General features: G+C 37.7%; 45 protein-coding genes (2 of these 45 running past the window's edge). 11 read left to right on the plus strand and 34 right to left on the minus strand.

The window, feature by feature from the left end; genetic code table 11:
• The 11 genes from EHQ31_RS05505 to EHQ31_RS05555 all read right to left on the minus strand — a co-directional run.
• A protein-coding gene (locus EHQ31_RS05505) for a sulfatase family protein (RefSeq protein WP_135570302.1) crosses the window boundary here: on the minus strand, window positions 1-1,224 show its 5' portion. 1,035 nt of this gene lie to the left of the window's left edge; only the first 1,224 of its 2,259 coding nucleotides appear in the window; its start codon is at window positions 1,222-1,224; the stop codon falls past the left edge of the window.
• A 41-nt stretch (window positions 1,225-1,265) separates the two neighbouring features.
• Window positions 1,266-6,866, minus strand: a complete 5,601-nt coding sequence (locus tag EHQ31_RS05510; RefSeq protein ID WP_135570304.1) for an alpha-2-macroglobulin family protein — start codon at window positions 6,864-6,866, stop codon at window positions 1,266-1,268.
• A 176-nt stretch (window positions 6,867-7,042) separates the two neighbouring features.
• On the minus strand, window positions 7,043-8,212 hold the full coding sequence (locus EHQ31_RS05515) for a porin (RefSeq protein ID WP_420844100.1): 1,170 nt from the start codon (window positions 8,210-8,212) through the stop codon (window positions 7,043-7,045).
• 217 nt (window positions 8,213-8,429) lie between these two features.
• Complete coding sequence (locus EHQ31_RS05520; protein ID WP_208652738.1) at window positions 8,430-9,110, minus strand: response regulator; 681 nt, start codon at window positions 9,108-9,110, stop codon at window positions 8,430-8,432.
• A gap of 15 nt (window positions 9,111-9,125) precedes the next feature.
• Window positions 9,126-11,702, minus strand: coding sequence for a sensor histidine kinase (locus tag EHQ31_RS05525; RefSeq protein WP_135570310.1), 2,577 nt, complete (start codon window positions 11,700-11,702; stop codon window positions 9,126-9,128).
• Window positions 11,695-12,273 (minus strand): potassium-transporting ATPase subunit C, encoded by a 579-nt coding sequence (locus EHQ31_RS05530; RefSeq protein ID WP_135570312.1) that lies wholly within the window; start codon window positions 12,271-12,273, stop codon window positions 11,695-11,697. Before EHQ31_RS05530 ends, EHQ31_RS05525 begins: the two co-directional genes overlap by 8 nt.
• Window positions 12,270-14,324, minus strand: coding sequence for a potassium-transporting ATPase subunit KdpB (kdpB, locus tag EHQ31_RS05535; RefSeq protein WP_135570314.1), 2,055 nt, complete (start codon window positions 14,322-14,324; stop codon window positions 12,270-12,272). The genes EHQ31_RS05530 and kdpB overlap by 4 nt, the downstream gene beginning before the upstream one ends.
• Before the next feature lie 9 nt (window positions 14,325-14,333).
• Window positions 14,334-15,971: a potassium-transporting ATPase subunit KdpA gene (kdpA, locus tag EHQ31_RS05540; protein ID WP_135570316.1), complete on the minus strand. Its 1,638-nt coding sequence runs from the start codon at window positions 15,969-15,971 to the stop codon at window positions 14,334-14,336.
• A gap of 78 nt (window positions 15,972-16,049) precedes the next feature.
• Window positions 16,050-16,844, minus strand: a complete 795-nt coding sequence (locus tag EHQ31_RS05545) for a hypothetical protein (protein WP_135570318.1) — start codon at window positions 16,842-16,844, stop codon at window positions 16,050-16,052.
• Window positions 16,845-16,847: 3 nt separating this feature from the next.
• Window positions 16,848-17,993: an LIC10775 family protein gene (locus EHQ31_RS05550; RefSeq protein ID WP_135570320.1), complete on the minus strand. Its 1,146-nt coding sequence runs from the start codon at window positions 17,991-17,993 to the stop codon at window positions 16,848-16,850.
• 3 nt (window positions 17,994-17,996) lie between these two features.
• Window positions 17,997-19,466, minus strand: a complete 1,470-nt coding sequence (locus tag EHQ31_RS05555) for a hypothetical protein (protein ID WP_135570322.1) — start codon at window positions 19,464-19,466, stop codon at window positions 17,997-17,999.
• Between the two features lie 93 nt (window positions 19,467-19,559).
• On the opposite strand from EHQ31_RS05555, the gene EHQ31_RS05560 reads away from it, so the two are divergent.
• Window positions 19,560-19,829 carry a hypothetical protein gene (locus EHQ31_RS05560; RefSeq protein WP_244247268.1) on the plus strand — a complete coding sequence of 90 codons (270 nt, stop codon included), beginning with the start codon at window positions 19,560-19,562 and terminating at the stop codon, window positions 19,827-19,829.
• Window positions 19,830-19,847: 18 nt separating this feature from the next.
• On the opposite strand, the gene EHQ31_RS05565 is transcribed toward EHQ31_RS05560, so the two are convergent.
• From EHQ31_RS05565 to guaB, 3 genes are read right to left on the minus strand one after another with little or no spacing between them, the layout of a single operon-like run.
• Window positions 19,848-20,528: a 16S rRNA (uracil(1498)-N(3))-methyltransferase gene (locus tag EHQ31_RS05565; protein WP_135570324.1), complete on the minus strand. Its 681-nt coding sequence runs from the start codon at window positions 20,526-20,528 to the stop codon at window positions 19,848-19,850.
• Between the two features lie 4 nt (window positions 20,529-20,532).
• Window positions 20,533-21,306 (minus strand): outer membrane lipoprotein-sorting protein, encoded by a 774-nt coding sequence (locus tag EHQ31_RS05570; RefSeq protein ID WP_135570326.1) that lies wholly within the window; start codon window positions 21,304-21,306, stop codon window positions 20,533-20,535.
• Window positions 21,307-21,314: 8 nt separating this feature from the next.
• Complete coding sequence (gene guaB, locus EHQ31_RS05575; RefSeq protein ID WP_135570328.1) at window positions 21,315-22,841, minus strand: IMP dehydrogenase; 1,527 nt, start codon at window positions 22,839-22,841, stop codon at window positions 21,315-21,317.
• Between the two features lie 97 nt (window positions 22,842-22,938).
• Here guaB and EHQ31_RS05580 point away from each other — a divergent pair, with 97 nt between their 5' ends.
• Complete coding sequence (locus EHQ31_RS05580; protein ID WP_135570330.1) at window positions 22,939-24,096, plus strand: DUF1577 domain-containing protein; 1,158 nt, start codon at window positions 22,939-22,941, stop codon at window positions 24,094-24,096.
• A 3-nt stretch (window positions 24,097-24,099) separates the two neighbouring features.
• Here EHQ31_RS05580 and EHQ31_RS05585 read toward each other — a convergent pair whose 3' ends face one another.
• The 3 genes from EHQ31_RS05585 to EHQ31_RS18800 all read right to left on the minus strand — a co-directional run bounded on the left by EHQ31_RS05585 (window position 24,100) and on the right by EHQ31_RS18800 (window position 27,699).
• Window positions 24,100-26,037, minus strand: coding sequence for a B12-binding domain-containing radical SAM protein (locus EHQ31_RS05585; protein WP_135570332.1), 1,938 nt, complete (start codon window positions 26,035-26,037; stop codon window positions 24,100-24,102).
• A 45-nt stretch (window positions 26,038-26,082) separates the two neighbouring features.
• On the minus strand, window positions 26,083-27,342 hold the full coding sequence (locus EHQ31_RS05590) for an EAL domain-containing protein (protein WP_135570334.1): 1,260 nt from the start codon (window positions 27,340-27,342) through the stop codon (window positions 26,083-26,085).
• Between the two features lie 192 nt (window positions 27,343-27,534).
• A complete protein-coding gene (locus tag EHQ31_RS18800) occupies window positions 27,535-27,699 on the minus strand; it encodes a hypothetical protein (protein ID WP_167481634.1) in 165 nt (54 codons plus the stop codon).
• A 79-nt stretch (window positions 27,700-27,778) separates the two neighbouring features.
• On the opposite strand from EHQ31_RS18800, the gene tmk reads away from it, so the two are divergent.
• Window positions 27,779-28,384 carry a dTMP kinase gene (gene tmk / locus EHQ31_RS05595; protein ID WP_135570336.1) on the plus strand — a complete coding sequence of 202 codons (606 nt, stop codon included), beginning with the start codon at window positions 27,779-27,781 and terminating at the stop codon, window positions 28,382-28,384.
• Window position 28,385: 1 nt separating this feature from the next.
• Here tmk and EHQ31_RS05600 read toward each other — a convergent pair whose 3' ends face one another.
• The 9 genes from EHQ31_RS05600 to EHQ31_RS05640 form a co-directional block, all read right to left on the minus strand.
• Window positions 28,386-29,267, minus strand: coding sequence for a class I SAM-dependent methyltransferase (locus tag EHQ31_RS05600; protein ID WP_135570339.1), 882 nt, complete (start codon window positions 29,265-29,267; stop codon window positions 28,386-28,388).
• A gap of 7 nt (window positions 29,268-29,274) precedes the next feature.
• Complete coding sequence (locus EHQ31_RS05605) at window positions 29,275-30,129, minus strand: metal ABC transporter permease (RefSeq protein WP_135570341.1); 855 nt, start codon at window positions 30,127-30,129, stop codon at window positions 29,275-29,277.
• Window positions 30,122-30,835: a metal ABC transporter ATP-binding protein gene (locus EHQ31_RS05610; RefSeq protein WP_135570343.1), complete on the minus strand. Its 714-nt coding sequence runs from the start codon at window positions 30,833-30,835 to the stop codon at window positions 30,122-30,124. The genes EHQ31_RS05605 and EHQ31_RS05610 overlap by 8 nt, the downstream gene beginning before the upstream one ends.
• Complete coding sequence (locus EHQ31_RS05615; RefSeq protein WP_135570345.1) at window positions 30,813-31,754, minus strand: metal ABC transporter substrate-binding protein; 942 nt, start codon at window positions 31,752-31,754, stop codon at window positions 30,813-30,815. Before EHQ31_RS05615 ends, EHQ31_RS05610 begins: the two co-directional genes overlap by 23 nt.
• A gap of 17 nt (window positions 31,755-31,771) precedes the next feature.
• Window positions 31,772-33,088 (minus strand): hypothetical protein, encoded by a 1,317-nt coding sequence (locus tag EHQ31_RS05620; protein WP_409996912.1) that lies wholly within the window; start codon window positions 33,086-33,088, stop codon window positions 31,772-31,774.
• Window positions 33,089-33,154: 66 nt separating this feature from the next.
• Window positions 33,155-33,895 carry a hypothetical protein gene (locus tag EHQ31_RS05625; RefSeq protein WP_135570347.1) on the minus strand — a complete coding sequence of 247 codons (741 nt, stop codon included), beginning with the start codon at window positions 33,893-33,895 and terminating at the stop codon, window positions 33,155-33,157.
• A 53-nt stretch (window positions 33,896-33,948) separates the two neighbouring features.
• A complete protein-coding gene (locus tag EHQ31_RS05630; RefSeq protein ID WP_135571004.1) occupies window positions 33,949-34,905 on the minus strand; it encodes an amidohydrolase family protein in 957 nt (318 codons plus the stop codon).
• Window positions 34,906-34,948: 43 nt separating this feature from the next.
• Complete coding sequence (locus tag EHQ31_RS05635) at window positions 34,949-36,706, minus strand: acyl-CoA dehydrogenase family protein (RefSeq protein ID WP_135570349.1); 1,758 nt, start codon at window positions 36,704-36,706, stop codon at window positions 34,949-34,951.
• A gap of 125 nt (window positions 36,707-36,831) precedes the next feature.
• Window positions 36,832-38,370, minus strand: coding sequence for a methyl-accepting chemotaxis protein (locus EHQ31_RS05640; RefSeq protein ID WP_135570351.1), 1,539 nt, complete (start codon window positions 38,368-38,370; stop codon window positions 36,832-36,834).
• A gap of 165 nt (window positions 38,371-38,535) precedes the next feature.
• Here EHQ31_RS05640 and zigA point away from each other — a divergent pair, with 165 nt between their 5' ends.
• Window positions 38,536-39,747 carry a zinc metallochaperone GTPase ZigA gene (gene zigA / locus EHQ31_RS05645; RefSeq protein WP_135570353.1) on the plus strand — a complete coding sequence of 404 codons (1,212 nt, stop codon included), beginning with the start codon at window positions 38,536-38,538 and terminating at the stop codon, window positions 39,745-39,747.
• Here zigA and EHQ31_RS05650 read toward each other — a convergent pair.
• From EHQ31_RS05650 to EHQ31_RS05665, 4 genes are all read right to left on the minus strand, one after another.
• Complete coding sequence (locus tag EHQ31_RS05650) at window positions 39,740-40,543, minus strand: CPBP family intramembrane glutamic endopeptidase (RefSeq protein WP_135570355.1); 804 nt, start codon at window positions 40,541-40,543, stop codon at window positions 39,740-39,742. The two genes, zigA and EHQ31_RS05650, sit on opposite strands and share 8 nt — an antisense overlap.
• 48 nt (window positions 40,544-40,591) lie before the next feature.
• On the minus strand, window positions 40,592-42,154 hold the full coding sequence (locus EHQ31_RS05655) for a HEAT repeat domain-containing protein (RefSeq protein ID WP_135570357.1): 1,563 nt from the start codon (window positions 42,152-42,154) through the stop codon (window positions 40,592-40,594).
• A gap of 102 nt (window positions 42,155-42,256) precedes the next feature.
• A complete protein-coding gene (locus EHQ31_RS05660) occupies window positions 42,257-42,934 on the minus strand; it encodes a hypothetical protein (RefSeq protein WP_135570359.1) in 678 nt (225 codons plus the stop codon).
• Between the two features lie 11 nt (window positions 42,935-42,945).
• Window positions 42,946-44,241, minus strand: a complete 1,296-nt coding sequence (locus EHQ31_RS05665; RefSeq protein ID WP_135570361.1) for a hypothetical protein — start codon at window positions 44,239-44,241, stop codon at window positions 42,946-42,948.
• 227 nt (window positions 44,242-44,468) lie between these two features.
• On the opposite strand from EHQ31_RS05665, the gene EHQ31_RS05670 reads away from it, so the two are divergent.
• The 5 genes from EHQ31_RS05670 to EHQ31_RS05690 are packed head-to-tail and all read left to right on the plus strand — an operon-like array spanning window position 44,469 to window position 52,112.
• Window positions 44,469-45,746 carry an imelysin family protein gene (locus EHQ31_RS05670; RefSeq protein ID WP_135570363.1) on the plus strand — a complete coding sequence of 426 codons (1,278 nt, stop codon included), beginning with the start codon at window positions 44,469-44,471 and terminating at the stop codon, window positions 45,744-45,746.
• A gap of 16 nt (window positions 45,747-45,762) precedes the next feature.
• Window positions 45,763-47,289, plus strand: coding sequence for a di-heme oxidoreductase family protein (locus EHQ31_RS05675; RefSeq protein WP_135570365.1), 1,527 nt, complete (start codon window positions 45,763-45,765; stop codon window positions 47,287-47,289).
• On the plus strand, window positions 47,286-48,422 hold the full coding sequence (locus EHQ31_RS05680) for an imelysin family protein (protein ID WP_135570368.1): 1,137 nt from the start codon (window positions 47,286-47,288) through the stop codon (window positions 48,420-48,422). The genes EHQ31_RS05675 and EHQ31_RS05680 overlap by 4 nt, the downstream gene beginning before the upstream one ends.
• Window positions 48,412-49,734, plus strand: coding sequence for an HTTM domain-containing protein (locus EHQ31_RS05685; protein WP_135570370.1), 1,323 nt, complete (start codon window positions 48,412-48,414; stop codon window positions 49,732-49,734). Before EHQ31_RS05680 ends, EHQ31_RS05685 begins: the two co-directional genes overlap by 11 nt.
• Window positions 49,731-52,112 (plus strand): TonB-dependent receptor family protein, encoded by a 2,382-nt coding sequence (locus tag EHQ31_RS05690; protein ID WP_135570372.1) that lies wholly within the window; start codon window positions 49,731-49,733, stop codon window positions 52,110-52,112. Before EHQ31_RS05685 ends, EHQ31_RS05690 begins: the two co-directional genes overlap by 4 nt.
• Here EHQ31_RS05690 and EHQ31_RS05695 read toward each other — a convergent pair.
• The 3 genes from EHQ31_RS05695 to EHQ31_RS05705 all read right to left on the minus strand — a co-directional run bounded on the left by EHQ31_RS05695 (window position 52,079) and on the right by EHQ31_RS05705 (window position 55,432).
• Complete coding sequence (locus EHQ31_RS05695; protein ID WP_135570375.1) at window positions 52,079-53,062, minus strand: LBF_1199 family protein; 984 nt, start codon at window positions 53,060-53,062, stop codon at window positions 52,079-52,081. The genes EHQ31_RS05690 and EHQ31_RS05695 overlap by 34 nt on opposite strands.
• Before the next feature lie 146 nt (window positions 53,063-53,208).
• Window positions 53,209-54,099, minus strand: coding sequence for an LBF_1199 family protein (locus EHQ31_RS05700; protein ID WP_135570377.1), 891 nt, complete (start codon window positions 54,097-54,099; stop codon window positions 53,209-53,211).
• Window positions 54,100-54,166: 67 nt separating this feature from the next.
• Window positions 54,167-55,432: an NHL repeat-containing protein gene (locus EHQ31_RS05705; RefSeq protein ID WP_167481635.1), complete on the minus strand. Its 1,266-nt coding sequence runs from the start codon at window positions 55,430-55,432 to the stop codon at window positions 54,167-54,169.
• A 215-nt stretch (window positions 55,433-55,647) separates the two neighbouring features.
• Here EHQ31_RS05705 and EHQ31_RS05710 point away from each other — a divergent pair, with 215 nt between their 5' ends.
• Window positions 55,648-56,421 (plus strand): helix-turn-helix domain-containing protein, encoded by a 774-nt coding sequence (locus EHQ31_RS05710; RefSeq protein WP_135570379.1) that lies wholly within the window; start codon window positions 55,648-55,650, stop codon window positions 56,419-56,421.
• A gap of 102 nt (window positions 56,422-56,523) precedes the next feature.
• The gene (locus EHQ31_RS05715; RefSeq protein ID WP_135570381.1) at window positions 56,524-56,829 is read left to right on the plus strand and encodes an antibiotic biosynthesis monooxygenase family protein; all 306 of its coding nucleotides are present in this window, start codon (window positions 56,524-56,526) and stop codon (window positions 56,827-56,829) included.
• A gap of 56 nt (window positions 56,830-56,885) precedes the next feature.
• Here EHQ31_RS05715 and EHQ31_RS05720 read toward each other — a convergent pair whose 3' ends face one another.
• Window positions 56,886-57,671: the 3' portion of an SDR family NAD(P)-dependent oxidoreductase gene (locus EHQ31_RS05720; protein WP_135570383.1), read on the minus strand. Its footprint extends 162 nt past the window's final position; only the last 786 of its 948 coding nucleotides appear in the window; its start codon lies off the right edge, out of view; the stop codon is at window positions 56,886-56,888.

Consider the following 57,671-nt stretch of genomic DNA (forward strand, 5'->3'; position numbering starts at 1 on the left):
CATCTCCTCTAAATACATTCCCCCAGAAAACCAAGATCCAGTTAGAAATGGCAATAAAAACAACTGTGACTCAGCAGTTCGCTGAACAGTCATAATGCGAGCATTAAAATCAGGAGCCAATACTTCATCAAATCCAAAGTTAGCACGAGGGAAAATATCGGCGGCAAAACTTCCCACCGCATAACTTCTGTATCCCAATTTTTGTAATCTTTGTTGGATCGTAGGAAAAGAAGCAGATCCTATCCTTTGTTTTTCTTCCAAAGAAGGAAACATATCCCGAACCTTGTGGCTCATCGAATATTGTCCCGTTAATAAATCTGTCCAACTAGGAAAAGTGCGCGGAATCGTTGTATGGTGGTCATGAAAAATAAAACTATCTTTTGCAAAGGAATCAATATTAGGAGTAATACTTTTTCCATTTATTTTTTGGCCCACTTTATCATACCGAAGGGAGTCAGCAGACAAAATAAAAATGGGAGGTTTCCCCTCTTCTTTTGATTTAGACAAAGCCTCAATTCGAATCCAAATACTTGGAATTAAATATAAGAAAATTAAAAGAAAAATGATCAGTCCATAAGATTTGATATGAACCCTTTGATACTGTTTTCCTTGCCAAAATAAAATGGCAAAATAAAGAATTCCCAATATATAAAATCCAGAGAAATGAACCAAACCTAACACAAGCACATGCACTAAGGAAAATAAGGTTTCTTTATTTTTATTACGATACACTTGGAAAAGAAGAATGGTGATAAAAACAAAAAGTAGGAGTCCTAAAATAAAACTGAAGTAAAAGGGACTGGTATGATCTGTTAAAAAATATAAAAACGAAGCAAAAGATGGATATCGGAAAAAAAAGAACTCACCATAAATTTGAGGAAAACTGACTATCGAATGACAAAGTGCCAAACATTCGATAAGGAGAACCCAAGCCGATAAAACGACCCAAGAAACTTCTCTTCGGTTCAGAAAATGGTAGATTAAATAAATAAGAGAAAAGAGAGAAAGGTGTATAAAAAGAGAAACGGAAAAAACTTTGAGTGTTGTTGTAAGATAAACTCCAAAAAAAGCACCTAAATACTGTTTGAGGAAGTCTCCTACATCGACTCCCATGATGGTAAAACTTGTATTAAAGAGTAAAAAAAATAGATAAAAAAAAACTGTAAACCAAAGGGAGATTTTAAGGATTCGGATGGGGAAAAGAGGGGCTTGGTTCGGACCCATTAGAGTCATAATTCCAGAACCCCTGATTCCGTAAACTTTTCCTAGTCCCCGTTTTCCGAAATCCTTACAGTTTCATTTGGCCACTCCGCATGAGTTTCGGGGGAATACATGGCCTCAACCCGGGTGGCCGGCATCTTAAAACTTCCCGAATGGTTCAAACGAAAACTATGTTCGATGGTATGGGTTCCTTTGGGGAGATACTCAAAATACGCTCTGTACATAGAGAGAGTCCTTTCTTCAAAACTCAAATAATAGGAAGAATCGCCCGTCTTTCCTTCCGTTTGGATGATGGATTCCCTACCAAATCCCCGACCCAGAGGGAGAGAACCTGGAGGAATTGGGTCTTCCACAACCACCCAAGTTTTATCAGAATCAGCCTGGATTTCTAAAGTGACCCTAACAGTATCCCCTTTTGTCAAAACCCCGGATTTTGCCACTTGAACTGGTTCAAAAGTTCGTTTGATACGGTAGCCACTAGAAATAGGAGCCTTTAAAGGAAGGACAGAATTGACAGACCACTCCACCCAAGGTTTTCCCTTTCCATCGTAACTTACAGAAACTGTCTCCGGTGTAGTTCCGATGGTTTGAGATACCGTCTGTTTCCCGTTAGGTTCCAGTTGATACACGTCTTTTGAGGATTGGATTTTTATTTTTCCGCCGGTGACTTTTTCGGATTCGAGGAGTTTACTCACACGGTCAAAAACTAAAATGGAATAAGCATTCCCAAGTGTAGTATCATAACTTCCCCGTTTTTGCATTTTAACAAAACCTTTGATTAAACGAGGCATATCTTTTTTATAACTTGGTTCCGAAAATGACCAAAGTAAAAATTTTGCCATCGTATAATCGCGACTTCCCAAAATCCACCAAGGATTCGTAAATCCAGAATCAGCAATCACAAGTTCGGAACCTTGGATATTGAGTCTGGATCGTAACGTACTTGTAAGGCGAGACTTTACGGAACTGTCACTACCGTTTACCCTTCCCCAAATTTCTGATAAATCAATTAGGGATGCTGTTGGTAAAAATTCAAGGCCATCAAAAATGGGTCTTACTTGCTCCCATTCATAAGTTTGGTATCTTGTGAGAGCTTCCCAAACTATGATTTTTCGAATCACGGAATCGGCCCCAAATCTATATCTTTCTCCATTGACACGGCCTTCTACATATCCTTGTAAACCGGCGATCATTTTTCCCAAAACATCTTCTGGGATTTTTTGATTGGTAAGTTGTGCTGATGTTAATACATAAGCAGTGAGGATTTCACTTCCATGTTCCATACGAGCAAAATATTTAACAAGGCCATCATAATCTAAAAACGAGTTTAAATCAGATAAAACTTCACTCCATAAAACACTTGATTTCAACCCGATGGCCTTGGAAACACGTTGTTCCATACAATAATATGGATAGTTATGAAAATAATTTTGTATTCCAGACAAACTCGTTAGGATGGTAGGTGATGCCTTCCATATCATTTTACCTGACTCAGGTTTTGAACCTTCGGGAACCTGGACTGATTCTTTCATTGGTGATTCATATAAAAATAAACCAGCTTGGTATACTCTTTCTGTATCGACAGGTAAAACTTTTTGTTCCACAGCCATTTGATCAAGGACTGTTCCGTTAGGTGATGAAACCTCTAACTGGAACTTTCGTTTGGTAGTATTTTCAGGGACGGTTAAATCCCAAAAAACAACTTTAGTTTCTCCTGGAGCGAGAATGGCAGATTTTGTTTCCAAATCTTCTTTGACATCGGTTCCATTTTTTACATCCGCTACAGTAAGACGTAACCGAAGTTGTTCTTTGTTTTCACCTGCATTTCTAAGTGTCACTTCATGGCGAAGATTGTCACCTAACCTAACCACAGGTGGAATTCCAGAAAAGGACTGAATTTTTTGAGTGGTTTGGATTTTTGCCATCCCCGTTCCAAACTCTTTGGTTCCGGAAGTAACCACAGCTACAATGCGAAAAGTAGTGAGGGAATCATTTAAAGGAAAACTAAACTTTAATTTTCCATCTTTTCCAACAATGGCCTTTCCTTTCCAATAAAGTAAGGTATCAAAAAGAGAACGTGTGGATTGTTTTCCACCACCACCGCCCTCTGGTTTTGCTTTCAAACCAAAATGACGTTTTCCTATGATCTGTGATTGGGCAGTAGACGTTCCCACAGAATGAGGTCTTGTTCCCATCATGGAATCTAATAAATTCCAAGTGGGGTTCGGAGATAGTTCCAAGAGAGCTTCGTCCACAACCGCAAGTGTCACTTCTGTTGATTCCACAGGAACCTTTCCCTCTGAAGTTTTGATTTCAATTTCTACGTTTGCCGTTTCTCTGACTTGGTATAATTTTTTATCAGGATTTACAGAGACGGACAAACTGTACGGTTTGTATCCGACTTTTAACATAGTCAGACCCAAACGGTATCCTGGTTTTGCTAAATCCACAAGACCTGTTGGTTTGGGATCTCCGACGCGACCACGAACTAAAAATACAGATACAAAAACGTTGGGAGCATATTCCTTTTTGATAGGTATAGAAATCACTGGATCTTTTCCTGATACCGGAGTCACAAAATAATCGAGAACACCTTCCCTTTCTATACTGACAAGAGCTGTTGCTTCTCGGAAAGGAGAACGAATCTGCACTTTAATGGTTTCGCCCACATCCACGGAACGTTTCTCTGGGAGAATATCCATTCGGTTGTGGTCACTCACATCAAACCAAGCTTCTTGTTTGGAACTCACCCAAACATTATAACTGGAGCTGGTTAGGTTTCCCTTAGAATCTTTAGTTTCTGCAAGAAACACGATATCACCCACACCAGGCGACTTTCCTTCACAAATCAAAATTCCTTTAGAATCTGTTTTTCCTTCGCAAAAATCTCCGAGTTTTGTTACTTCTTCATAATGTTCATAGGCATAAAAACCACCTACTAAACGTTTTCGGTTGGAATAAAATTCTTTTTTGTAGGCAGTGACTTTTATTTTTTGAGAGCCAATGGTTTTGTCTTTTTGATCAAGTGCCACTAACTGAAGTTTAACGTTATCTTCTGTAAACAACCAACCATCGGGTAGGATTCCCAAATGAATTTCTGAAGGGGAAACAGGAAAACTTCTAGAAACAGTTTGGATTTCGCCAGAGGGATCGGCATATTCCATTTCGACTTGGAAATTTCCATAACCGGGAATGGTTTTTAATCCACTAAACGTATATTGCAGAAAACCCTTTTCATCAGTTTTTAAAGCAGTGGAAAGAACTTCCGGTTTAGATTCTTCTACTTCTTCTTCGTCATAACCACTGGCCTTCCACTTTCCTTCCTTTATGGATTCTGGGGAAAAGGAAAATGCAGAATACTCTTCTTTGGGTGAATAATGACCGGGAATTACTTGTGAACGAATTTTTACAGGAAATCCACCGGCCCCTCCTCCCGACAAATACTCTAACCCAAAAAGAACTTTGGATTCTCTTGGAGAAACTAACTCCTGTTTGTCGCCTGCAAGTTGTATATTCCCTTTGACTACAGGGAGGCGAAATTCCTCAACTCGAAATTGTGTGATTGTTTCCCCATAACTTGAATCGTCATTTGAATAAGGGTAATATACAATATAAACCCCATGTTTTGCATTTTTAGGAATTTTAAATTCAGATTCGGTGTGCCCAGGAAAAGACCAAACCAAAGGCAATGGATATGCCTCTCCTGACCCTTCGTGTTTGATAATGACTTGCGATGGATAGTCTTTGGGATCAGCTGGAATCAGTCCCTTATTTCCAAATCCGCGACGAACATGTCTTAAATGAACCGTTTCCCCTTTTTTAAACAAAGTTCGATCAAGAACAATAGATTTGATTTCTTTGGAATATCCGGTTGTGGCACTCGGAAGTTGGTAACGCCAACTTTCGATTCCTTTGTCCCAGGTGCTTGAGGTAAAACTAATATCGTCATTTTTTTGTACAAAAATGGTTAAACCAGAACCTAACTCATGATAACCGCAATAGGGAATTTCCTGGAAACTTAAATTTCCAAAAAGCATACTACCATCTTTTCCTGTAATGCCCGCTCCTCGCAAGTTTCCTTTACAGTCTAGAACTTTCACTTGAACCCCAGGTTCAGGAAGTCCTTGGTCAAGGTTTGTCACCCAAACAAGGCTAGTATCTTTTCCCCATTTAAAATGAGCCGAAAGATTGGTGACAAGGGCCGCACTAGAAACATACATTTTCCCTTTTTTTTCGAGAAGACTGTTTCCAAGAACATCACTCGCAAGCTCTACTACATAAAACCCTGGTGTTTCCAAAGGAATTCCCACCACTTCCATTGGCTTTTTCCCATTGGGTTTGGGAAGTGAGAAAGTCGAAATACCTGAGTTAGCTGGTGGATTTTGGAATACAGATTGTTCACGTTCTCTTGTAGAAAGAATTTGAAACCATTTTTGGATTTCTAAAATATCCATTGTTTTTTGGCTTTTTCCTCCTACACCAAGAGAAATGGATTTCATAGGCAGGTTTACTTCTAAATTTCTAAGTGTTACCGGTAAGGCAGGTTTGGCTTTCGATTCCAAAATACCAAATTTGGCACCAAACTTGGCAAGGGGCGGAAATTCATCTGTTTTAAATTTTAAAGGAAAAGAACCAATATTCGATAAACTTCTGTTAGTATCGTCGACAAGTTCCGGAACTCGAATTTCAAATTCACTGTTTTCTGGAAAGGGACCAGGAAAACTCACCCACTCATAAAATTCGTTTCCTTTTTCTGCCATTGGCGATTGAGGAAATTCAGTACCATCCTTAGAGACCAATTTGATTTTTTGTAACAAGGAACGGGATACCGCAGAACTAAAAGAAAGAGAAACTGGTAAGATGGGAATACAATCTGCTTTTGCATTTACTCTTTCACAACTAAACCTAACAGAGAATACAGGCCTTACCGTAAATGACAATACCTCATCTTCTCTAATTTCTCCACCCCAAATCGACTTAGTTCCTTTCCCCAAAACAAGTTGGATTTGCCGATCCGGTAAAAATGTTTGTTTAGATTTTAAAAGAACTGTTTCTTCTATATCGGTATCACCATTTGATTTTAAGATTGCCTTTCTTTCAGATCCAGTGACGAGGACAATAGGGATTCTGTTTCCTAATTCTTCTGAACGAAAGTAGGTATATTTTTGAAAAGAAGTAAGATCCGGTTTTGCATCCAGATGTAAAACGAAGATTTGGTCTTCGGTAATAGAACTTCCATTATATGGAGTTGCATATTGTACAGAAGGTCCTCCTGTATGAAAGGAAAAACTATGTTCCCCTTGCACTAGTTCTCCACTAAATGTTTTGGTTCCTTCTTTCAATTGGAAGGAACACTCCACACCCCCCGGAAGTTCTTTTTCAAATTCATAAACCCAGGTAGTTGAATCAAGAAAACGACTGGTCCCAGGAAGCGGACATTTGATTTGAAAGATATCAACTTTGGGTCGAATATCTCCGAGAGAAACCATAGGTTTTGTGAACCGTACGGTCACTTGTTTGGGCTGTTTGACAAATCCATTGGGAGTGAAAAATTCGATAGCCGCAGGAAGGGTTTGAGAATCATCCGAACGAACTAAAAATAAAGAAAGGAAGAGGAAAAGAAAAAGCCGGCTCTTTGCAAACATGACAAAATTTAAAAATAGGGAAGCGGCTTGGAAAGAAAAAAAAGAAAATCAGGGATATTGACCCCTCCCTGCGGGTATCATAAGGAGAAACATCTATGAACGATCATTAGACCCAAACTAAGCCCAAAAGGTTCCCATTTTATGGAAAGAAATTTACCTAGACTCTATTTTTTACCTCAGATTTTAAGAGAAAATGCCAGTAAGAAAAAATCTTCTTTTTTAGATGTTTGTCTATCATGATAAGCAAATACAGAATCTGCTGACCTGCGATATACATACTCAAATCGAAGTAAACCTGGATTATAAGTAAGAATATCAAAAGTTGCCGTGTAACCGTTAGCCATAAATCCATTTTTAGTTCCCGTATTTACCATCACCTGAAGCGGATCATAAAAACGTTCTATGCGAAAACTCATTCGGTATTCTGGAGTGAGTAAATAACTGACCCAAATCGTTCCGTGATACCACTGACGGTATACATGTGAACTAGTTTCTCGATATTCACTCAGATTTGGATCATAGGTATTTAACCAAGGTTCATAAACAAAACTTTGTTTATTTTTTTGTGCACCCACATCGACCTGACCAACTAAACTGAATTGATCAGATAAAATCCATTCCAAAATAGTATTTTGATACATCCTTAGTTGTTTTCTTTCATAATTCGGTGCCTCATTACCAATAAATTGATTTAGAGTTAAAATAAAGTGTTGGTTAAAAACATATTTAATCTGTCCACCAAATGATTTATCTTTGTTATTATCTGTAATATTTTGCCAACCATTCAATACCTGCAATTGTCCACTGAGTTTATCAGAAAATTGGTGAGACAAACGAACACCCGAAGAATAATAAGGTACGTAATCTAATGCAAATGCCCTCGTATAGTTTACATTATTTTGTGAAATCCATGATTCATATCCAATATTTCCAAAAAATATTCCTGCATCTATCCAAGTTTTATTTGAAATTTTAAAACCTACAAACGCTTCCTGTATTTTTTTCACAGAATTTTGATTAGAATATTTTTCAGTGTTTAATTCTGATGCATAATTTGCGTTTACTGAAGTTCCCCATTGAAATGCGATTCTACCTCTATAATTTTTCTCTTCTATTTTTGCTTCTATGTAGGCCAAATTTATATTAAATTCAGAATTTCGAACCGCTTGTGTCGTAAAATTTCTTTCGTTATCTTTAGGAAGGTTACGATTATATAAATAATATGAATCTACAAAGCCACCTAACTTGACAATACTTGGCAAAGGAACGGTTTTAGAAGATGAATCAGAACCTTCTTTTTTATCAATCAATTGATTTTCTTCGGCATGAATTGGAATTAACAACACTAAACTTACATAAAACAAAACAAAGAGGTGCACTCTTAAATTTATGGAACATCTGATTATGATGTTTGAAAAAACATTATATTGATCTATCATAGTAAGACCAATTTAGCATTTTTTTATCTTCTCTACAATGTTTGGAGAATTATCTTCCCTGAATTTACGTTAAGAACTTATTAAGATAAATTTGATATAACCAAATTTAAAATTTATGAGTAATTTATTGTGTCACCCAACGATAACCAATACCAGGCTCAGTTATCAAAAACCTTGGATCACTTGGGAAATCTTCAATTTTTTTTCTAAGTTGAGTGATATGAACTCTGAGGGAATTCATTTCATTTAATGCTTGGTCTCCCCAAATCTTTTTAATTAGTACGTCATGAGTTATGACTTTCCCTGCATTTTTTATTAAAAAAGTAAGGATCTGGAATTCCGTTGGAGTCAAACGGACCTGAGATTGATTTTTAATGACTTGATAGTTTAGAAAATCTACAACCAAACCTTCTTTTTCCCAATTGGTAGGTGTTTCTTCAATGGGAAGTCTACGCAAAGCGGTGCGAATCCTTGCGAGCAATTCCCCCATACTAAATGGCTTTGTAATATAGTCATCGGCACCTGAATCAAGTAATGCAATCTTATCTTCCTCGGAACTCATTACCGACAATACAATAAAGGGGACTTCGGAAAATGTACGAACTTCCTTGATTACCTCAAGTCCAGTTCCGTCTGGAAGTTGTAAGTCGAGTAAAACCAATTTTGGTGAATTGAGCGCAATGGATTCAACTGCGTCTTTTCTTGAGATCGCCTCAATGGTTCGATATCCCTTTGCTTCAAGTGCAATGCGTAACATCTTGCGAATTGCGCCATCATCATCGACTAAAAGAATCAAATCCTTCAACATATACATTTTCTCTTATTTAGAAAAAGGTATGTCAATGAGAAACCTTGCTCCCCCTTCTTTCCTATTGACTGCTTCAATATTACCGCCATGTAACTCAACGATTGATTTGGTTATCGCAAGACCAAGTCCAGTCCCTATTTTTCCCGATGATTCACCTCGATAAAACTTCTGAAAGATTCGCGAAGAATCAAGCGGAAGACCAAATCCGTTATCATCTACTATCCATTGAATGGATTTTTCAGTTTTTTCTAGCGATATCCAAACGGTTGAACCTTCAGGAGTATACATACATGCATTATAAAGTAAGTTAAAAAGAGCGTGGGAAAATAGAATTCGATCTAGTTCAATTGGCAAATCCAAATCATTTAACTGAATCTTAATTGTATGGTTTAATTTGTTTTTGCCCAAATAAGAAATCGAATCGTGTATAATTTCAGATGGATATACTTTTTCTTTTTTCAAAGTTAAATATCCGGATTCAATACGACTAATATCTAATAGATTTCCCAATAGCAAATTCAAGACTAATGAACTTTCCTGAATCTCTTCAATTAGATTTTTTCTAGCATTTATATCGGCATCAATATCAGGATCAAGGAGTGCAGATGCCGAGCCTTGAATGGAAGTCAGAGGAGTTTTTAATTCATGTGATAATGAATTAAAAATCAGATTGTATAATTTTTCTGATTCTTTTATCAAAAAATTTTTCCTAGAATCTTCTGAGAGAATATCTCGGTCCAGAGCTAAAGCAACTTGGTTTGCGACTGTATTCAGAAGTATTTCTTTTTCCAAACTCGGTTCCTCAGTAGAGTTAACATTAATTACACCAGTAATGCCTCCTGGGGAAACAAGTGGATAAAATGTAGCATTGGCAAGAGATAATGTTTCAGTATATTTTCCTGCCGGTTTTCCGTTTTTGATCGTCCAAGTAGCCACAGCCAGATCTTTTGGATCTTCAATGGCGGGAGAAAACTCACCACCTTGGTAAAAATGAAGTTTTACAGGAAACGGAAAAATTCGTTTAAAGAATGATTCACCTGTTTTGATTATTTCCGACGCCGTTGAGGTTTTAGATAAATTTTGTGTGAGTTCATAAAGAATGGAAAGTTTCTCTTCTCTTGACCTAAGTTTTAGTTCATTTTTTTTAAGCCTTGCCGTTAAACTTCCATTAATGAGAGCAATCAACATAAAAATCACGAACATCAAAGCATCTTCTAACTTCGAAATATAAAAAGTATAAAGAGGTGGGATAAACAGAAAATTCCAAAATGAAGCAGAGAGAATCGCAGCAAGCAAAACAGGGCCGCGACTAAAAAATATCCCAAGTACTGCTACAAAAAACAAATAAAGAATCGAAATAGTCCAATATCCAATATAAGAAATTAAAAATTGATTACCTAAGGTAACGATTGAAGTTAAAGCAAATACAGATATATATTGGCGAATACCAGAAGAAGGAATTAGTTTTTTATAAAAATCAAATTGTAACGAGAGATCGTCTGCATAAGGTAAAACAATAAGTTCTACACCTCTAAGTTGTTTGATGAGTTTAGAAGGTATGTTCCTCTGAAAGATATCCAAGAAAAAACTTTTTTTGGGCCTACCGATGACCAAACGATTGATCCGTTTTTCCTCTGCTATGGCTAGGATTCCAACTACTGGATCAGATTCAAAGGAGTGGATAACTTCTGCACCTAATTCCTTTGCCAACCGAATGTGAGAACGTATGGAATTGGCAGCTTCCACACTTTTCTCTTCTTCGTTTTCTGAAAAAAATGCATACAACTCAGAATTCCTTTCTAAAGCCAACTTTTTTGCATACCTCAGCAATGTTTTTGAATTAGGGCTTGCCGAGATCGCAACCATTACCCTTTCTCTGCCTTGAGGCATCCTTTTTTCTACGTACTTTGCAGTGTATGACAAAGACAATTCCCGAAGATAGGTTAAGTTTTCTTTGCGAAAAAAATTTTCTTTTGCTGCTAATATTTTTTCCGCAATGTATACCTTTCCCTCAGACAATCTCTTTAACAATTCATCAGGTATAATATCGATTAACACAAGTTCGTCTGCCCTCTCGAGAATACTATCCGGAATGGTCTCTTTTACCGGGCTTTGTATAATTTTTTCAATAGAATCTACTTGGCTTTCTAAATGTTGAACATTCACAGTGGAGAGAACATGAATCCCTGCATCTAATAGTAAAAAAACATCCTGATATCTTTTGTTGTTGAGCGAACCGGGAATATTGGTATGGGCCAATTCATCAACCAGTATATAACTTGGTTTTTCTTTTAAGATACTTTCGACATCCATTTCTTCCCATACCTTCCCCCTATATTCAATTTTATTAAGCGGAATACGATCCAAACCTTCAATCAATGCATTTGTTTCTTCTCTTCCATGTGATTCTACGACTCCAATTTTTACATCTTCTCCATCTTCTTTTAAATGATGTGCTTCCGTTAACATAGCATAGGTTTTTCCAACACCAGGTGACATCCCAAAATAAACTTTTAGAATTCCCTTTTTTTTTGGTTCTTCCTGATTTGCTATCGAAAGAAAATCTTCCGGACGCTTACCTTCATTCATTGATTATTTTTTTCCAAGATACATTTAATTTTGTAACATTTACACGTTCACGCCCAACAAATCCCCACAAAGAATACTCAGTATTTTTTTGAATCAACTCATTTAAAGTATCAATGGGAACTTTGAATTCTCGATTAAGAAAATTGGCTTGTTCATATGCACAACCAACTGAAATATGTGGATCCAATCCCGAAGCAGAGGCATATAATAATTCAGGACAGTTGCGATAATCAATTCCCATTCCATCTAAAACTGATTTTCTTTGGTCTACTAATGTTTTTAATTCAAAACTAGAAGGGCTTAAATTGGAGGCCCCACTCGGTATTTTATTGTAATCATTTGCACTTGGTCGATACATGAACATAGATTTTGAATTTAACTTTTGAGCCAAAAGTTCGGAACCAAATACATTACCATCCAATATAATCAAACTTCCATTTGCTTTCTCTGAAAAAAACAAATTGGAAATCCCTGTCACTGTTAAAGGATAAACAACACCTAACAAAAGCAAGGATACAAATAAAAATCGAATGGAGATTTCCCATTGGTTCGATGTTTCATTATTTTTCATAGATAACCTCCAGAAATAATTAAGTCAATGAGTTTGATTCCCAAAAATGGAAATACCATTCCCCCTCCTCCATAAAGAAGAAAATTTCTTAATAGTGCTGCATCAGGTGACTTAGGTATGTATTTAACACCTCGAAGGGAAAGAGGAATCAATGCGGGTATCACAAGGGCATTAAAGATCACAGCAGATAAAATTGCATGATCAGGGCTCGACAAATGCATAATATTGAGAGGAGCTAGAGGCAAAAACAAAGCAGGTAGAATGGCAAAATATTTGGCAATATCATTAGCGATACTAAATGTTGTAAGCGCTCCTCTTGTCATAAGGAGTTGTTTCCCAATTTCAACAATTTCAATGAGTTTACTTGGATTACTATCCAAATCTATCATATTACCAGCCTCCCTTGCAGTTTGTGTACCCGTATTCATCGCCACACCAACATCTGATTGCGCAAGTGCAGGTGCGTCATTGGTTCCATCACCGATCATTGCCACCAAATACCCGTTTGCCTGTTCATCTCGAATTCTTTTTAATTTTGCCTCTGGAGTGGCTTCAGCAATAAAATCATCTACCCCAGCCTCTGCGGCAATGGCCGCTGCAGTCAGTGGGTTGTCTCCTGTGATCATCACCGTTCGAATTCCCATCCTTCTTAATGTAACAAATCTTTCTTTTAGCCCTCCTTTCACTATGTCTTTTAATTCAATGATACCAAGAAGTTTATTTCCTTCTGTGACCCAAATGGGAGTACTCCCTTTTCTAGAAACTTCATCTGAAATCATCTGCATCGTTTGCGGAATATTTCCTCCCAAAGATTCAACGTATTTTCGAATGGAATCCGAAGCTCCTTTACGTACATTCCTTACTAATTTTCCATTTTCATAAATTTCTACCCCACTCATTCTAGTAGAAGCGGAAAAGGGAATCCAGTTTACGTCCAAAGACTTTAGATTTCTTTCACGAATCGCATACTTTTGTTTTGCGAGAACTACAATTGACCTTCCTTCTGGAGTTTCATCTGATAACGAAGAAAGTTGGCTTGCATCGGCAAGTTCTTCCTCTGTTATTCCGACTGCAGGATAAAAACGATTAGCCTCTCTATTTCCTAAAGTAATCGTACCAGTTTTGTCTAATAATAAAACATGAATGTCTCCAGCGGCTTCTACTGCTTTACCACTTTTTGCAATAACGTTATGTCGAATTAATCTTTCCATTCCTGAAATCCCAATCGCACTAAGTAGGGCTGCAATCGTTGTTGGAATCAAACAAACGAATAATGCCAACCAAATTGAAAAGCGAAAATTCCAATTCTGACCAATCTGAGTTCCTACAAAATTTGCGATTGGAACCAAAGAAAGAACTGTTAACAAAAAAAGGAAAGTAAGTGCGACAAGAACAATGCCTAAAGCTATTTCATTTGGAGTTTTTTGTCTTGTTGCTCCCTCAATCATTGCGATCATTTTATCAAGAAAACTTTCACCAGGTTTTGTTGTAATTTTAATGTATAAATGATCTGAGATGACCTTAGTCCCTCCTGTGACAGCTGAGCGATCTCCGCCACTTTCACGGATGACAGGTGCTGACTCACCAGTGACTGCAGATTCATCTACACTTGCAATTCCCAAAACCACCTCACCATCACCAGGAATCACTTCGCCTGTTTTGACAAAAACAATATCACCGATTTTTAATTCACTGGAAATGATCTCAGTATAATTTAATTCTCCTACCTTATCCACTTTTTTCGAAATTGTTTTGGATCTTGTTTTTTTTAAACTATCAGCTCGGGCTTTTCCTCTTCCTTCCGCGATACTCTCTGCAAAATTTGCAAAAAATAATGTGATTACTAACCAGATGAAAACTGAAATTTCAATTTGAAGCGGAATGCCCGATCCAATATAATATAAAATTTGTAACATTAAAATGAAAGTCCCGATCCAGACAGTTGCCATCACTGGATTAGAGAATGCATACTTTGGAGAAAACTTTTGAATTGCTCCACTGAATGATGTTTGCAAAAGTTCTCGTGAAATTATTTTATTTGAATTTACCATACATTCCTCTTAAAAGAAAATCCCTTTACTAATCAGTATTTGCTCTAATATAGGGCCCAGTGCCAAAACAGGAAAAAATGAAAGACCACAAACGATTAAAATTACGCTAAAAAGCAAAACGCCAAATAGAATCGTATCTAATTTGAAATTTCCATCGAAGGCCTTCGTGGTTACCTTTCCACCTAAACTTCCCGCAACAATTACAACAGCATAAATGACACTAAACCTACCCACTAACATAGAGAAGCCTAAAGATAAATTCCCCCATAAAGTATCTGCTGAAAAACCAGCAAAGGCAGAACCATTATTACCAGCTGCAGAACTAAAGGCATAAAGAATTTGTGACAATGCATGTGGACCTTTAGCAGAATAACCTGATTCTAATAAAACCGTAACTGTACTTCCTAATAAAATACAAACTGTAGGGGATAATATTCCAAATAAGGTCCATTTGATTTCATAACTGCCAATTTTTTTTCCGAGGTATTCTGGAGTCCTTCCCGTCATCAACCCAGACAAAAAAACCGTAAGTATCAAAAATAAAAACATACCATACATTCCTGTCCCGACACCACCAAAGATAATTTCGCCTAACATCATTTGAAATATGGCAATACCTCCAGCTAATGGAGAATAACTATCATGCATAGAATTGACGGAACCGTTGGAAGCAGCCGTAGTTGTTGTTAACCAAAGGGAAGATTCCGTTAAACTAAATCGAAGTTCTTTTCCTTCCCAAAATCCAAAGTGGTTCTGTTCAGAAAAATAAACACCGACAAACCCGAGGATTAAAAATGACAACATTACAAAGAAAATTACCCATACGTGACGAAATGAATTTGTGATTTTGCCATATAAAAACACACAAGAGGCTGGCAAAAAGAGTATCGAAAACATTTGAATGAAGTTAGAAATAGGAGTAGGATTTTCAAACGGATGAGCACTGTTCACTCCAAAGAAACCACCTCCATTCGTGCCAATTTGTTTGATCGCAATCTGCGAAGCTGCAGGACCCATCGGTATTGTTTCCAAAACTCCATCAAACCCTAGACTCTGAATAGGACCCGAAAATGACTGAATGACACCTTGTCCGACGAGAAGTATGGATACAAAGAAAGACAGGGGGAGAAGAATATAAAAGGTCGAGCGAAATAAATCCAACCAAAAGTTTCCAAATCGATTCGTTTTAGAAGATATAATTGCGCGACTAACAAATGCTAAAACAGAAATCCCAACACCCGCACTAAGAAAATTTTGAGGAGTGAGTCCGACCATCTGAGAAAAATAACTCAACTGGCTTTCTCCAGAATAGGCCTGCCAATTCGTATTTGTGATAAAGGATATCGTTGTATTTAGGGCAAGATCCCAGTCCATCCCAAGAAGATGTAAAGGATTGAGAGTAAAGTGTTCTTGAAATTTTAAAATCAAAAATAAAATTCCACCTGCCATTGTATGGAAAACAAAGAGGCTACTTAAATACTGTTTTGGTGTTTGAGTGGAAGGTGAGCCGGAAAAAATAAACTGGTATATCCACTTTTCTAACGGTAACAACTTCGCATTCAAAATGAATGCCATATAATAACCGACGAAAGGTGAAATAAGAATCAGTAACCCAAGATAAAACGGGAGATAAAATAATTCGACCATAAAGAAATTTTCTCATGGTAATTCAAAATCGCAAAACGTTCTCTAGTTAAGGAAAACTAGATTCACATTAAGAAAATATTAAGATTCTTTTTCTCCTAAAACCGGAAAATACACAACCATAGTCCAAACTAAAACTAAAAAAATAAAAAACAAAAAGGAATATATTCCCTTGGTAAAAAATTCGGAATCCAAAGAACCTTTCCAAACTATAAAAACAGAATCTTTTTCTAATGGTAGTTCCTCATCCCAAATAGGATCTAACAAAACAACTCCTCCCGAATACATACTGGAAAGATGACATTTACTATCATCTTTCGCATAACAAATAGCATATATTGAAGGTTTTACTACCTTACCAGAAATAGACCTTATCCGTTTGTATTGAAATCGAATGACTGTACCATAAACCATCCCTCCCGATCTTCGCCTAACGAGAAGTGGAGAACGAAATTCTCCGGCATCCACATCATCCAAATAAAAGTCACGAAAGAACAAATAACGATAGTTAAGAAAATGTGAAACTTCTTCGGGGAGAACTTCCATTTTGGATGTGATACCAAATTGATAACCAATCGAGTCACCTAAAAATAAAATGGAATTTCCTCCAGCAAGTAAGGATAAAAATACTGCTAAAAAAATTTTGAAACCTGTTTTTTTAGAAATTAAAATTCCTAAAAATAAAACCGGTAAAAACAAAAAAAGGATGGCCCAAACAGAAACAGACAGTGGGAAAAAAGCACCAAAGGGAAGTAAAAAAATTCCAAATCCTAAAATGAAAGAGAACCCGGTCCAAAATATAAAAAAAGAAGAAGGTGGTTCTTCACTTGGTTCTGGTTTTCTTCTGTTTTGATTTTCGACAAAACCAACAAACATCGATTACTCCTTAACCTCAAATGAACTACGAATGGTTTGCCAATAACGGTCTGCTTTTTCTTTTTCCCTTTTTGGAAAAGACAACGAAAGGAAATAACCGCGTGGAGCATTATAAAGATAATATTCTTTCATTTCCATTGCAACTGAATTTCCGATTTCATCCACTTCGGTCCATTCGCTTATATATTCAGAGTTTGATTCCGTTCTTTTAAATCCCAATTTTCTAATGAGAGTTGGTGAAAGAGAGCGCATTGTATCCCAAAAACGAAAATAATTTTTTGTATCACGAAGTGGCCGTGATTTATCAAAACTAGACCCAATAGACAAAATGATCTTAGGCAAATTTTTCTTTTTTTTACCAGAAGTTTGTAATTTTAATGCTTCATCCCATTCCGTTTGACCAAGAGGCAAATAATTCTCCAAAAACTGTACGAAACGTACGATTCGATATATTGAATCCCTATTTTCTCCGTAAATTCCTAGCCGATTCCCATACAATCCCTCGTAACGAAGTTCGGAAGGAAATCGAATTCGATACCGAAATGATTCTGATTCCAATACAAGCGTATCCTGTGGACTGGAAACAGTCAGATAACATCCATAAGGTTCACTGACTAAGTCCAAAGGTATGGTTTGGTCCGACCATTCATTGGCAGCCCGGTTCGTAATTTCATTGGATTTCGTAAGCCAACTGGGAAAAAAACCAGGTTCCTTTTCCAGTTTTAAACGGTAACAAAGGTGAATTCCTTTTCCAAGAAAGACAGCTTCCTTTTCATTGCGAACTTCGTATAAAGCTTCAAGTTCCTTGGCCGCAATATCCGCTTCTTCTAAAACAGGAAATTCTTTACGATACTCATCATCGATAAGAAAACGCATAAGTCCAGATGGTGAAATTAAATAGTTTCTACCATGTATGTCCTTTTTTTTCACTGTGGATTGTTTATTTTTGAACTGAGAAAGGAAACGATGAAAACTTCGGCTCTCCTCTTCCTCCGCATCGGGAATCCAAGGTCTTTGTAATAAAGGATCAACTATGATGTTTGACTTTGGTTGTGCATGTAAAAAAAAAGGAATCCATAGTAGATTCAATAGGATACCGACTTTCCACTTGAGTGTCAAAACACGAAGAGAGTGCATCTCCCCTAACATTGCTTATGCCTGAAATTTGGATTGGATAAAATTCAGTGCCATAGTAAAGATTTTTGAAAAATCCCTTTTATGGTTTTCGTCATTCACACGAGAAAGAATCCCTTTTAAAACTGTCTGTACTTGAGTATAATTGGGTACTTCAAAAAATGCTTTTTGAATATGAGGCCATGCCATTTTAACGATTTGCATGAACTCAGGACTTCCTTTTTTAAACTCTTGGATCATACGATCTAACGTCAGTTTAACGATCTGAAAGTTTTTGATTTTTTTAACAATACCACTTAAAACTTCGCGACTCAAATCCGATTTCGAACTCATCATTTGAAAAAGTGAATTCCAATCCACAGGTTCATTTTTTTGTTCTTTTAAAACTTGTGTGCGAAGTGAAACAACTGCTTTTTCAAATTCAGAAATGCCACGTAACCAGTTCTGGTAACCCACCTGATCTGATTTGGACTGAAAACCGGCAATGGTTTGCGTCAACTCCATATATTCTTTTACATAAAAACTTTCCAACCTAACCAGATTGGGATCAACTGTAACTGTAGGTTCTTCTTCTTCAAAATCAACATCAATGTCCTGTGAAAAATCATCAACATCATCAGATTGTGTATGAGAAGAATTTGAATCCGAATGGGAAGAATCGGAATCATCAAATTCCAAATCTTCAATTTCATATTCTTCTGAAGCCGTAGTTGTATTATTTTTTGAAGATGGTTCGGGAAGAGGATTGTCTTTGGGATCTGGACCGATTTTTACTTCTAAAAGTTCACCGGTCAGAATTTCACCAAAAGTTTCAACAATTTCCAAAAGAATGGATTTGTCTCTTTCTGGAATGAGAGACTGTTTTTTTATAATAGGTGCAGGCGGTGCATTGGCAACCGCTAATGCATCTGTCAACGACAGAGGCTCTTTTTCTGACTCGGCGCTTGTGGGAATGGAAAGTGCAGCTTTGGCTGATTCTGCCATTAGCCCTCGTGGCTCGATGATTTCACCAGTAAGAGGATTTTCTAATACAGTCAAAATACCTTTTTGAACAAAAACATAATCTTTGGGATGAATGACTTGAAGCCTTTCCACTATCTCTTCTGCCGCTGAAGAAAAACTAGGAGCTGGTGCGTTATTGATTTTTTCCAACTCTTGTGTTTTTAGTTTTTCTTGTACTTTATTCAGTACTTCGATAAAATTAGAATTTAAATAGGTAGATACTTCATTTTGCGGAACACCTAACATTGTGGCAAATTGAGGAAGGTGTTCAAAAAACTGGTCTGTCTTTTTGATATTCCCAGTCATGTAGGATTTGATCTGTTTTGCGACCTCTTCCACTTTGGCAGGATCCATTTTACGGCTTTTCAGAAGTTTTTTGAAAATATCGATATGGGCGTGGAAATAGGATAAAAATTCCCCATAAGCGGTGAATTCATACTCTCCGTGCGCTTTTTTTTCTAAAACCTTTTTAGAACCGTCTGACATAATAGGATCTCATCCAATGCATAGGAAAAGTCACAAGGGTCAAGATTTTTACGAACCGATTGACGAAATGCAGGGAGAACGGAGTTTAGGAATATGAATCGTTTGTTAGTATTGGTTGTTTTGTGTTTTGTCATGATCTTCTCTACATCTTGTCAAAAAAGAGAAGACAAAACCTTGGAAAGAAACCTGTTTACTTTCCTAATTAGTTGTACGGGAGGGAGTTTAGATGCTTGTAACGCAGACTGTGCTGCCAAGTACCCAGACATCACAGGGGTGAATTACACTTCAGCATCTGCTTGTTTCAGTGCTTGTTCTACAAACTGTAATCTCTCCACAACTTTACTTTTACTTACCAATAAATAGTAAGTTCTTTTAAAAAAATCAAGTTCCATACACAAGGAAACTGGCGGCGACTATGCCTGCCGTTTCCGTCCGTAGAACCCCACCTGGCAATGTCAGCCGTGGGATTTGGTTTGTTTCCATCCAATTTTCTTCATCGACATGAAAGCCGCCCTCAGGTCCTATCACAGGAATTTTTCCAATGATTTTGTTCGCAGAAAAAACCTCAGACCTATGCGGATGAAAGACCACCAAACTCTCTTTATGTGAATCCATCCAATCTGCCGCAGTTTCTATCGATAAAGACAATAACACAGTTTGTTTCGACTGAGCCGCCGCTTCTTTCACAATTTTTTCTGCTCTCTCTAAATTGAACTCTTTTCGAATCGAATGACGAAATACAAGAAATACCACTGAATCTAAACCAATCTCTGTTACTTTTTGTAAAAAGAAATCAAACCGATTCCCTTTCGGAAGCGCAATAGCTATGGTTTTATGTTCTGTTTCTTTATGTATTTTGGTTTCTTTTAAAAACTTTAATTCTTTGGAAAGAGGAGAAAATTGGTAATCATAAAGACCACCAACACCGTCTCGGATTTGGACGATGGTTTCTTCCTTACTAAGCCTTAAAGCCCGAAGGTGGGCCAACTCTTCTGGAAACAGTGAAATTGTAGGTTTCTGTGAAAACCCAGCGCGAAAAAGGATGAGTCCAGGCTCTAACAAGGGTTTAACGACTTAAATTATCTACTGCAAATAAGGAAGCATCTGGGTTTACAGACTTGTCTACTTCTTGAATTTCCCAAACGGTAATGCTACCTGTATTCAAATCTAACATTTCAAGCCTTGAGGCTTTTTGAATCTCTTCTACTTTTCCTGAAATTTCTTTTACTTTCACAGGGCCATATTTTAAGTTCAAAGTTTTAAATAAAATCCCGTCCCTATCATGAAAGTCGACACGGTATGGCTTTAGATCTTTTTTACCTACAAGTAAAACTAACTTTTTATAAAAATAAGGTAAGATGGGTTTTAGTGAAACTCGGTAGTATACTTCACCACCAATTTCTAGGTCTGCATTCACTAACGGGTTATAATTGGCCTGATAGGAATAACCAGAAAGATCCACATAAAAGAAACCCGTTCCCATTAAGGATTCGTATTTTTCATCGTCAGTTTTTCGAAACAGTTTGGCGCTAAGGACATTGAAGAAAAACACATTTTCACCTTCGTCCTTTGTCAAAAGTTTGGATTCGAGTCCGCGCCCCTTTCTATCAAAAAGAAGAAGCGCATCTTCTCCATTAAAAAATCGATTGATCTTCCAAGTTTCAGAAGTTCCGTTCCTACGAATCAGAACGTAAGTTCCTTTCACAAGTCCTTTTCCAAAATCCATTTCTCGGTCAAGCCTTGCCAAAAGTTCTTGAGCCGATAAACTGGTGTCAGGTGCCCCTTGCGCCTCTATCGAAACAAAACTAAAGAAAAAAAATAAGATCAGAATGTTTAGCATGTATAATTTTATTCCGCGCGCATTGAAGGTTTGGTATAAGAATACAAGCCATGAACACTACCTTGTGCTTGAGCTGATTCCGTTCTACGTTCAAAACGAAGTTTTCCTTCCCTTAGTGCTTTATGGAGATCAGGTATATTTCGAAATCCCATATCTTGGAAACTTTGTCTGAGTCCTTGGACAAGATAAGGAATCAGATTTAATACAGATCCCTTGTCTACAACGTAACCAGAAACACCTTGAGCCACTTTGATTTTTTGGGATTCAGAGAAATATCGTTTGTCTCCGCCTTTGCTCATTGCTTCTAAACTTGCCATTCCCCGATATTTCTTTAGACGAATTCCATTTTCATAAAAATACTCACCAGGTGCTTCTTTTGTTCCTGCAAACATGGAACCCATCATACACATAGAAGCACCGATTGCAAGGGCATTGGCAATGTCGCCAATATTGGAAATTCCTCCATCAGCAATCACAGGAACTCCATGTGCCTGCGCATACTCTGCGGTTTTAAAAACGGCAGTCGCCTGCGCACGTCCCACTGCCATTGTATCTTGTGTGATACAAATGGACCCAGGTCCCATACCGATTCGAAGGCCATCGGCACCAGCAGCGATTAAGTTTGCAGCTTGTGCTTTTGTAACAACATTTCCACCAATGACGTCAATGTTTGGAAAATTTGATTTAATCCAATGGATCATTTCCATTTGGTAACTAGAATTTCCTTGTGCAGAATCAATGATGATAGCATCCACACCAACCTCTGCAAGAGCCGCCATACGATCGCGTGACTCTGGTAAGGTGGAAAGTGCTGCTCCTACACGTAATCTTTTTTGATCATCTTTGGAAGACTGAGGAAACTCTTTATTTTTTTTCAAGTCACTGCGGCAAATCAATGCTACCAGTTTTCCTTGTTTATCAACAATCGGAAGTTTTCCTTTTTTGCTAGTACGAAGGATGTTGTTTGCTTCTTGCAAACTAATGCCAACGTTTGCAGTGATAAGGTCTGTTGTCATCACCTTGCCAAGTTTGATATCGCGGTCTCTTTCAAAATCCACGTCTCTGTTAGTCACAATACCAACTAACTTTGTACGAGCGGTTCCATCTTCCGTAACCGGAATCCCACTAAAACCATACTTTTCTTTTACTGCGTCTAAATCTGCCAATGTATGTTCTGGAGATAGAAGGATTGGGTCTTTGATAAATCCATTTTCGTATCGTTTTACTTTGCGAACAAGATCCACCTGTTCATCGATACTGTTGTTATAATGTATAATTCCGATTCCACCCATTAGAGCCTGCGCAATTGCCATTTCTGACTCGGTGACCGTATCCATCGGAGAACTCATCAGAGGTCTTTTGAGGGAAATGTTTTTGGAAAGTTTGGTTTCGAGTTCGACATCGCTCGGGTTAAAGTCGATGTATCCGGGCAGAACTAAAAAGTCCCGATACGTGAGTCCCATGTTGACCGAGAAGAGCTCTTGTCCACTGACTCCATCAAAAAGCTCAGATCCTGGTAGGGGTTGATTTGACATAATTATCCTTCCTTTTTCTACTTTAAGCAAGAAAACTCTCCGTGCAAGAGAATTTCAGGAGAAATTCGTCCGATAATAGTAAGTAACACGACCTTTTATGGAAACTCTAGAAAGAAGTAAGCGATCTTTGGATGTTTTTTCTGACAAAGAAAAAAAACTCCATGTTTTGACGAAATTTTTATTAAACCAGGAATTGAGTCTAAAAGACAATATCCATTCTGGGGAAAGTTGTTTTTTAAAAAAAGTATCGGCCGATGGAAACAAGGTTCTTGTAAGTGTTCGACCCACCATGACCTTATCAGTGGGCCAAAAAGTGACCCTCTATAAAATTTTAGGAAGATACCTCCACCTAGAATGTACGGTGGAACAAGAAAAAGGAGAATCGCAGTATGTTCTCCATTTGGACAAAATTGCCATAGCCAAAAAAGATAGGGAAAGTTCACGAATTCCTGTCCCTCCCGGTTCCGCTTGGATCACAAATGTTGTCTCCAGTAAAGCCAAAATCGAAACCGATATGTTTCATATCCCCACAGCGGTAAAAGTGAACTTTCAGGATTATGAAACTAAACTGAAAAACTCAGTCGATTTTATCAAAATTTCTACCTTTAACTCAAGCGAAGATTCAGAAGTCATCCGCCAAATCAAAAAAACTAAAAAAGGTCTGTTATTAGAGGACGCCACAGATCGGAAATCTTACGAAACTTCACCTAACGAAGATTTTTTGGTATTTTCCGATGAAGTGGAGGATGATATAGAAAAAGAAATCAATAACAAACGAAACCAAAAAATCAAATCAGAACTAATCCTTCCTATTCTTTACCTTAATGATGAAGAAGAATCCATTCCCATTGGATACATCCAAATGCAAAGTAAAACAGAAACCTTTGATCTACTCAAAGCTATGGAGATGAAAACGGTTTGTTTTGAAATGGTAGACCGGATCCGTCATTCGAATATGATCAAATCTGATGGTAAATTTCCAGTGATTGATATTTCAGAAGGTGGATTAAAAGTAGTTGTTGACCACCCTGATTTAATGAAAAGCCTTCCCAAACTTTCAGGTTTTCAGTTTGATTTGTTTTTTAAGATGCAATCTCCACTGACTGCCTTTGGAACCATTAAAACGATTACCAAAAACGAGGAAGGTCACCTAACAGTAGGTCTTGCGATCGCAGGTCACTCTTCGCGTTCAGGTGAAAAAAAGAGATTTTTGGAAAATGTTGAATTCTTTCGTAAACAAAATCATAAACCTTAAAATTTAAAGTTCTCCGTAACCCAAAACTTCCATAGACCATTTTTCTTCCCACTTTCTAGAAGAAAAAGTTACCGCTTCTGGATCCATATTTTGTTTTAAAAACTCAAAATCTTTTGTTTGAAACTCATCTCCCTCTATCAAATAAAAAGCCTCTAAAGAAGGATCCAAACTCTGGATTTTATTTGTAGAAACGATTTCATAAATCAAAAAGGATGTGGATTCCATTTCTATTTTTCGCCAATTCCTTAGTTCCCTATGATTTCCATCAAAAACAAAAACCAAACGGTGTTGAAGATTTTCACCCCGATGTGCCAGTGTACGTGAAAGATAAGATTGTCTTTTGGATTCCAAAACGGAAACGATTTTTTCTATCTCTTGGGATTTAGGAATAGAAACCAAAGGGATCACAAAATCGATTGTACAAAATGGTTCTGCCGAAATACGATTCTCAATGAAACCAAGAATACGCGAGAGGTCTTTAGAAAAGTTTTCTGTGTGAAACCAAACACTATGGTGACGGCTCCCCGACCAATCTGAGAATTCTGATTCCCCTTGATTTAGATTTTTTTTAAACAAGGGGTTTTTTATTTCACCTAACACCAAATCGATTCGATCGTTTTTGTTAGCGGCGGCATTACATAAAAATGGCCTTGGAAACTCATCCAAACGGCGTTCCAATAAATCCTCTGCAAAAAATAATGACTCTGTTAAGTCTCTAGAACTAAAGGTAGGTGTTTCGATGATTCTGTATGGTGGTGTAGGCATAAAAAAGAGGCCTTCTTTTTCGGCATCTTTACGCATGGCAGTTCCAGGCAAAATAGATAAAGGAAAGGCTTGCACCCATTCTCCAAGCCCGTGTTCTAAGAAAAAATGAATTCCTCTTTCCACATCCTCTGGTTTGTCACCAGGAAGACCAATGATCAGATCCAGTAGAAGTTCTATCCCCTCACCGGCTAACATCTTTGCCACTTCCGCTACTTTGTGTGGACTACCATATCGTTTCACTCGTTTTAGAGTTTCTTCATTTACCGATTGGAGTCCGAGTTCCACACGAGTGAACCCCGCCTTACGAAGTTTAGTCGCAAGTTTTGGAGTCACACCTTCCGATCGAAGTTCTGCAAACATCGACATCTGGCCATCCGCATTGATTTCGGTTATGGCATCTAAAAAATTTTCGAATCCCGGTCTATGGTTAAAAGTAGGATCTAAAAAAACTAATTCCTTAGCCCCTTTTTCTTTTAAGTCGGAAATAAGTTTCATTGTCTCAGGAATGTCAAGTGTCCTTAGATTCTGTGACGACTTGGGATAAAAACAATAAGTACATTGTGACTTACAACCTCGTACCGTTTCCAAGTAAGTGGATCGTCTGGGATCTACTTTTAAATGTCCTGTGGTATAAGGTGAGGGAAAATCTGTGAGTGGAAAATTGGCAGGGACAGGTTTTCCAAACGAAGTGAGTTTTCCATTTTCTTTTCGGTAAGCTACATTTTCCAATCCATCCAAAGACGAATTTGAAAGTAATGACCGCATTAAATTACGAAAACTATGTTCGGCTTCGCCCGATACGGCAATATCATATCCCTCTTCTCCCAGAACATAAGGATTGTCTTCGTTTACCTCTGGCCCTCCAATGAGGATCTTAGTTTCGGGACTTCTTTTTTTTACTTCTTTTGCGATATAAAGACTTCGTTCGGTGTTCCATAAATAAAGAGAGAGTCCTAAAAAATCAGGTCCTTCTTTGACAATGCGGTCGATGAGTGCAAGGTCTCCTAAAGAATCTGTATCTTCGGGGGAAACTACATGGGGAGTGATTCCTGTAACTGGATCCTCTTTGGATGCAAGACAACTTGCCAAACTAGCAGCTGCTAAAGGAACATTTCCTGTGGCTGCATAATAAGAAGGAGGTGGTACCGGTAATTGCAAAAATTGAATTTTTGCCATAGTGATTGTCATGATCCCCAAGGAGAGGGTTTTTCGCAAAACCTTTCAAGATCGTGACACGACTACATCGATAAATAAAATCAAATTTTCGGAAAGGTTCCTGGCAAATGTCCGCAACATCATTCTTTCTGAAATATCGTGGTACATTTGGGATAAAGTCCAAGCATCCCTACTTGTTTTTGATTTATGTAAATGTTCAAAAAAATAAGGTCGAAACGACCAATTTTTTCCTAAAAAAGAATAGTCTGGTTCCATCTGTCCCGATGGAACTCTGGCATAGTTTGGGGATACCTGGAATCCTAATGGGTTTGTGATGTACATCCGAAAAAAATTCCCATCCCCAAATACATTCGTTTCAAATCCACCTTTCCATTCCCAAATTCCATTTTCTTCGGTAAACCCCATCATGATTTCGGAAAGTTTATCTTTCCATAGATTTTCCCATTCAATCTGACGATTCATCTCTCCTTGTTTACGTGCGTGAAAATATTCTAAGGAAGACTGCATTTCCATTCGGTATTCAAATCGTTTGGCAAAAAAAGGTTCTGGTTTGGCGAAATAAAATCCTTGGATATACCTTGCTCCATAATTCAAAGCATTATAAAGTTCGTCTTCTGTTTCAATTCCTTCAAATAGTAAACTACTTCCAAGCGACTCACCTAACTTAGATAAATTGAGTAATATTTCTTTAAAATTTCTGGAAAAAGTAGACCTTCGTAACATTTGTAAATCTACTTTAATGATTTCTGGATGAAAAAGACCGATTCGATCCAAATTACTTGCTTCGGAACCAGCATCATCCACAGCAATGGAGAACCCTTCCTGTCTGTATAAATTGAGGACAGGCCGTAATAGTTCTAAGTTGTGTGGAAACCTTTCTTCGGTGATTTCAATAACAATCCTTTCTGGATCTACTCCTATTTGTCTTACCATCTGGATGGTTTTTGGTAAGGTAGTTTCCATCTGTAAAAGAGTATGGTACATTACATTCGGGGAAATGTTTAAAAATAACTTAGTTTCAGGTGGGGCTTCCGCTTTAAATTTTTCTAAGGCAAGTAGTCGAATCTCTTCATCGACTTGTTTTTTGAGAAAAAAGATTTCATCATAACCAAAAGTCTGGGACAAAAAAAATTCCCCAAGACTTAACAAACCTTCCGGTGTGGAAAGACGCCCTAATAGCTCATAACCGTAAATGCCAGTGGATTCTGAGGAGAGGATGGGTTGGAAAACGGGAACCAAAGTTCCGCCAGACAACCACTCTTTCCACTCACGCAGGAATTTATGACTTTCTCTTTCTGTAATCATAGATGGATACTGTCTTCTTATTGCAAGATCGGTACCAGTAAGCATTGTAGGGAATCTTACTGCATTCTGCCCAAAAACCAGGCATCGCAGGAATGGCAGGTTGAAAAAGGGGAATTTTTGCTTAAATATTGCGCAGAATGATAAAAAAAAACCACCCAAGTTTCCCCAGGTGGTCTCTGATTTGAGTAGAAATTATTTAATGTCTCTAGCTCTTGATTTGAATGCTTCATTCAATTTTGGTTTTTTGGAAGGTTTTGGTTCTTCCACTACCGGCGTTTGTTTAACTTCTTCGGATGCACAGTTAATCATAAATACGGCCAAAAAAGCAATGATCAGCATAGACGAAATTTTTTTCATGTTTTTGCTCCTTAGACTAAACTGCCGAGTTTAGTAAATAAGTCGAGGAAAAAACGACCATTCTTAAAATGGAGGGGATATGCCTCAAAATAATCAGTTCTTTGTCTTTGAAGGGATCGATGGTTCCGGGAAAACCACTGTCTCTCGTATGGTATCGGAAGCACTACTCACAAAATCCATTCCCAACCTCTGGCATAGGGAACCAACGGACAGTGTGTACGGAAAAAAAATTAGAGAGTTTCTCCTGGGAAACCTCAAACTCTCTAAAGAAGAACAAATTGAAACATTTATTGCCGACAGAGAATGTTCAGTGAAGGATATCGTCTTACCCACATTAAAGAGTGGAAAATCTGTAATTCAAGATCGATATTATTTTTCCACAGCTGCCTACCAAGGTCGAGACGAAGAACATGCTGCGGAAATTTTATACAGAAATGAAGACAAAGGATTTCCCGAACCAAATCGAGTTTATTTTTTAGATCTTTCCCCCGAGGAATCAGCAGACCGACGAAGCCGCCGAGGTGGTAAAGAAGAAGTTTTTGACGAAGAATCGGAACAGGAAAGAATCTACCAAAATTATTTGGCGATCCTACCTGAGTCTACGATCTTTGTGGATGCTACAGCGGAACTAGAGGAAGTGGTTGCCTTCTGCGTGGAAGACATTCTAAAGTCACTGGAAACTTAATTTATTTCTTCACCATAAAGACCATCATATCGCCTAACTCAAGTCGCTTGACTAAACGATCCATAATCCACTTCCGGAGTTTGAAATAAAAACTGACTCCGGAACGTGAAGTCATCCCACTTCCATAAGTAAAAGATACTGGATTGCGAAATCCTAAATCCAAAAGCAGATTTTTTAAACCATGATAAGAATAATAATAAAGATGTTCCGGAACATTTAAATAGCGCCACTTTAATCCCGCAAGTTTGGCAAGTAACCCATAACGACAGGTAGAAAGAATGAGTACCCCTCCTGGTTTTAAATGGTTTTTAATTTTTTCCAGGGTTTCTTTTGGTTTGTGTAAGTGTTCAATGGTAGCCCAAAGAGTGATAACATCAAATTGGTGTTGGAACTGAGGATCCCAATCCAGAAAGTTCTCTTGAAAGATATTTAGATTTAATGTCTCACGTGCAAAACGAACTGGACCATCTGCAATTTCAATCCCATACGCATCATAACCTCGTTCTTTTAAGTAAGAAACAAAATATCCTGCCGCACAACCAATGTCCAAAGAAGTTAGATTTTCCCCCGTTTTTTTTTCTCTGAGACGATCTTTCTCCCAAGAGAAAAAATCCAAATCATTTAAATTGAGTTGGAAAACTCTAGAAATTTCTTTTCTTAAATGATCCGAATAATAATTGTCATACCCTCTTTCTGTCCTTTGGGTAAAATAAGAATCATCATAGTATTTTTTTACCTCTAAAAATCCTGGTTGTGGATTGACTTGGACCAGCCCACAAGACTCACAAGAAACAATCGAAAAAGACTCACCCAAAGGACTTTCTTTTGTATAAAGAGGACGGAAACGGTTTTGCCCGCAGGTATTACAAGGGATTAATTTCACAGAATACCTATCGGACAGATTTCGAAAAAACGGAAGTAGTTAGGAATCGACTCAGATGAAGAATAAAGGCCAAAACACAGAGGACTAAAATAATACTGGAAGATGTCGGAAAATAAATCAATTCCCCATTCCTTTCAATGCCGACAAGGGAAATTAAAAATCCAGATACAGTAGCAAAAACAGAAAACAAAACACAAACAATAGTCAGTAACCGTAAAGAACGAATGAGTGGCAAAAGAGCAAACACTGGTAAAATCAAATGGGCAATGCTATAAAAAGTTCCCAGTAAGTTTACGGCAACTGTAAGGGAAGCCGCAAGGATGATATAAAACAAAAGATCAAAAGGAAGCGGATTTCCTACTTGGATTTTGTATTCATCGCGATCAAAACTAATAAAAAGAAACCTTCTAAAAAAACTAAGATAAATGATAAAAAAGAAAACAGCGACATAGATGCCAAAGGAATCGGCTCGCACTTGCGAAGTTAAAATATCCCCAAAAAATGCGGCCATCAAATGATTTTGTACATTTCCACCGAGAGCCAACATAAACTGAGAGGCAGCAGAAAAGAAAACAAATAGAATTCCAAGGATCACCTCTTCTTTCATACCTCGTAGTTTTCTTACATACAAAAGAGGAAAAACCAAAACACAAGAAAAAAGAATGGGGAAAATTTCGCCTGGCCACTCCATAAACAAGGATAAGGCGACAGAAAAAGTAACAGCCTGTGAAAGAGTGACTCCAAAGAATGTCATACCCCTAAGGACTATTAAAATCCCAAGGACAGATAATAAGGCACCAACAAGGCTACCTACTACCATTTGTGGTAAAAACAAATTCCAACTAGAAAGTATATTAGTCATGGTGGTGGCAGTTTGGTGGCCTTTCTCCACTGGTAATATTATAGAGTTTTCCTTCGTCTATTTCAAAAATTTCATCAAACCCGAATCCCCAATCATGTTCTAAACTATGAGTGATAAAAAACAAAGAACGATTCCCTTCTTTTAAGTATTCGGATAATACAGTTTGAAACAGTTCCCTTGCGTTGTGGTCTAAGGAATCCATTGGTTCATCTAAAAAAATTAAATTAGCTTTGGTGAGAAGGGAACGTAGAATTAGAACCTTTTGTAATTGTCCCCCGCTACATAGTGAAATCTGTTTTTTTAAGTAGGAGCTAACACCCGTTCTTTCAATGAGCTCCAAATCTTCCTTGGAAAATTTCTTTTTTGGTAAAAAGCTAAGTCCAATGTTTTTTGGCATAAGTAGAACGTCCTCCACACGGAGAGGGAACTCCAAAGACATTCGTTTGGCTTGGGGAACGTAAGAAGTTTTGATTTCTTTAGAAAAGGAAATGGAACCAGAAAGTGGGGACAAAAGATCGGTTAAGGTGCGAAAAAGTGTAGTTTTTCCAGCGCCATTCCCACCAACCAATGCATAGGTTTTTCCAGAATGTATGTGCAAATGGATATCGGAAACCACAGGAAATTCTTTCCTATATCCCACACTTAAATTTTTTGTATGGATAAATGTAGAAGGAATTTCTGTATTATTTGGTTTTGTCGCTTGCATCACGTATCTTTTGTAACATCAACCTTAATGTGTCTTCGTAAGTGGCTGCTTCAGGTGCACCGCCTACAGAAACAGGCAGAGTCACAACGACAGAACCTGGAACCTTGGAAGACACATACTCTGCATACTTTGGATTGTGATAGGGACCAATCAAGATAATTTTTATCTTTTCTGTGATCATATAACTAATGACTTGGTCCATATAACGAACAGAAGGTGGAACGCCAGGTCGTTCTTCTATGGTTAAATTAGCGTTGAATTTAAAACGTGAGGCTAAATAAACAAATTGGTCATGGAAAACTGCCACTTTTAACCCAAAGTAAGGTTCCATCTTTTTCATTTCTTCTTTTGTCAATTGGATGAGTCGTTTTTTAAAAGAATTAAAATTACCTTCATAATAATCCCCATTTAGAGGATCCACCCTAGTGAGTGCATTTTTAATATTCTGTGCCATTTGGATGGCGTTGATAGGATCATTCCAATAATGGGGATTCCCATAGATATGCATATCACCCATAGACCGGTCCATCATCACTGTGGGTTCCCCAAGGATCTTTACCCCAAAAGATGTATCACAATATCCTGGTTGTCCTTTTTGGATTTTCATGTTTCTCGATTGTTGTTGGAGGTAAGGAATCCAACCTACTTCTAAATCAAGTCCTACCATACATAAAACATCGGCCTCACTCAATTTCACGAGAAAATCTGGCCTTGTCATTACAAAATGAGGATCGTCAGTTCCTCGGATCATTCCAGAGACTTCGGCACGATCACCTGCGACTTGTTCGGCGATATATTTTATATCAGAAATACTTGCGACAAGGGAAACTTTTGCAAATATAGGGGAACTAAAAAGTAAGAAACTAAAAACAAGAAAAGAAGGTGATGTGAATAAAAAATTCTTTAATAATTGAAACATTTTTTTACCTATTTGGATTAATAACTATGTGCCGGATGTGAACCGAGGATAGCCACTGCCTGCACATAAAATCGCCACTCCCTTTGTTCCTGAAATTCTGTTTTAGAAAAATCTTGTATATATCTTCTTTCAATGGAACCTCGTATTCTGCCAAACTCGGAACTATGAAATGTGATCTGAGTAGAATGCGACTCTATAGCATTATCTGCATGTTTTCCATTTTTGTCGAGAAGGGATTTGTCGGTAAAATAATCATATCGATACCCCACAGACCAAAGTTGGTGAAACTTATAGTCCACAAACATATAATAACCCCATTGGTCTCTGGAAGGCGCTTTTGATTTTTGAAATGTGGTTGGATCCATTAGTTCTGGAAAAATTTCTTGTTGATACCAACCTTCAGTCATTATCATCCATTCTCGTAAATTCGATCGATTCCAACGTAAAACGGCATCCATACCGTACAAATACCTTTGGTTTTTTCGATCTGTCGTAGGTTCAAAACGCATTCCAGAAAAACCAAACTGAGTTCCCCAGTTATTTCCAAAATAGTAAAAGTGTTTTAAGTGCGCATAACCCATTGGATTATTTTTTTGTTGTCCTTCGGAATGCGCATGACCCCATTTTTTTCCATTTGTAGCACCTAACACTAGTTCTTGAGTGATCCATTTCCAAGGTAAAAGAATACTGAATTCGGCTCCAGTATCCATTATCGATTCAAAACCAATGAACTTTTCGTGTACAATTGGATTCATAGTAAAAGGTCTGTCATGTAAATGGATTCTGTTCAATCGACCTACATCGACGAACATTTGGCCAACTTTAAGCGATGTATTGAGAGGTAAAAATGGGAATTGAACGTTAGCTTCATGGACTTCAAAATAATACTTTCCATCTTCCCCATGCGCTGCTCCTAGAAAATTGGCCCTCATCCATTGGTCAACAGCAGCGGTAAAGCCAAACTCAGCCGAACGTACATCAACTTTGTTATCAATTCGTTCCCCCGTTCCTCTTGGTTTATTTCGATCCCAAGCTCCCACAATATCAATCGCGGCAGAAACATCCATCATTAGGTTTTGTGCGGAACGGTTCATTTGTTGGTTGGATTGAACGGGAGAAGTAGTCCCCCTGCTTCCTTCTGAACCTTTGCTACGAGTTTCTTGGTCCTTTAAATCTTTTTCTAATTCAGCTTCCCAATCAGCATCATCAGAATTTTTATTATTATCTGTTACATTAGATTTTAATTGTGAAACAGATTTAGGTGAATCAAATAATTCTTTTTCCCAATCGGAAGTTTCTGACCATATTGAAAACGACAAAACGACCAACAAAATAAATGCTGATCGTTTTAAAGTTTTGCGAGAAATACGTAATTTATTTTGCAAAAGGAAATCCTATAATTATTGGAATGAACCCGCTGCACCAATCGATTGGTTGTAAATGGTTAAAGTCTTGATAGTTGCCCCATTGATCTTCAATCCAATACGATCTCCAGGAAGACTTACAACAACACTGTCTTCTTCAAATTGATAAGAATTGCGATCCACATTGGCACAAGCACCTTGCCATCCAAAAATATGAGCACCATTTTCTTCATGGACTTCCAAACAAACGGTCTTGTCTTGGCCCACAGAAGATGCCCAAGGTGTTCCTGGAGTTCCAAAATTGGAAGAGGTTCCATTTACTATTTTATCAGCCTTGGTTGAGGAAAGCAAAAAACCAGGTCCTGCAAATGATGTTGAGGAAGGTAAAATGGCAGAAACTGTGGAGGAGGCAGAATTCAGTTGGTAAACAATTTCTATCGAAGCTTTTTTAGAACCACCAGAATTTGATAACGCGGATGCGTTTGTGATGATAGTAGAATCATTGCTAGTACCAACTAAACCGCCACTCAATGTCACATTGTTCCCTTGGAATCCTGATCCTGATAAAGCCAAATTAGCATCCCCAGAGCAGTTGGCGAAATCATATTTGATACCGTTTGTAGGCGTTGCCACGGCAGTGGATGGACAGCGACTCCCTGCTAATAATGCAAGAATGAGAAGGTCATTATTATTATCTTCCTTTGATGAAAATAATTCTGCACAATTCAAAATAGAGAGTGCGATGGCAGAAAACAGTAGAATTTTATTAAATTTCATAAATACCTCTGTTGGCCTATCATTTGCAACGCTGTTGCAAATGCAACCACGTTTCATTTAAAAAATAAGTTTTCTGCGTTCCTGTAGAGAATTTTTTGTTTGGCTTTGTCTGTGATAGGTAAATCCAAAAAGCGAGTGATGGGGTGATTTAGATTATAGGGTATGTTTGGAAAATCCGATCCGAAGTAAATTTGGTCCTGGTAAGTTTCTAAATAAGATACTGCCGAGTCCACCTCTTCCGACTTACCGGTAGCAAGAAAGTCCACAAAGACCATTGTGGTATCAAGAGCCAGGTTTGGATAAGTTTCTAGTAACGAGGCGTAGGCGGAGATTTCATGTGCTCCCATATGAGCCACTATCACTCGTAAATGTGGATAGGATTCGAGAAATGGTTTAAAAAATTGGATTCCTGTAAACTCTCCAGGAAGAGGTGCCGTTCCCGTATGGATCAAAATCGGAATTTGTTTTGCCTGCAAATACAGAAATGTTTCGGCAAGTTCCGGTCGGTTTAAATTGAGTTTAGAAACTTCGCAGTGGAGTTTAAAACCTAGAAACCCGTAATTTTCCACAGCCCGTTTCACATAACTAAGGACACCCTCTTCTGGATAAAAAGTTCCAAAAGGAACCGCCCCTTTCCAATTTTTATAATTGGCATAGGTCCAGTCATTTAACGAAGAAGCCATTCCGGCTTTATGCGCATAATTTAATGTAGTAAATCGTTTGATCCCATTATGGTGAAGTCGTTCCACTCTTTCTTTTTCAGGAAGTCGGTATCCGATGGCCCAGTTAACATTGTCAAACCAACGCCAAATGAGTTTCATCACCGTCTCTGGAAAAAAATGAGTATGGATATCGAAGATATAAGGAATTCCTAAATCACGAATACGACCTAAATGATCGGGAGATTCAGAATCTAAAATGGGAGGAAAACTTTCTCTCCTCCAAGAAAACGGAGAAGAGAGACGAATGTCAGGTTTGTTGGAAGAGATTACACCTTCCCCTTCTTCCATAAAACAAGCGTAACAAGGAAGAAGAGGATTTGTATCGACTGGTTTATGCAGTGACTGGTGTTTTTTTCTTTCCACGAATCTTTGTTAGGTTCGAAGCTAAGGTAGCCGAACTATCAAGGATGTAAGCATCCGTGATCGATTTACGATAGTTTCTTCTTTCTACCTTAGAACGACCAATACTTCTTTCGAGTAACAAACTATTGTGGAAACGTGCTGCCGATTCTACCACTTCAAATGCCAATTCTTCCCTAAGGGGGGTGGATTCGATTTCCGCAAATTCAGCCACAACGGTTTCAAATTGTTTGAAAAGATCATTTAGGCCTTGGCTTGCTGCAAACGTAGCCATTTCGGATTTTAAGTATTCACGGTAAATTCCTGTCTCCGTCATCCCGGAAACAATCCCACCGATACAAGCTACCGTTTGGAGTTGTGTGGTTCCTTCATAGATATTGGTAATACGAACATCACGATACAGTCTTGCCACATCATAATCTTCCGTATAACCGGAGCCACCGTGGATTTGCATCGCATCATAAGCCACAAGGTTAGCCATTTCTGTGATGTAATATTTGGAAAGTGGAGTAAATAGAGAGGCAAGTTTTTCCCATTTTTTGAAAGATTCATCTTTTTTAATGTCTTTCTCGGAAAGACCTTTCATCTTTCCTCGTTCTTCTTTCCAACGATACTGATCCACAGCATAACTTGCTTCGTATAAAATACAACGCATCGCAGCTACTTCTCGTTCCATTCGTTCCAACATTTTTTTCACAGCTGTGATATTATTTATGGTTTTACCGAATTGAACTCTTTCTTCTGCATATTTTTTTCCTTCGAAGTATGCCGCAGTGGCAATTCCCATCGCTTGTGCAGCAATATTGAGGCGAGCTTGGTTCATCATAGCCATTGAATATTTGACAAGGCCTTTTCCTTCTTCGCCAATGAGTATCCCTGGGCTGTTTTCAAAAACCACTTCACAAGTAGGAGAACAGTGAAGTCCCATTTTCTTTTCAATAGAAGCCACAAATACGTCTTTGGAGTGCACTAAAAAGAAAGAAAGTCCGCGAGCTCCACTGGTTGTGGTTCCTGTTCTAGCAAGTGTCAAGATGATGGAAGGTGCCGATCCAAAACCACAAGCATGAGTGATAAAACGTTTGGTTCCTGTGATTTTCCAAGTTCCGTCTTCTCCCTTAACCGCTTTGGTTTGTAAGTTAGGAAGGTCCGATCCGTAATTTGGTTCTGTAAGAGCCATCGCTCCACAAAGTTCTCCGGCTGCCATCTTTGGAACAAATTCATGGATCATTTCTTCTGTCCCGAATCGTTCTACAGTTTCAGCCAGGTTCATACAACCTAGTGTGATCGCAAGAGATCCGTCCCCGCGCGATACACACTCAGATAACATTGATTGTACGACAGAAGGTAATCCCAATCCACCGTAATGTCTGTGAATTCCGTATGGAAGAAGCCCTGCGGATTTAATTTTTTCCACAACGTCTAACATGGATTTGGGGAAACCAACTTGGCCGTCTTTGTATTTTAGGCCTTCTTCATCCATTTGTTTGGAAATTTGAGAAATATCGTTTCCTGCAATGTCGCCACCGGCTTCTAAAGTAGAACGGTAAAATTCAATGGCATCTTCATAGTTACCGGGAGCAAAAGCGAGTTCTTCCTTTCCTGATTTTTGGTATTCCGCAAAGTCTTCAAAACCTTGTTCGTATTGGTCAACTACCTCGTTCCAAGGAGTAAGGGAATCAAAATGGTCAATTAGGTCATCGTTATCGTTAAAATAGTTATTGGATATCATACAGTCGGCTCCTTAAGCAGGACTTTCACTCAAAGATCAAAGAGGGGAAAAGAATTACAAATAGTTTTCCTTCGAGCCGCCTGAACGAATCAGGCGGTTGTTAAGTTAATGGTGTTAGACAAGGATCATTTGATCCGGTTGGCCAAGTCCTGGATGTCTTCAATATGGTCAGCAAGGACTCTCGTATTTTCAGCAACAACTTGCACGTCTCTTTCTATACTTTCTGCCGCCCGCATTACTTCTTTATTTCCCAATGTTTGGTCTTTGGCGATGGATTCCAATTGAGAGGATAATTCTTTGAGTTCTTTCTGAGATTGTAAAACCCTTGAATTTAACTCTTGTAAGTCGATAAATTTTTCATTAAAACTAACCACTTTGCCTTGGATTTTAACCATTTCATTTTTCTGGTTCAAAGCCATTTCATTTGCTTCTTTTGCCGACACATTCCCTTTGAGTAAATCCGATTTAGATTTCAGAATCGTTTTGGATATGACACTGGCGTTTAAAGCAGAGTTTTCAGCAAGTTTTGCGACTTCTTGGGCCACTACAGCAAACCCTCTACCATGTTCCCCCGCCCTTGCCGCTTCAATGGAGGCGTTAAGAGCAAGTAAATTGGTTTGATCTGCAATCTCTTTCATAATCTGATTTACATCTTCCACCTTTTGAAAACTGGAACTTACTTCGTTTAAAACTGAGTTTAAGTTTTCCATAGAATTCGTTACAAGATTACTAAACTGAGAAGACTCATTGATTTGACCAGAAATCGTATCAATCTCCACCCGAACTGTTTTTACAATTCCCTCTAAGGTATGACTTTCTTCATTTAAGGTTTCTATTCGTTTGTATTGGTCTTTGACAAAAGAAAATGAGTTTTCTGTAGATTGGGAAATTTTCGTAAGGGAGGCTGAAATTTCTTCAATGGATGCAGCTTGGTTTTGCACAAGACCATTTAAATCATCAGCAAACACTTTTAATGCAGAAACGGATTGGTTTAAATTTTCACCAGTTTCTACCAAGGCCTCTTTTTGAGTTTCCATTACTTTTGAATGTGCTTCTGAAGTTTTTTTCCCTTGGATCGCTTCATCCCGAATGGAAGTTAATAAACCTACCATTTTTGCAATTGCGACAGTTGCCATACCTAAAAAGAAAACTTTCACAATTTCTACAGGTAATGAGATCGCATAAGCCAATTTATGCGTATCATTACGGTCCACAAATTCCATTCCAGACATTCCTGCAAAAACCAAAGAACCTATTTGGACTAAAGTTAACAAAACTCCGATGATATAAGTTTGTTTTGAAGAAAAAAGAAAACCCGAGTATAATAGGATAAAAAATGAAATAATATAATTTACTCCGTCCTTTAATGCGGAAGAAGCAATGTCCAAGTCCAAAATACTTTGGCCTAATGTATTCGATCCAATGAGTAGAATATCAATCACAACAAACCAAAATGCATGAGGATCTTTTCCTTTCTTTAATAACATAAACTGTGTAAACGCTACAGTTCCATAAAAGAATGTGGTAAGAAGCATCATGATGAGTTGGTCTTTATGGAGTGAACCCAAACTCCCAAGAATTCCTAAAATAAATATAACGAGCAGTGTAGAACGAATGGAATTAATTGTTTTGGTGGCCTTTAGGTAATACGGATCCAATTGCATTTCTAAATAATTTGAACTTGGTTCATAAAAAGCAAGGATTTCCGCAGAATACGAAGAAATACTGGGATATTAAAAAAAATCCGCTAATGCAACAAAATTGCATTACTGCTTGACAGATATTACAGGAAATTACTAATGCAACTATATTGCATTAAGGACAATTCGATGACTGATAAAATTCCTGTTACTGTTCTCTCTGGATTTTTAGGAGCTGGCAAAACTACCCTACTCAATCACATCCTCGCCAACCGAGAAGGTCTTCGTGTGGCAGTTATCGTCAATGATATGAGTGAGGTGAATATTGATGCGAGGCTTGTGGCTTCTGGCGGTAGTCTCAGTCGCACCAATGAGAAGTTAGTGGAGATGTCCAATGGCTGTATTTGCTGCACACTCCGAGAAGATTTACTGGTAGAGATCACCAAACTTGCTAAAGAGGGAAAGTTTGATTCGATCCTCATCGAATCCACTGGAATTTCTGAACCACTTCCTATTGCAGAAACCTTTACCTTTGAAGATGAAACAGGCGTAAGCCTATCAAATTTAGTAAATTTGGATTCTATGATAACCGTTGTTGATGCTGTAAATTTTTTAAAGGATTTCGAGAGTTTAGATTCATTAAGAGAACGAGAATTGGGTACTGGCGAAGAAGATGATCGGGACATTGTAGATTTACTTGTGGACCAAGTCGAATTTAGTGATACGATCATTGTCAACAAAATCAGTTTGTTATCGGAAGAAAAAAAATATCGGCTCCTTACCATCTTACGTTCGCTAAATGCAGATGCCGAAATTATACCCACTGATTACAGCAAAGTGCCTTTATCCAAAGTATTAAACACAGGAAGGTTTGATTTTGAAAAAGCAAGCCAGTCTCCCTTATGGTTAAAAGAACTTCGGGGAGAACATGTTCCCGAAACAGAAGAATATGGAATCAAAAGTTTTGTGTATGGAAATAGACGCCCCTTCCATCCAGAACGATTTTACAAATGGTTGCATTCAGAAAAATCAGGAGTGGTTCGTGCCAAAGGATTTGTATGGCTTGCAAGTAAAATGGATTGGGTGGTGTTGTATTCACAAGCGGGAAACTTATCTTCCTACAAACCAGAAGGGTATTGGTGGGCCAGTATTCCTGATGAAGAAATTCCAGATGATCCAGAAGTATTCAAAAATCTACAAGCACATTGGTTGGAACCTTGGGGAGACCGGCGCCAAGAGATTGTCCTCATAGGACGGGATATGGATGAAAAGAAACTACGTGCCTCTCTCGACAAATGCCTGCTAAGTGACAAAGAATACAAGGAAGGACCCGAAGTTTGGGCAAAGTTCGAAGATCCTTTTCCAAATTGGGATGCGATGATCGAAGAATCGGTTAACTGATCTGCCTCTCTACCTTGGATAGATGTTTCCATCCCGTCAATCCAAGGACAAACACTGCAAATACAACTAGCAAAAATCCTGTGATGTTCATTATGTTTGGTTCAATGGAGTCGGAAGTAAATACGATATCGATGGTTCCGTGAAAAAGAGCCGCCATCAGGATACTGCCTCTTGAGGAATTATAAATCCAGGTCAAAAGAATGGCGCCTGTAAACAAAGACATAAACCATCCGAAAATTCCAAACACATCCATCGCCATAAAACCGGGACGATATAAAAAAAGTGGAGCATGCCATAAGGCCCATAAAAACGTAAGGATGATTGTCGAAGACAAGGCGTTCCATTTCTTCTGTAACTTCGGCAAGGCATACCCTCTCCATCCAGTTTCTTCTCCAAATCCGTAAATGATGACACTGTATAAAAAGAAAGAAACAAATCCAAACTCTGGAAATTCAGAGCTTACTCCCAATCCATCAAAACTAAGTTTCGAGTTGTTGAAATAGTTGATAATGGTAGCGAAAACAAGAAGGACAAAAGGACTAAAAATCGCAATGAAATACCAAAACCAATTAACCTTCCATTGAAACATCCGGGAAAGTAAATTTTTGATACCAACATTCCCCTCTTCTAGTTTGGTTACAATCAAGGCAGCAGTCAAAGGACCAAGTGCCCCCCATGCATGATGAAAGGGCAACACTGGTAAAAAATGAATCCCAAACTTAGGCAAATACAAAGGAAGCCAAATGGTCCAGGAGATAAGGTATGCCAAAAAAAAATAAAACGTTAACGATTTCAAATGATCTTTCCTATAAATCTAAATGATAAACATATTATCTCGAAATTATCAATTCCTTTTGGTCCATTCATTCCACTCTTTGGCTGTACGAAATTTTTCTCCAGTTACAGCCGTGAGGGCATAATAACTAAGTTTTCTTTTTTCCGCATCATCACCATTGGCATAAGTTAACAAAAGAGGAATGGATTTTTTATCTTTTCGTTTGGCAATCTCTTCCATCGCCGGTCTGTATACTTCGGCATTTTTTGATTTGGTGGCTTCTTCAATGACGATCCGAGCTTCTTCTGTGGGAATGAGTGCCACTGTGGAAAGAATTTGCGGTGCCATTTTTGGTCTATCGGCTAACAGACTTTTGAGTTTGGGTAGACTTGTTGGATCGGCGATAGAACCAAGTGCTTCCAAAGCATATACCATTAGTTTGGCATCTCCTAGATCAAGGGCTTTGATGAGATCTGGTACTGCTTCCTTGGCCCCAAGGATTCCTAGAGCCCAAGCCGATCCATAAGGTCCTTCTTTGGCACCCGATAACAAAACCTTTCGAAGCACTGGTATAGAGGCTTTGTCTCCTATCCAACCAAGGGCTTCTGCAAAACTATCACGCTCGGGTGTAGTAGATTTTTCTAATAATTCTTCGAGGCGAACCCTTCCCTCTTTATATCTTTGTCTACCTACAATCTTTGCCGCATTTCCCCAATTCGCAGTGTCTTTTCCGTTTAACAAACTATAGGCGAGTAATGCAGCCTCTTTAGATGGAATTGAACAAAGCACATCCGTCGCATACAGTTTGGTTTCTGGATCATTCGAATTTAAAGATTGAAAAACCTTGGAAACAACTGAGGGATTTCCAATTTCAATGAGAGCCATCGAGGCATTTTCTTTTCCTTTGCTATAAGCAAGATTTAAGGCTTTCACAAGCACTTCATTGGCATTTTTTGCTTTGATTCTTCCAAGTGCCAAGTAGGCAGCGGCAAGAGTTGGCGATTCATCTTGGATTTTGGTTAAACCCAGTAAATAAGATTCGGAAGCAGAAACTTTTAGTTTCCCTAAAGCCATTGCATAGGTTTTGTCTTTTTCCCTATCTTTGTTTTTTAAAGCCAAACTTAAAATTTGAGATCCAACAGAAGTGGCACCAATTTGTACGAGTGAATCCACAACTTGCAATCGAAGTGTAGGATTATCGTCATTTAACAGAAGATAAATTCGATTTCCTACAGAAGGATCTTTCATACGAGTGAGGGCATCCAAGTAAACATCTTTAGGATTTTCAGAATCCGTCCACATCAAATTGGCAATGGCCGTAGAAGATGATTTGTCTTTTATATCTCCAAGAGCAATGGCTGCCCCTGCACGAACACCTGGTTCTTTGTCTGATAATAATTTTTTTAATTTTGGAATGGCAGATCTTTCATTCCTGCTTCCTAATTGTACCGCAGCTTGGGAACGAATAAAAGAGTCCGAATCGTCCAGACTTTCCAACAACTGTTTTGTGGTTTGTTCTTCTGACACAATTTCCTCAACGGGATTTGTCTCCTCTTTTTGAGGAACGGGATCACAATTTAGTATGAAAGTGATGGTAAAAAAAAGAGAAATAAAAATCCGAAACTTTTGCATGCCAGACAAATTTATAAATTGAAAATTCTTCCTTCAAGTTTTAATTAAAAAAAAGAGGACTTAACGTCCTCTTTGAATCATCCTTAAATTCATTGAAGTTGTTTACGTATTTGGAACTTGACTTCTCACTTCTTTTAAACTAGCGAGTTCTTTTTTCCAAAGACTTAGGTCTTTTTCTGCAGATTGTTTTACTTCTCCAGACGGATGTTTATTTTCCATCCAATACTCAACCATCTGAATTCTTGACTCTAACTCATTGATTTTAAAATCAAAGTATGCTCTTTGTGTCTTTGCAGAAGGTCTCTCAGTAGAATTAGGCTCTTCTGCGGAAGGTTTGTCTGACCATTTTTCTTTGGAAATCGAAGCGGAAAAACTAGCATCCATTGCCGTGAAGGTATCCAACATTTCTAGTTGTTCTTTTTCTTCCACTTCCGTCATTCGAGTTTTAATCTCACGAGGAATGTAGAAATTTTTTGGATATTTAGCTGCAAAATCTCTCCATTCTTCTTTGATCTCTTCTTTACGATTTGGCTTTTTTTCCAATGCAAACGGCCAAAGTACCTCAGCCTGTGCCAATTCCAATTCTTCTGGATTGGGAGCGTCGGCAAACTCTGGATCGTCAAACAAAGACTTGGCGTGACTTTCTGTTTTTCCGAAATCGGAATCGGTGACATCTACTTGTTTGTTTGATTTTTCAGAAGAAAACTTCCAAACCACAAACGAAAACAATAATAGTAGAAATCCACAAACCGAAATGATACCTATAAACCGTTTGTTCATTGTTTAACCTCTTATGTAAAGATAGAAACTACCCAAGAAATTGCCTGACCAAAGATATTCTCTGTTAAGAATTTCTTTAGATCCACTGGATTTCTATTGAGTGAATCGTAATACCAAGCAGTGTATTCGCTTACTTGAGGGATTGAATATCCATAACGAGAGTTAATTGCTTTGATTAACTCATTTGCAAATAGGGAATGTCCATACATGTTCGGGTGAACACCATCTAAACCGAAAACTCCAGGTTGATTAGGTAGTGGCCAGTTTGCTCTTGCATTTCCTGGAGACCAACCATCGGCACTACGAATTGGTCTTCCATTTTCTTTTAAGTCATCAAAAATCACACGTAAATCGGCAACAGCAAAACGCATAGTAGCCGCCTGTGCTTTGATTTCGTTGTTTAACATATTGAGGAAGGTAGAAATAGTAGCGATCTCGTTTGCATCAAGTACTTGATTTGGATCGGATACAGAGTTTCTAAAGAATGCTTTGAGTCCACTGTAATTAGCGCGACCATTCGGATCATTGTATTTTTCAAGGAAAGCAATAGCAGTTACATTTGGAACTGTAAATAAAACTCCTCCTTGTAAACTTCCCATAGCAGACATTCTGCGGAAAAATTCTCGGATGTCTCTTTTGAATCTTGCTTCATCCAAACAATCTGTAGAAGTATGAAGGGCAGTACAAAGAACATGGTTAGCACCAGCAGAACCAAATAGAAAAGTAGGTTTTACTTTTTCCATGACTTGCGTTTGTGTTCCTGCATCACGAAGACCAAATCTATGAAACTTGTCTGGTTCTTGACAATCAGCAACCGTTACCCAACGGTAAGTATACCAATACCATTTTGCCCAGTACCACTCTTTTTCTTGTTTGGTGGCATTGATGTCTTCACATTTTCCGGATGTTTTAAGAAGAGAGGTATACTCAGCTCCAGTAATCCCTGCATGAGTCGGAAGAGAAACAGTGGACTGATTCCCACCAATGATACTTTCAGCGATACAGAAAATACCGCAGTCCCATTTCAGAACATCTTCTAAGTTAACGAAAGGTCCTTTCAAAACATTGTAAGAAACGGATGCTCCCGCTTGTTTACTAACAAGAACAGGATAAGCCCAATCTTGTGTTTTTTTCTCAACGGTTACCCCGAAGAAACCTTGGCTCAGGGAATCCCCGACGACCCCTACGCGTTGGAACATTTGGCTTTGCGTCTGCGCAGAAAGTGATCCTGCGAAAACCAAGGACAATGCCAGCCCTAGAATTCTATTTGTGTTCATATTTCCTCCCAATCGGAACATTTTTAACATATTTCAAACAATTGACATAGTTTCATGACTTTTTGAACGTGTGTCAAATAATTTATTTCCGAACCACTGCGATTTTTTGAACGAAGTTCATTGAATGGTCAGAGGATTGGTTCGTGATAAATATCAATCGGAACTAAAATAAAACCATTTGCCCTGGAAAGAGTCCTAAAGAACGTTGTTTAAATAATAATGAGAACTAATCTCATTCGCAAGGAGAATCCCTAACTATGCGAAATCTAACTTCCCTAGTCTCTATCCTTTCTATGGGCCTTTTGCTTCACTTTTGTACTCCTAAAAAAGACAATTCAGAAACTGCCTTGTTAGCAGCCCTTGCCCTTGCCGCCAGTGCTCCGAACCAAGCTGCCTTTTTAGATACATATTCACAAATTGCCTTCCAAAACTATAGTGATGCTTATGCAGATGTAGTCGCCTTTCGTGAAAAGGTAACTGCTTTTACTTCCAAGGCACCTAGTGCGGCTGAACTGAATGAAGTCAAAACGTATTGGAGAAAGGCAAGACGCAGTTATTTACAAACAGAAGTCTTTCGGTTTAGCAAAGGCCCAATCGATAATCCGGCACTCACCGGTGGGGTGGAATTAGAACCACTGATGAATGCTTGGCCTTTAGATGAAGGTTATATTGATACTGTTATCCTAGCCAACGCTGTAACCAAACAAGGATTAATTGACGCAAACGCTGGAGAGTGCAATGGAGGAACTTGTCCTGATGGCGATACAGCAAAAAATATTTCTGTAGGTTGGCATGCCATTGAATATCTGTTATGGGGAGTCGATACCGCAGGAAATTCTACCCCTGGCAGCTCGATTACAAATACAAATTTTGCTATTGCCAATGGTAGTGGAAACGCTGCTGCCAAAAGATCCGCCTATTTATTGTATGCTACAGAAATTTTGGAATCTCACCTGTTGCAGTTAAAAAATGCATGGGATCCATCGATTTCCGATTCTTATGTTTCTAAATTTAAATCCAATTCGAATTCTTTTGAAAATGTAATTCGCGGAATCGCAAGATTATCTGGTGGAGAATGGGGAGGAGAAAGGATGACAGGAGTGTTTGGTGGTGACCAAGAAGAAGAACATTCTTGTTTCTCCGATAATACGAAAGCGGATTTTTACTATGATGCCAAAGGGCTCGAGAACTTGTTTTATGGTACCTACACGGGAACAAAAACCATTAATGGTTATGGTTTGAAAAATTTACTAGGTGGGGAATCCAGTTACATTGAAGAAAGGATCACTACAGCTGAAAGGTTTTGCCTAAATGAATTTTATGAAGACACATCACTCAATCAAACCTGTAACAGCTCTCAAATTTCCAGCCGTTTTGACACGATGATCGCAACTGTCAATTCGACACAAAGTGCCGATTATAGAATTTTCCGATACGATATCCAACCTGCCGTACAGGAAATTGCCAAATCCCTGCAACGATCTGCAGCTAACTTTGGTTTCTCCATCGGAGATGATGGATTAGTTCTTCAATAAACATAAATATAAAAAAATGACACCAAAACACCTTATCCTAATTTCGATTTTTCTTCTCGTTTTTGATTGTAAAAAAAAATCAAACGATGATGCTACAAAAGCTCTCATCCTTGCGGCCATTTTGTCGTCTTCTTCCTGTTCCTCGGGAGATTTTTTAAATGATCCTTGTGAACAGTTTAGCGGTGGTGATACAACCACCTTTGACTCTACCGAGTCAGCGTTTGATTTAGAAGCAGCCAATGTAGTTGATTCCAGAAGGTCCATTGACTTCCAAGATGGAAATGCCAACTTCAATCGCACCTGGCTTCCTGCAGGAAATTCCTCTGTCACAGGTCTTGGACCTGTATTTAACAACCGTTCGTGCCAAGGTTGTCATGTCAAAGACGGAAGAGGTAGACCTCCTGCTGATGGAACAAGTCTTTCTTCAATGCTCATTCGCTTGAGTATAGCTGGTTCTAATCCCACAACGGGTGGGCCTGTGGCTATGGCCAATTTCGGAACTCAACTCAACACAGAAGGAATCTTGGAATACGGAACAGGCACACAAATTCCTAAAGAAGGAACGGTTACAATTACTTACACTGAAGAGGCAGGTAGTTTCCCTGACGGAGAAACTTATTCTCTACGTAAACCAAGTTATGCGATCACTTGGAATGTGGGAGGCGGCGCTACACAAATCAATGTGTCAAACCCCGGCCAACCCTATCATGCTACCAACAATGCATCAGGTACTTATTATATTTCACCAAGAACGGCCCCAATGGTACCTGGGCTTGGACTTTTAGAAGCCATTCCTGAATCTACCATTCGTTCTTTTGCCGATGCTTCCGATTCCAATGGAGATGGAATTTCGGGAAAACCAAACATTGTTTGGGATACAACTCAAGCTAAAAGCTTTATTGGAAGGTTTGGATGGAAAGCAAACCAACCCAATTTAAACCACCAAAATGCAAGTGCCTTTCTTGGCGATATAGGCCTCACCACTTCCGTGTTTCCATCAGAAAATTGTGCCACAGGACAAACACTTTGTTCTGCAAGTACCACTGGGAATGGTTCGAATCCAGAAATATCCAATGACCGTTTAGCACGAGTTACCTTTTATACCAGTTTAGTAAGTGTTCCCGGTAGAAGGAATTGGAAAAATGAAGATGTAAAAAAGGGGAAAGAATTGTTTATCGAAATTGGATGTTCCTCTTGTCACATTCCAAGAATCAAGACGGGAGACCACTCGATAAGGGAAGTTGCCAATCAAGAAATTAGGCCTTATACAGATTTACTTTTACATGATATGGGAGACGGGCTTAGCGATTTTCGTTCTGATTTTTTAGCGACTGGCAACGAATGGAGAACCACTCCTCTTTGGGGACTCGGTCTTGTGGAACGAGTCAACGGACACGAACTTCTACTACATGATGGAAGAGCAAGAGGTGTTCAAGAAGCTATTCTTTGGCATGGAGGTGAAGCAGAACAGAGTAAAAATAAATACAAACAACTGCCAAAAGAATCTAGGTCAAAACTAATTAGTTTTCTTAAATCATTATGAAACAAAAAAAGTTTCCTACAAAGTTCCTCATTTATAGTTCTTATGTTTTATTACTAAACTGCGGCAGTCCTTCGAACAATGCCTCCAAAAAAGCGCAAATCCTTGGTTTAGTAGATACCTACTTAAAAACATATACAACTTCTAGTTTGTTATTAGACATTGCTAATAATCTAATGATTCCTAAATATACGAATTTAGATAATAAAGTATCCTCTTTACAGACTGCGGCATCAACCTATATAGCAAACCCTGATGTTACCAATCTAACAACAGTCAGAAATGCCTGGACGGACGCATATCTTTCATACAAACAAGTGGAATGGGCATATTTTGGTCCCGCTAACATTCCAAATAATGTCTACTTATATTTGGATAGTTTTTCAAGATCCTTCCCCATCGACACCTCATCCATTGAATCCAAAATAACCGCTAATTCAGCACCAAATGGGTTACGAGTTGATGGTTTTGATGCCGTTGAATATTTACTTTTTAAAGATAATGCGAACACAACCAACACAGCATTTGCGGATGTTAACAGAAGAACTTATCTAACAAAACTAATCCAAGATTTAAAAAATCAAACCGGGTTACTTACATTCAACTGGAATAAATCAAGAAACAACTCATTTTATTATTCTTTTACTAATGCCGGAAAAGGAAGTCGCGACTATCCCAATACCAAAGATGCACTCACTGAACTTACAAACCAAATGGTTTTTTTCTGCAATACTATAGTCGATATAAAAATAGCAGAGCCATCTGGATTACGAGCCACGAACTTAGGAGTAAAGGATATTAATAAAGTAGAAACTCCTTATGCAAATTTATCCTTGGACTCCCTTATACAAAACCTTCAAGGTTTTTCTGACATAGGAGAAGCTGGCTTTTATAAATTCTTGAGTTTAAGAAGTGAAACAGTTGTTCCAAGACTAAAAGAACAAATTTCACTCACAACCGCTTCTGTGAATTCTATTAAATCAAAACATGGAACATTTCAAACTGCGATTACTTCCGGCGGAAATGACGTTGAACTCATGTTAAACGAATTTAAAAAACTAAGGATATTAATAAGCACAGAAGTAATCAGTTCACTCGGTGGAACAATCGGAGTCAGTTCAAACGATGGCGATTAAAAATTTGTTACTTCCTGTTTCTTCGCTTTCGCTCCACTTCTTTCGAATTGGATACGGTTTTGCCACAACCATTTTGATCTTTCGGTATTTTTATTATGGTTGGATTGACACTTATTTTATCAAACCAACCTTTTTCTTTAAACATTATGGTTGGGAATGGATCCATCCACTCCCCCCGGTATTTACTTACCTTTTATTTGGGATTCTATTTTTAACTGCTCTTGGAATTTTTTTAGGTTATTATTTACGAATCAATTTGTTTGTATTTACCATCGGATTTACATGGTTCCATTTTTCTGATGCCACTATTTATTTGAACCATTATTACCTCGTTTCCCTTCTTGGTTTTTTATTGTGGTTATCACCTGTAAGTAAGTCAAATTTTCCTAGCTTCCATTTTTTTGATTGGATGGAAACAACAGAGCCAATATCAAAACTTTGGTTATATGCTTTTCGCATTCAAATAGGACTTGTTTATTTTTTTGGTGGTATCGCAAAACTGCAACCAGATTGGTTATTTGAAGCTCTCCCTTTAAAACTCTGGTTGTATCAATCCGAAGGGAAAATTCCATTTTTAGATCCAATTTTAGGCCTTCCCATCACTGCCTTTGTTTTCTCTTGGATTGGAGTTATTTTTGACTTGTCTATTCCGTTTTTATTATGCTTAAAGCGTTTTCGTTTCTTTGCATGGTTAGTTGTTCTTTTTTTTCACACGTTTACTTCGTTTTTATTTCCCATCGGAATTTTCCCCATAGTAATGAGTCTTTCTTCCTTAATATTCTTCGAACCTAATTGGCCAAAAACCATTTTAACTAAATTAATAAAAACGAAACAACAAGTTATAGATTCGAATAACAACAAACATATAATTCAGTCAGTTCCCAAATTTGGCTTTAAAGAAAAATTACTTTTAACCTACCTTTTGTTACAGGTATCAATCCCTCTTCGGCACATTTTTTATCCAGGACAAGTAATTTGGACAGAAGAAGGGATTAAATATTCATGGCAAGTGATGGTTGCTGACAAAGTAGGATCTGCCACTTTTTGGATTCAAAACAAACAAGTAGATCCGAAAGAAATTCTGACAGACTATCAATACAGAATGATGACTATCCAACCGGAACATATTCTTCAGTTTGCAAAATACTTACAAAAGAAAGAAATGGAAGTATCCGGATTAAAGGACGTTTCTGTATTTGTTCAATCCAATGTTTCCATCAATGGAAAACCAACTCGCCCTCTATTTTCACCAGACGAAGATCTGACAAAGATTTATATCAACTTTTCTCCCTTAAAAGGACTCATTCGATGAATTTTCGAAACTTACGTTTATTGTTTTTGGTTTTTATTATCTTATCTGGAAATAGCATAATCCTGGCTCAAAATCTACCAGAAGAACCAGAATCTAATTCAAAAAAAAATGAAGGGATTCATGTCATTGGTAACAAAAAAGAAGATTTAAAAAAAATCCCAGGTTCTGCATATATAATCGACAAAAAATATTTAGAGGAAGCTTCTCCTACAGATCCAATGGAAGCACTTCGTCGTTCACCAGGTGCTAGTGTTCGTTTCCAAGATGCTGCTGGACTTACACCTAACATTGGATTTAGAGGAGTAAGTAACGAGGAATCAAGAAAAACGTTAATTTTGGAAGATGGAATCCTCACATCACTTTCTCCCTACGGCCAACCAGAAAGTTACTACTCCCCTTCTATTGAAAGAATGGAAAGGATAGAGGTTATCAAAGGATCTGGATCGATTTTATTTGGTCCAAATACGATCGGAGGGATAGTTAACTTTGTCACCAAACGCCCTCCTGTTGAATCTACATTTTATACAAAAAATGTGGGAGGAGAAAATGGTTACCTCTCTACATATAATTCCTATGGCAAAAGTTTTGGATCTAGTGCCTTCGAAGTTTCATTGCTTAGAAAACAAGGAAATGGATTTAGAAATTATCAAAACTTCGATGTGACTGAAGGTAACATTAAGTGGATACAAGATTGGAATGAAAACCATAGCACTACTATAAAACTTGGATACCATGTCCAGAATGCGCAATCTACATATTTGGGATTATCACAAGGTTTATTTCGGTTGGATCCCAAAATCAATCCAGCAGAGTTTGATGAAAAGAAATTGAACCGAAACCAAACAATTATATCTCATAATTGGAAATTATCAGAAGACCATACACTCATTATACGAGGATATTTTTCCCAAGCAGAAAGAAACTGGGCTAGGCAAGATTTTTTATCTGGAAAATCATCCGCAGGTGGATATTTGAATGCTCCTTTAGATACACTTCGTACGTATTCCCCAGGGATTATTGGCAATCGTCCGGGTGATACCATTTATATGCGAGAATCGTATACAAGTCGTGACCAATCCTTTATGGTAGGCGGCGTAGAAACTAAACTGGAATCAAAGTTTTCTACCCTAGGACTCAAACACGAAACAGACATTGGTGTCAGGTTACATGGAGAAAATAATTTAACACAAACCAATGTAAAAAAAACGGATGATCCTTTAGGTTATCTTTCCAAGGCAATCATACAAGAAGAATCCTTAATAAACAACCTAGCACAACCTTCTCTTCCTAACTTTAATCTAAATAGACAAGAAAGAAAAATTGAAGCATTTGCTGCCTACTTCCAAGACAGAATCCAACTTTCGGAAAATTGGAAATTGATACCAGGGGTACGTTACGAAGAAGTAAGGCAAAAAGCCATCACTACAAGAAGACAGGCTACAGCCGATGACTACCGGTTAGGAGCTGTTTTACCAAACGATGTTTCTGTAAATCGAAGAAGTTCGAGCGAATCCAAAACTCATATCATCTTACCTGGACTTGGAATTACCTATGATATTACAAAAAAATTCATTTGGTTTACTGGCGCCCACAAAGGATTTTCACCACCAACATTTGGAACATCCTTTAGTCCACAAGGGAATGATTATCGCCTAAAACCAGAGACATCAACAAACTATGAGACAGGAGTTAGAGGTGACCTAACTTCTTATTTGTATACAGAGCTAGTAGGATATAAAATGTATTTTCGAGACCAAATCATTAACGTAAATGAAATTGGTGGGGAAAATGGAATTAGACCAGCAAATACTGGTTACTCAACTCATACGGGTGGTGAGGCCGTTCTAGTTTGGGATCCCGCAAAAATGCAAAAATCGGAATGGAGAGTCCCTATCGAATTAATTTACTCTCGCATAGAAGCAAAATCAAGAAGTTTCAACCCATTCCCCGTATCGCAAACAAGTGATGGAAAAGAGATTATCGAATTTCTACCTGCGTATACTGTAAATAATTTCCAATATATTCCAACCGATACAACAGGAAATTATTTACCATACGTTCCCAAAGAAACCATTACGACGGCAGTTAGTGTTTCGTCCCCACAAGGTTATTACGGTCGATTAGAATACCAGTATATTGGAAAACAATATTCTGACTTATTAAATACAAAAGACGAATCAGAAGACGGTAACAAAGGAATCATACCTAAAGTGGAACTTTGGAATACTAGTCTAGGATACCGTTCTCCAGACAAATGGTCAGTTTTTATTAATGCAAAAAATATTCAGGACAAACAATACGTTTCAGGTAGACTACCAACGGGCATTCAACCTGGACCATTTCGTCAAATCAATGTTGGTTTCACATTAGAGTTATGATCTACATGAGAACCTTCATTTTTTGATTTCGAAAAATCAACAGGACAATAGAGAATAGAAAAAAACTTTGTATCAAAATTAGAACTGGTATCAGCGAGTCCTACATATTGACGAATAATCTCCATTTCTTGTTCGTCTACGATTACTTCACGTATCATTAAATATTCGATAAAATCTAATCGATCGATTGCATCTGCGATATAAAGTCCATCTTTTAGAATATCTGTTAACCTGTTTACATTCCGACGACTGGGAGATTTAGCTCTTTCCTCTTTGGGAGAAAATTCCCTTAATTTGGCATTCGCATAAGCCTCCCATCTGTGAATTGTTTTTAAATTATTTTCCAGCTGATACAAAAAACCAGGAATGGAATCCTGCTTATCAAACACAACTAACATACGTAAGTATTGGTACAAATTCGGGTTTCTATATAAAAGTCGCTTACAGTGGATAGAATCAATTTTCTCAAAGATACGAAGAAAAGATTCTGTATTTTGTTCTCCCGAATCAGAGACAGTAGATTCAAAATATTCTTCCCATTGTTTTGCATTTAAATTTCCAAGTAAGTTTAATTGGAAAGTAACATCCTTTTCAACCAAAGGTTCCCTAAGTAATAATTCCAAACTTTTCTCTGAATTGATAATTTTTGCCCAAATAGAGAAGTAATAATCAGGCGTTATATTTCCTGTTTTTATGTACTTACCAAAACCGTAGTAAACAGCTTTGCAGATTAAATTTACAGGCATAGACTGGTGATTAATTAAATCTTTCAAAACATCTTCTTCTCTTAGTATCCAACAATAACTGCAAAAATATTCAGCTAACTCGTCTACTTCGAATAAGATTTCTAAATAATCGTGTAGATTAGGAGCCTTTAACAGAAACTCGAATGATTCCCTGGCATGCACCGGAGAACTTTTTTTCCAGAACTCATAAACCAATATTTGCATTTCGAATCCTCAATACATAAAAGACGACGAAAGAAACGAACGATAATACTAAAGTCTATTTCGGATTTATAACAAAATGATTGAATTACGAAGAAATCAAAAAAGATTAAGGTATATTACGAACTAAAACCGAATTCAATATTGTTTTAGAAGTATTTACCGACACGATCAAAATTGCCCAAAGCGGAAAGGATGGTAGTTTCTTCCCAAACATCCAAAACGGCACCGTTCCCTCGCATATAAACTAAAACATCTCCTCGATCTGGGGGAGGTATCTTTTTAAGTTCTCTTAATACTAAAGATAAACGATCGGGATCTCTTTTGTTAGGAGAAAGTTTTGCCTCCGATTTAAAATCAAATCGATCATTTAAACCTTGGCAAAAGGATTCCCATACGTGAATAGAATCCAAAATTGATTCTAACCTTTTCCGATTTTCAGTTTCCTTTTCGTTTTCATCACCAAACTGTTTAAAACCAGATACCATCATCATACGTAGATAATAATAAAGTGTATGGCTATTTAGAAGAATTTTTCTAATTTCATTTTCGCGGAGGTTTGAAAAAATCCCTAAAAGCGCCTGCATTGTCATATTCTTTTCTTCTAATATATCAAAATAAGCTTCCCAGGTTTGTGGATCCAAATTGGATAAAAGATGGATCTTTAATGTAGGATCTCTGTCCATTTCTTCAGCAAGTGAAAGAATCCGCAAACTTTGCGCAGATTTAAACAAAGACCTTATTTGTAAAAAATAAGCATTGGAATCAAAGTTACCTGATAAAAACTGCTTTCCGTATCCGAAATAAACGAACTTCATTAGCAATTCTGGTGTTAAGTTCTCATCATTAAGAAATCGTTTTGATCCTTCTTCGGAACGAAGAAGCCATAAATATTCAAAAACCAAATCGCAAAACTCTTCTTCAGCTAACATATGATCAGCTAAAGACTTTAGGTCGGTTCCTTGTTCTATAGATTGGAAGAAGTCTAAGAGTTCTTTTGGAGATGCATTTTTCCAAAATTCAGATTCCATCCAAGGCATGGATATTTTTTAATCGGTTTAGAAAGAAGTGTCAATTGAATTTTAATAAGATTCAAGTTTATGCATATTAATATACATTCCAGTAACTACTTTGTAATAAATTATAGCAAATTTTACCATTGGCTCCCGGATTGATGACCAAAACCTGGTCACTCGTATGAGGAATCGTATAGATATTTCCGTTAGGTGATAAAACGGCATCTCCCCATTTATTAGTACCAGCGATCCCTGAGTTGTAAGTCGTAGAAACAAAGTTATCTGGATCAAAAGCTATAAAATCGGTGGAATCTGCAGGTATAGTATATATTTTCCCATCAGCTCCCAATATACCTCCGCGCCATTTCGCAGTAGCAACCAAAGGAGAGGTCCAAAAACTTAATTCATCTGTATTCGGGTCGATAATGATAAAATCTGGATCATTGGAAGGTATTCCATAAAGTTTACCGTTAGGTGCTACTACACCATGCCTCCATTTTCCAAGTCCAGTTTTGGTAGACGGGATTACGTAACTTCTTTCGGAATAAGGATCTAAAACAAAAATATAATCAATATCAACCGGGAAGGCATAAATTTTTCCATTAGGTGCGAGAACTCCCCCTTCCCACATATTAGAAAGTGAAAGTGGAGAGGGAATAGTTCTCACCTTATCGGTTTGAGGGTCAATCACTAGAATTTGATTTGAGCTGTTTGGAATTCCATAAATCAAACCATTGGGTGCAAGGACCCCTCCCCTCCATTTTCCAATACCAGTTACAGGTGATGGTATCATATAACTTTTATTTGTCTCAGGTTGAATGACAAGAATTTGGTTCGAGTCCCTTGGAATAGAATATATTTTTCCGTTGGGTGCCAGAACAGCACCTTCCCATTGTGAGGTTCCACTGACTCCTGATGAAAATCCAGAAGCAGTTTGCTTAATGGAATCGATAACAAGAACGTCTGATTGATTGTATGGAATAGAATAAATTTTTTGCTCGCTTGAGAGTATTCCACCTAACCACTTGGCAGCGCCAGTATACGCAGGAGTAAAGGAAGAGAAGGTGACTCCTTTCGTACCAAGGGCAGCTTGTTTTCGAATTTCAGCAGAGACATACTTCCAACGTCTAGGTTGGATAACTGCCAAAGAATCCATTTCGCAGATAGAACGATTTGGAGCAACAGAACCACAATATTCCCTATCATCATCATACAAAATTCTTGTTAGATAAAAGGTACGAAAAGAATCGGAATTAGGATCACATCCATTTTCCAGGTTTGCGAATTTGCAAGATACAATGAGGCAGTTTAGTAAAACAAAAGAAGAAAACAAAACTGGTGTTAATGAATACTTCAATCCGTGGTTACTCTTTTTGAATGATGATAAAGTTGGACTAAAAAATTGTCAAACGAAAGAAATTTCCTAAAACCAGAGAGAATTTGTTTAAGAATTAAGTATCCACCTTTTTCTATGCTTTCGCAGAACAATGCAAAAAAATTAAATAATCTCATTGCCTTTAAAAAAAGAAGGAAACACATATTGAATTACAGCATGCAAAGATTTCAGTGCCTATGAAGATCCAAAGTTTTTACCCTTCCAAGCCACTTTCGGAATTTGTTCAAAAATATCTTATCATAGAATCTGAATCCGGAATAGAAAACCATATTCTACCTAGTCCACATCTTGTATTATCATTTCAACTTTCAGGATCCCTGCAAACTACTGAGTTCGATCACACTTATGATCTACCGAGAATGGGGATTGCCGGGTTTCGGAAATCAGCAAGAAAAATTAGTTATTCTAAAAAATCCTCAGCACTTCTGGTTCTACTGACAGAAATTGGCGCTGCCACATTTTTTCAGGATCCAATTTCCGACTTCTATGAAAAAACTTTAAGTTTAGCGCTCTTCATTCCTGGAAGAATGGTTAGAGAAATTGAAGAAAAGCTTTTTGAATGTAAATCTGACTTAAACCGGATTTCAATTATTGAAAACTTCTTACTTCAAATTAAAAATGAAAGAAACATTGACCCTATTGTTAGCGAAACCCTTTTAAGGATCAAAAATGCAAAAGGGAACTTAAAAATAAGAGATATATATCGCGGTTTGCCCAGTAGTTTAGACTCCTTAGAAAAAAAATTCAAATTTTCAGTAGGAACAACTATCAAACATTATTCAAATCTAATAAGAATTCGTTCAGCCATTAGTTCCTATTCGAATCAAATAAATCTAACGGAGCTTTCATATATCAGTGGTTATTTTGACCAATCCCATTTCAATAAAGATTTCAAACTCTTCACAGGAGAATCACCAAAGACATTTTTCCAACGTAAACAAATTTGGTAACATTGTTTAGATTTCTGATTTTTTACAATTATAAACAATAAAAACCGAGTATCGTTACTTCTATGAAAGCTTTTAAAAGCTAAAGATAATAAAGAGGATACTATGAACCAAATACTAATTGACCGATTCCAGTTACCCAAAGAAGCAAAGGATGTTTTTTTAAAAAGAGTCAAAATTAATCGTGATTTTATAAAAACCTTACCTGGTTTTTTAGGTGATGAAGTATACTTTTGTGAAAAAAATAAAAATATCTCTTTCGTAACTGTAGCGAAATGGAAAGATTCAGATAGTTTAGAAAATGCTAAGGCACTCGTATTTTCAGAGTATCAAAAACAAAATTTTCATATGTCTGATTTTTTAGAAAAGAATTCTATACAGTTAGAAAGAGAAATTTACGAAAAAATTTAAAACAAATTAGATGAAACGAACTCATAGTTATGGACAAGTTCGTTTCATACTCAATTTTATTTATTTATATACGAAGCAAAAGTTTCTTTGATGCCAGTAGAAAATGGTGTCAGAGGAATATTGCCAATCTCTTTCTCATACTGTGCTCCACTAAGTACCAATGGATTCTCAGTAAGATACATCATTTCAACGACTTCCTTTAAAAAGGAATCAAAAAGACCAACAATCGTTAACATCCATTTTCCAACAGGTATCAAAAAAGTTTTTTTACCAGTGATCTCTTGGGCAATTTTCTGAATCTCTTGTGCTGAAATTGTTTGCCCAGGTAAATTCCAATTTCTGCCAAATGATTCATCTTTTGCGGCAACGTTCACAATCATTTTTGCAGCATCAGGAAGATAAATATATTCTCGTTTCACATTTGTATCGCCAATAAACAAGGCAGGTTTTCCCACTGCTAAACTTTCTAAGGTAGGGTTCAAATATGCATTTTTACTAGTTGGGCCGTAATAATCAGGTAATCGAACAATTAGAGCTTTGCTCTGCTTCCAACTGGAAGAAAAAATTAGATCCTCCATTGCGATTCGAATTTTTCCTTTTTTAGAATTTGGTTTTCTAATATATGTTTCCTCAACCGCATAACCAGGATTTGGTCCATATACATAAATCCCATCCACAAAAACTATTTTTTGGCCATTTGCCTCTGCTGCTTTCATAACTGATTCAGCAAGTAATAACGACTTCGCTGCCATTTCATGATAGGGAACATTGGAAGCTTGCAAAATAATATCCGCCGTTTTTCCCGCATCACGAACCGATTGCCAATCGAATACGTCACCATA

It is taken from the genome of Leptospira montravelensis, assembly GCF_004770045.1.
Taxonomy (GTDB): domain Bacteria; phylum Spirochaetota; class Leptospiria; order Leptospirales; family Leptospiraceae; genus Leptospira_A; species Leptospira_A montravelensis.

Coding starts and splice junctions, on each gene's coding strand:
- EHQ31_RS05630 (WP_135571004.1), bottom strand. CDS start 34,905: ATGGAAGAAGGGGAAGGTGTAATCTCTTCCAACAAACCTGACATTCGT.
- EHQ31_RS05655 (WP_135570357.1), bottom strand. CDS start 42,154: ATGCAAAAGTTTCGGATTTTTATTTCTCTTTTTTTTACCATCACTTTC.
- kdpA (WP_135570316.1), bottom strand. CDS start 15,971: ATGGTCGAATTATTTTATCTCCCGTTTTATCTTGGGTTACTGATTCTT.
- EHQ31_RS18800 (WP_167481634.1), bottom strand. CDS start 27,699: ATGAAAAAAATTTCGTCTATGCTGATCATTGCTTTTTTGGCCGTATTT.
- EHQ31_RS05700 (WP_135570377.1), bottom strand. CDS start 54,099: ATGCCTTGGATGGAATCTGAATTTTGGAAAAATGCATCTCCAAAAGAA.
- kdpB (WP_135570314.1), bottom strand. CDS start 14,324: ATGGTAAATTCAAATAAAATAATTTCACGAGAACTTTTGCAAACATCA.
- EHQ31_RS05560 (WP_244247268.1), top strand. CDS start 19,560: ATGAATCGTTTGTTAGTATTGGTTGTTTTGTGTTTTGTCATGATCTTC.
- EHQ31_RS05635 (WP_135570349.1), bottom strand. CDS start 36,706: ATGATATCCAATAACTATTTTAACGATAACGATGACCTAATTGACCAT.
- EHQ31_RS05610 (WP_135570343.1), bottom strand. CDS start 30,835: ATGCAAGCGACAAAACCAAATAATACAGAAATTCCTTCTACATTTATC.
- EHQ31_RS05685 (WP_135570370.1), top strand. CDS start 48,412: ATGGCGATTAAAAATTTGTTACTTCCTGTTTCTTCGCTTTCGCTCCAC.
- EHQ31_RS05710 (WP_135570379.1), top strand. CDS start 55,648: ATGAAGATCCAAAGTTTTTACCCTTCCAAGCCACTTTCGGAATTTGTT.
- EHQ31_RS05570 (WP_135570326.1), bottom strand. CDS start 21,306: ATGCTAAACATTCTGATCTTATTTTTTTTCTTTAGTTTTGTTTCGATA.
- EHQ31_RS05530 (WP_135570312.1), bottom strand. CDS start 12,273: ATGAAAAATAATGAAACATCGAACCAATGGGAAATCTCCATTCGATTT.
- EHQ31_RS05545 (WP_135570318.1), bottom strand. CDS start 16,844: ATGTTTGTTGGTTTTGTCGAAAATCAAAACAGAAGAAAACCAGAACCA.
- EHQ31_RS05665 (WP_135570361.1), bottom strand. CDS start 44,241: ATGTTAAAAATGTTCCGATTGGGAGGAAATATGAACACAAATAGAATT.
- EHQ31_RS05590 (WP_135570334.1), bottom strand. CDS start 27,342: ATGATTACAGAAAGAGAAAGTCATAAATTCCTGCGTGAGTGGAAAGAG.
- EHQ31_RS05640 (WP_135570351.1), bottom strand. CDS start 38,370: ATGCAATTGGATCCGTATTACCTAAAGGCCACCAAAACAATTAATTCC.
- EHQ31_RS05605 (WP_135570341.1), bottom strand. CDS start 30,129: ATGACTAATATACTTTCTAGTTGGAATTTGTTTTTACCACAAATGGTA.
- EHQ31_RS05715 (WP_135570381.1), top strand. CDS start 56,524: ATGAACCAAATACTAATTGACCGATTCCAGTTACCCAAAGAAGCAAAG.
- EHQ31_RS05510 (WP_135570304.1), bottom strand. CDS start 6,866: ATGTTTGCAAAGAGCCGGCTTTTTCTTTTCCTCTTCCTTTCTTTATTT.
- guaB (WP_135570328.1), bottom strand. CDS start 22,841: ATGTCAAATCAACCCCTACCAGGATCTGAGCTTTTTGATGGAGTCAGT.
- EHQ31_RS05525 (WP_135570310.1), bottom strand. CDS start 11,702: ATGAATGAAGGTAAGCGTCCGGAAGATTTTCTTTCGATAGCAAATCAG.
- zigA (WP_135570353.1), top strand. CDS start 38,536: ATGACTGATAAAATTCCTGTTACTGTTCTCTCTGGATTTTTAGGAGCT.
- EHQ31_RS05675 (WP_135570365.1), top strand. CDS start 45,763: ATGACACCAAAACACCTTATCCTAATTTCGATTTTTCTTCTCGTTTTT.
- EHQ31_RS05695 (WP_135570375.1), bottom strand. CDS start 53,062: ATGCAAATATTGGTTTATGAGTTCTGGAAAAAAAGTTCTCCGGTGCAT.
- EHQ31_RS05550 (WP_135570320.1), bottom strand. CDS start 17,993: ATGTTAGGGGAGATGCACTCTCTTCGTGTTTTGACACTCAAGTGGAAA.
- EHQ31_RS05580 (WP_135570330.1), top strand. CDS start 22,939: ATGGAAACTCTAGAAAGAAGTAAGCGATCTTTGGATGTTTTTTCTGAC.
- EHQ31_RS05660 (WP_135570359.1), bottom strand. CDS start 42,934: ATGAACAAACGGTTTATAGGTATCATTTCGGTTTGTGGATTTCTACTA.
- EHQ31_RS05690 (WP_135570372.1), top strand. CDS start 49,731: ATGAATTTTCGAAACTTACGTTTATTGTTTTTGGTTTTTATTATCTTA.
- EHQ31_RS05555 (WP_135570322.1), bottom strand. CDS start 19,466: ATGTCAGACGGTTCTAAAAAGGTTTTAGAAAAAAAAGCGCACGGAGAG.
- tmk (WP_135570336.1), top strand. CDS start 27,779: ATGCCTCAAAATAATCAGTTCTTTGTCTTTGAAGGGATCGATGGTTCC.
- EHQ31_RS05680 (WP_135570368.1), top strand. CDS start 47,286: ATGAAACAAAAAAAGTTTCCTACAAAGTTCCTCATTTATAGTTCTTAT.
- EHQ31_RS05615 (WP_135570345.1), bottom strand. CDS start 31,754: ATGTTTCAATTATTAAAGAATTTTTTATTCACATCACCTTCTTTTCTT.
- EHQ31_RS05625 (WP_135570347.1), bottom strand. CDS start 33,895: ATGAAATTTAATAAAATTCTACTGTTTTCTGCCATCGCACTCTCTATT.
- EHQ31_RS05585 (WP_135570332.1), bottom strand. CDS start 26,037: ATGGCAAAAATTCAATTTTTGCAATTACCGGTACCACCTCCTTCTTAT.
- EHQ31_RS05670 (WP_135570363.1), top strand. CDS start 44,469: ATGCGAAATCTAACTTCCCTAGTCTCTATCCTTTCTATGGGCCTTTTG.